General features: G+C 64.1%; 48 protein-coding genes. 33 read left to right on the top strand and 15 right to left on the bottom strand.

Annotation, left to right across the window (positions count from 1 at the left end; all coding sequences use genetic code 11):
* Positions 1–39: 39 nt before the first annotated feature.
* Both ABNU97_RS00280 and ABNU97_RS00285 read right to left on the bottom strand, forming a co-directional pair.
* The gene (locus ABNU97_RS00280; RefSeq protein WP_348764748.1) at positions 40–1,104 is read right to left on the bottom strand and encodes a nitronate monooxygenase; all 1,065 of its coding nucleotides are present in this window, start codon (positions 1,102–1,104) and stop codon (positions 40–42) included.
* A gap of 24 nt (positions 1,105–1,128) precedes the next feature.
* Entirely contained in the window at positions 1,129–1,677 is a 549-nt protein-coding gene (locus ABNU97_RS00285) for a cupin domain-containing protein (RefSeq protein ID WP_348764749.1), read from the bottom strand.
* Positions 1,678–1,812: 135 nt separating this feature from the next.
* On the opposite strand from ABNU97_RS00285, the gene ABNU97_RS00290 reads away from it, so the two are divergent.
* From ABNU97_RS00290 to ABNU97_RS00300, 3 genes are all read left to right on the top strand, one after another.
* Positions 1,813–2,268 carry an acyl-CoA thioesterase gene (locus ABNU97_RS00290; RefSeq protein ID WP_348764750.1) on the top strand — a complete coding sequence of 152 codons (456 nt, stop codon included), beginning with the start codon at positions 1,813–1,815 and terminating at the stop codon, positions 2,266–2,268.
* A complete protein-coding gene (locus ABNU97_RS00295) occupies positions 2,265–2,777 on the top strand; it encodes an N-acetyltransferase (protein ID WP_348764751.1) in 513 nt (170 codons plus the stop codon). Before ABNU97_RS00290 ends, ABNU97_RS00295 begins: the two co-directional genes overlap by 4 nt.
* 88 nt (positions 2,778–2,865) lie before the next feature.
* Positions 2,866–4,074, top strand: a complete 1,209-nt coding sequence (locus ABNU97_RS00300; RefSeq protein WP_348764752.1) for a GGDEF domain-containing protein — start codon at positions 2,866–2,868, stop codon at positions 4,072–4,074.
* A gap of 47 nt (positions 4,075–4,121) precedes the next feature.
* Here ABNU97_RS00300 and ABNU97_RS00305 read toward each other — a convergent pair whose 3' ends face one another.
* From ABNU97_RS00305 to ABNU97_RS00315, 3 genes are all read right to left on the bottom strand, one after another.
* Complete coding sequence (locus ABNU97_RS00305; RefSeq protein ID WP_348764753.1) at positions 4,122–5,174, bottom strand: DUF4105 domain-containing protein; 1,053 nt, start codon at positions 5,172–5,174, stop codon at positions 4,122–4,124.
* Positions 5,175–5,268: 94 nt separating this feature from the next.
* Positions 5,269–6,879 carry a glucan biosynthesis protein D gene (locus ABNU97_RS00310; protein WP_348764754.1) on the bottom strand — a complete coding sequence of 537 codons (1,611 nt, stop codon included), beginning with the start codon at positions 6,877–6,879 and terminating at the stop codon, positions 5,269–5,271.
* Between the two features lie 109 nt (positions 6,880–6,988).
* Positions 6,989–7,480, bottom strand: coding sequence for an acyl-CoA thioesterase (locus ABNU97_RS00315; protein WP_348764755.1), 492 nt, complete (start codon positions 7,478–7,480; stop codon positions 6,989–6,991).
* 98 nt (positions 7,481–7,578) lie between these two features.
* Between ABNU97_RS00315 and ABNU97_RS00320 the strand changes: the two genes are divergently transcribed.
* Complete coding sequence (locus tag ABNU97_RS00320) at positions 7,579–8,154, top strand: glutathione S-transferase N-terminal domain-containing protein (protein ID WP_348764756.1); 576 nt, start codon at positions 7,579–7,581, stop codon at positions 8,152–8,154.
* Positions 8,155–8,163: 9 nt separating this feature from the next.
* On the opposite strand, the gene ABNU97_RS00325 is transcribed toward ABNU97_RS00320, so the two are convergent.
* Together ABNU97_RS00325 and ABNU97_RS00330 are read right to left on the bottom strand one after the other, a co-directional pair.
* Positions 8,164–8,454 (bottom strand): DUF3301 domain-containing protein, encoded by a 291-nt coding sequence (locus ABNU97_RS00325; RefSeq protein WP_348764757.1) that lies wholly within the window; start codon positions 8,452–8,454, stop codon positions 8,164–8,166.
* An 11-nt stretch (positions 8,455–8,465) separates the two neighbouring features.
* Positions 8,466–9,770, bottom strand: a complete 1,305-nt coding sequence (locus tag ABNU97_RS00330; protein ID WP_348764758.1) for an alpha-hydroxy-acid oxidizing protein — start codon at positions 9,768–9,770, stop codon at positions 8,466–8,468.
* A gap of 205 nt (positions 9,771–9,975) precedes the next feature.
* Between ABNU97_RS00330 and ABNU97_RS00335 the strand changes: the two genes are divergently transcribed.
* On the top strand, positions 9,976–11,763 hold the full coding sequence (locus ABNU97_RS00335; RefSeq protein WP_348764759.1) for a monovalent cation:proton antiporter-2 (CPA2) family protein: 1,788 nt from the start codon (positions 9,976–9,978) through the stop codon (positions 11,761–11,763).
* Positions 11,764–11,802: 39 nt separating this feature from the next.
* Here ABNU97_RS00335 and ABNU97_RS00340 read toward each other — a convergent pair whose 3' ends face one another.
* Positions 11,803–12,678, bottom strand: a complete 876-nt coding sequence (locus ABNU97_RS00340; RefSeq protein ID WP_348764760.1) for a phosphatase PAP2 family protein — start codon at positions 12,676–12,678, stop codon at positions 11,803–11,805.
* Positions 12,679–12,776: 98 nt separating this feature from the next.
* Between ABNU97_RS00340 and ABNU97_RS00345 the strand changes: the two genes are divergently transcribed.
* A complete protein-coding gene (locus ABNU97_RS00345; RefSeq protein ID WP_348764761.1) occupies positions 12,777–13,571 on the top strand; it encodes a DUF1206 domain-containing protein in 795 nt (264 codons plus the stop codon).
* A 6-nt stretch (positions 13,572–13,577) separates the two neighbouring features.
* Here ABNU97_RS00345 and queA read toward each other — a convergent pair whose 3' ends face one another.
* Positions 13,578–14,624 (bottom strand): tRNA preQ1(34) S-adenosylmethionine ribosyltransferase-isomerase QueA, encoded by a 1,047-nt coding sequence (gene queA / locus ABNU97_RS00350; protein WP_348764762.1) that lies wholly within the window; start codon positions 14,622–14,624, stop codon positions 13,578–13,580.
* Between the two features lie 334 nt (positions 14,625–14,958).
* On the opposite strand from queA, the gene ABNU97_RS00355 reads away from it, so the two are divergent.
* From ABNU97_RS00355 to mscL, 3 genes are all read left to right on the top strand, one after another.
* Positions 14,959–15,729: a glutathione S-transferase N-terminal domain-containing protein gene (locus tag ABNU97_RS00355; RefSeq protein WP_348764763.1), complete on the top strand. Its 771-nt coding sequence runs from the start codon at positions 14,959–14,961 to the stop codon at positions 15,727–15,729.
* Positions 15,730–15,734: 5 nt separating this feature from the next.
* The gene (locus ABNU97_RS00360; RefSeq protein ID WP_348764764.1) at positions 15,735–16,154 is read left to right on the top strand and encodes a hypothetical protein; all 420 of its coding nucleotides are present in this window, start codon (positions 15,735–15,737) and stop codon (positions 16,152–16,154) included.
* Between the two features lie 75 nt (positions 16,155–16,229).
* The gene (mscL, locus tag ABNU97_RS00365; protein ID WP_348764765.1) at positions 16,230–16,649 is read left to right on the top strand and encodes a large-conductance mechanosensitive channel protein MscL; all 420 of its coding nucleotides are present in this window, start codon (positions 16,230–16,232) and stop codon (positions 16,647–16,649) included.
* On the opposite strand, the gene ABNU97_RS00370 is transcribed toward mscL, so the two are convergent.
* Positions 16,646–17,092: an SRPBCC family protein gene (locus ABNU97_RS00370; RefSeq protein WP_348764766.1), complete on the bottom strand. Its 447-nt coding sequence runs from the start codon at positions 17,090–17,092 to the stop codon at positions 16,646–16,648. The two genes, mscL and ABNU97_RS00370, sit on opposite strands and share 4 nt — an antisense overlap.
* Before the next feature lie 162 nt (positions 17,093–17,254).
* On the opposite strand from ABNU97_RS00370, the gene ABNU97_RS00375 reads away from it, so the two are divergent.
* The gene (locus ABNU97_RS00375; RefSeq protein WP_348764767.1) at positions 17,255–17,635 is read left to right on the top strand and encodes a hypothetical protein; all 381 of its coding nucleotides are present in this window, start codon (positions 17,255–17,257) and stop codon (positions 17,633–17,635) included.
* A gap of 368 nt (positions 17,636–18,003) precedes the next feature.
* Here the strand turns inward: ABNU97_RS00375 and ABNU97_RS00380 are convergent, their stop codons facing one another.
* Positions 18,004–19,125, bottom strand: a complete 1,122-nt coding sequence (locus ABNU97_RS00380; RefSeq protein ID WP_348764768.1) for an enoyl-CoA hydratase/isomerase family protein — start codon at positions 19,123–19,125, stop codon at positions 18,004–18,006.
* A 183-nt stretch (positions 19,126–19,308) separates the two neighbouring features.
* Between ABNU97_RS00380 and ABNU97_RS00385 the strand changes: the two genes are divergently transcribed.
* A complete protein-coding gene (locus ABNU97_RS00385; protein WP_006914525.1) occupies positions 19,309–19,563 on the top strand; it encodes an Lpp/OprI family alanine-zipper lipoprotein in 255 nt (84 codons plus the stop codon).
* A 109-nt stretch (positions 19,564–19,672) separates the two neighbouring features.
* Here ABNU97_RS00385 and ABNU97_RS00390 read toward each other — a convergent pair whose 3' ends face one another.
* The 3 genes from ABNU97_RS00390 to ABNU97_RS00400 all read right to left on the bottom strand — a co-directional run bounded on the left by ABNU97_RS00390 (position 19,673) and on the right by ABNU97_RS00400 (position 21,830).
* Positions 19,673–20,632, bottom strand: coding sequence for a L,D-transpeptidase family protein (locus tag ABNU97_RS00390; RefSeq protein ID WP_348764769.1), 960 nt, complete (start codon positions 20,630–20,632; stop codon positions 19,673–19,675).
* A 291-nt stretch (positions 20,633–20,923) separates the two neighbouring features.
* On the bottom strand, positions 20,924–21,568 hold the full coding sequence (pdxH, locus tag ABNU97_RS00395) for a pyridoxamine 5'-phosphate oxidase (protein ID WP_348764793.1): 645 nt from the start codon (positions 21,566–21,568) through the stop codon (positions 20,924–20,926).
* Between the two features lie 43 nt (positions 21,569–21,611).
* Positions 21,612–21,830 (bottom strand): dodecin, encoded by a 219-nt coding sequence (locus ABNU97_RS00400; RefSeq protein ID WP_293626725.1) that lies wholly within the window; start codon positions 21,828–21,830, stop codon positions 21,612–21,614.
* Between the two features lie 130 nt (positions 21,831–21,960).
* On the opposite strand from ABNU97_RS00400, the gene ABNU97_RS00405 reads away from it, so the two are divergent.
* The 5 genes from ABNU97_RS00405 to ABNU97_RS00425 all read left to right on the top strand — a co-directional run bounded on the left by ABNU97_RS00405 (position 21,961) and on the right by ABNU97_RS00425 (position 28,381).
* On the top strand, positions 21,961–22,947 hold the full coding sequence (locus ABNU97_RS00405; protein WP_348764770.1) for a YhdH/YhfP family quinone oxidoreductase: 987 nt from the start codon (positions 21,961–21,963) through the stop codon (positions 22,945–22,947).
* Positions 22,948–22,999: 52 nt separating this feature from the next.
* Positions 23,000–24,133, top strand: a complete 1,134-nt coding sequence (prpC, locus tag ABNU97_RS00410) for a 2-methylcitrate synthase (protein WP_348764771.1) — start codon at positions 23,000–23,002, stop codon at positions 24,131–24,133.
* A 68-nt stretch (positions 24,134–24,201) separates the two neighbouring features.
* Entirely contained in the window at positions 24,202–24,594 is a 393-nt protein-coding gene (locus ABNU97_RS00415) for an MAPEG family protein (RefSeq protein ID WP_348764772.1), read from the top strand.
* A gap of 315 nt (positions 24,595–24,909) precedes the next feature.
* The gene (locus tag ABNU97_RS00420; RefSeq protein ID WP_348764773.1) at positions 24,910–26,409 is read left to right on the top strand and encodes a wax ester/triacylglycerol synthase family O-acyltransferase; all 1,500 of its coding nucleotides are present in this window, start codon (positions 24,910–24,912) and stop codon (positions 26,407–26,409) included.
* Between the two features lie 274 nt (positions 26,410–26,683).
* Entirely contained in the window at positions 26,684–28,381 is a 1,698-nt protein-coding gene (locus ABNU97_RS00425; protein ID WP_348764774.1) for a glutamine--tRNA ligase/YqeY domain fusion protein, read from the top strand.
* A gap of 336 nt (positions 28,382–28,717) precedes the next feature.
* Here the strand turns inward: ABNU97_RS00425 and ABNU97_RS00430 are convergent, their stop codons facing one another.
* Positions 28,718–30,205, bottom strand: coding sequence for a carboxyl transferase domain-containing protein (locus ABNU97_RS00430; RefSeq protein WP_348764775.1), 1,488 nt, complete (start codon positions 30,203–30,205; stop codon positions 28,718–28,720).
* Positions 30,206–30,360: 155 nt separating this feature from the next.
* Here ABNU97_RS00430 and rsmG point away from each other — a divergent pair, with 155 nt between their 5' ends.
* The 17 genes from rsmG to glmS all read left to right on the top strand — a co-directional run.
* The gene (gene rsmG, locus ABNU97_RS00435; RefSeq protein WP_348764776.1) at positions 30,361–31,002 is read left to right on the top strand and encodes a 16S rRNA (guanine(527)-N(7))-methyltransferase RsmG; all 642 of its coding nucleotides are present in this window, start codon (positions 30,361–30,363) and stop codon (positions 31,000–31,002) included.
* A 138-nt stretch (positions 31,003–31,140) separates the two neighbouring features.
* Positions 31,141–31,986: a ParA family protein gene (locus tag ABNU97_RS00440; protein WP_348764777.1), complete on the top strand. Its 846-nt coding sequence runs from the start codon at positions 31,141–31,143 to the stop codon at positions 31,984–31,986.
* Between the two features lie 27 nt (positions 31,987–32,013).
* A complete protein-coding gene (locus tag ABNU97_RS00445; RefSeq protein WP_348764778.1) occupies positions 32,014–32,862 on the top strand; it encodes a ParB/RepB/Spo0J family partition protein in 849 nt (282 codons plus the stop codon).
* Positions 32,863–33,043: 181 nt separating this feature from the next.
* Complete coding sequence (locus tag ABNU97_RS00450; protein WP_348764779.1) at positions 33,044–33,394, top strand: ATP synthase subunit I; 351 nt, start codon at positions 33,044–33,046, stop codon at positions 33,392–33,394.
* 52 nt (positions 33,395–33,446) lie between these two features.
* Positions 33,447–34,289 carry a F0F1 ATP synthase subunit A gene (gene atpB / locus ABNU97_RS00455; protein WP_348764780.1) on the top strand — a complete coding sequence of 281 codons (843 nt, stop codon included), beginning with the start codon at positions 33,447–33,449 and terminating at the stop codon, positions 34,287–34,289.
* Between the two features lie 50 nt (positions 34,290–34,339).
* Positions 34,340–34,618, top strand: a complete 279-nt coding sequence (gene atpE / locus ABNU97_RS00460) for a F0F1 ATP synthase subunit C (protein WP_293626704.1) — start codon at positions 34,340–34,342, stop codon at positions 34,616–34,618.
* A 53-nt stretch (positions 34,619–34,671) separates the two neighbouring features.
* Entirely contained in the window at positions 34,672–35,145 is a 474-nt protein-coding gene (locus tag ABNU97_RS00465) for a F0F1 ATP synthase subunit B (protein ID WP_348764781.1), read from the top strand.
* A gap of 2 nt (positions 35,146–35,147) precedes the next feature.
* Complete coding sequence (locus tag ABNU97_RS00470; protein ID WP_348764782.1) at positions 35,148–35,684, top strand: F0F1 ATP synthase subunit delta; 537 nt, start codon at positions 35,148–35,150, stop codon at positions 35,682–35,684.
* Between the two features lie 70 nt (positions 35,685–35,754).
* Positions 35,755–37,296, top strand: a complete 1,542-nt coding sequence (gene atpA, locus ABNU97_RS00475) for a F0F1 ATP synthase subunit alpha (protein WP_348764783.1) — start codon at positions 35,755–35,757, stop codon at positions 37,294–37,296.
* Positions 37,297–37,333: 37 nt separating this feature from the next.
* A complete protein-coding gene (gene atpG / locus ABNU97_RS00480; RefSeq protein WP_348764784.1) occupies positions 37,334–38,194 on the top strand; it encodes a F0F1 ATP synthase subunit gamma in 861 nt (286 codons plus the stop codon).
* 68 nt (positions 38,195–38,262) lie between these two features.
* A complete protein-coding gene (atpD, locus tag ABNU97_RS00485) occupies positions 38,263–39,654 on the top strand; it encodes a F0F1 ATP synthase subunit beta (protein ID WP_348764785.1) in 1,392 nt (463 codons plus the stop codon).
* 71 nt (positions 39,655–39,725) lie between these two features.
* Positions 39,726–40,139 (top strand): F0F1 ATP synthase subunit epsilon, encoded by a 414-nt coding sequence (locus tag ABNU97_RS00490; protein WP_348764786.1) that lies wholly within the window; start codon positions 39,726–39,728, stop codon positions 40,137–40,139.
* 241 nt (positions 40,140–40,380) lie between these two features.
* The gene (locus ABNU97_RS00495; protein WP_348764787.1) at positions 40,381–41,502 is read left to right on the top strand and encodes a hypothetical protein; all 1,122 of its coding nucleotides are present in this window, start codon (positions 40,381–40,383) and stop codon (positions 41,500–41,502) included.
* A gap of 133 nt (positions 41,503–41,635) precedes the next feature.
* The gene (locus tag ABNU97_RS00500) at positions 41,636–43,387 is read left to right on the top strand and encodes a glucan biosynthesis protein (protein WP_348764788.1); all 1,752 of its coding nucleotides are present in this window, start codon (positions 41,636–41,638) and stop codon (positions 43,385–43,387) included.
* The gene (gene mdoH / locus ABNU97_RS00505; protein ID WP_348764789.1) at positions 43,384–45,885 is read left to right on the top strand and encodes a glucans biosynthesis glucosyltransferase MdoH; all 2,502 of its coding nucleotides are present in this window, start codon (positions 43,384–43,386) and stop codon (positions 45,883–45,885) included. Before ABNU97_RS00500 ends, mdoH begins: the two co-directional genes overlap by 4 nt.
* Positions 45,886–45,914: 29 nt before the next feature.
* Positions 45,915–47,291 (top strand): bifunctional UDP-N-acetylglucosamine diphosphorylase/glucosamine-1-phosphate N-acetyltransferase GlmU, encoded by a 1,377-nt coding sequence (gene glmU, locus ABNU97_RS00510; RefSeq protein ID WP_348764790.1) that lies wholly within the window; start codon positions 45,915–45,917, stop codon positions 47,289–47,291.
* Between the two features lie 60 nt (positions 47,292–47,351).
* The coding region (gene glmS / locus ABNU97_RS00515; RefSeq protein ID WP_348764791.1) for a glutamine--fructose-6-phosphate transaminase (isomerizing) at positions 47,352–48,892 on the top strand (1,541 nt) is incomplete at its 3' end.

Here is a 48,892-nt window from a genome sequence, read left to right on the forward strand (position 1 = left end):
TTATGGCGGCGTTTCTTGTGAAACATGGTGCGATCGATGTTACCCGCGAACACAGGCATCGTATTCACGCATGAGTGTGTCGACGAGTTCGGCGGCGGCCATGGATCGCGCCAGACCGGCTGCCTGACCGGCCCAGAGCGACATGAATGCGTCCCGGTCGGCCTGACCGGCGGTGGCACGAATATCCTTGGTCCAGGCGTTGTGTACCGGATAATCCGGCAGGCTGGCTTCGATCGGCGCCATCTCTTCGATGAAACGATTGTTCAGCCCGCGTGCGGCCTTGCCGGAAAAAGCGCGGGTCACCGCGGTGGGGCGGTCGCCGGCTTCGAGCAGCGCCTTCTTGTGGGCCGGCTTGGCGCCGCTTTCGGTACAGGTCAGAAACGCACTGCCCATCTGTACGCCGGCCGCGCCAAGCATGCGGCAGGCCGCCATGCCGCGGCCGTCCATGACGCCGCCGGAGGCGATCACCGGCACGTCGACGGCATCGGCGATCTGCGGCACCAGCGATAGCGTGCCGATCATCGATTGCTCGGCGCTGGCGATGAACGTGCCGCGATGGCCGCCGGCATCACTGCCCTGGGCCACGATCATGTCCACGCCGTCCGCAGCCAGCGCACGGGCTTCGGCCACCGTGGTGGCGGTGCCGACCACACAGGTGCCGCGGCCTTGCAGCGCCTGTATACGCGGGCGATCGAGCGCGCCGAAGGTCGAACTGAATACGGCCACGCCGGCGTTGAGTACCGCGTCGAACTGGGCATCGAAATCCGGCGCGTAGCGCGCTGGCGCGGCCGGGCGTTCCAGACCCAGCTCATCACGGAATGCGTCGAGCCGGGCGTTGGCCTGTTCGATCCGATCTTCGTTGACCTGAAACGGCTGGGGAATGAACAGATTCACCGCGAACGGCTTGTCCGTCGCACGGCTCGTCTCGGCGATCGCCGTGGCCAGGTCGTCCGGCGCCATATAGCCGGCGCCGATCGAGCCCAGGGCGCCGGCGTTGGATACCGCGGCGACCAGGGCCGGGGTCGTCGTGCCGCCCGCCATGGGCGCCTGGATGATGGGGTGATCGATGCCCAGCCGGGCGGTCAGCTCGGTCTGCCAGCTCATGGCCTTTACTCCGTGGGTTGCGTTCTAATCGTGCCAGTATGCCGTCAACGCGCCGTGTGGACCGCTCACGGGGTCGCTGTCCGGACGCGCCAGCGCGGCGATAGTGGCACGGGCGGTGGCGATATCGGTATCGTCCGGCCGGCACAGATCCCACTCCTGCTGGTCCGGCGGATAGGCCGCCACGAGCAGGAAATCGTCGCTGGCCCGGCGTCGGCAGTGGCCGGTACCCGCCGGCAGCACGAGCACGTCGCCTGGGCGCATGTCGATATCGCGGCCGTTCTCGCCGCCGAGGATCAGCGTGGCCGTGCCGCGCGCCACGCCCAGGGTTTCGTGGGCGCGGCTGTGGTAGTGGTGGTAGTCGAACACGCCACCACGCCATTGCGGCGGCCAGCCGTTGCGCGCGAAGCGCTGTTCGAGCGACTCGGCCGGCGACACGTGCGACGCATCGATGCCGCGGTAGCGCAGCACCGGATAGCCGCTGTTGGGCGTACGGCCGTCGTCTTGTAAATACAGCCGCTCGGGGGCCTCGACGGCTGGGCTCGATGGGACAGCGTTGCGGTCGATATCGATCATGACGACGTTCGTATGGGGCCTGCGTCGAGCGGCCGGGCCTGATAATGTACGCGCCCATAGCCGTTGCCTGCAGTTTGCGCCGGCAACGGGCCGGGCTCAAGCGGGCCCGCCTGGTTTTACGGTGTGTTTATCGCCATGTCCTCGATGCCGTTTCGCTATCGTTTTCGCGTGCGCTACAACGAATGCGATGCCCAGCGCGTTGTCTTCAATGCCCGCTACGCGGACTATGTCGACCTTGCCATGACCGAGTTCATGCGTGCGCTCGGACGCGACTATCTTGCCCTGCTCGCGCGCGGGCTCGACAACCAGGTGGTCAAGCTCACCCTGGAATGGCAGGGGCCGGCCCACTTTGACGAGGTGTTGGAAGCGCGCGTGCAAGCGCTCCGGCTCGGGCGCACGTCGTTCACCATCGGCTATGACATCGTGCGCGCCGACGACGGCGCGCCGATATGCCAGGCCGAGGCGGTGTACGTGATGATGAGCGGCGAGCCGCTGGCCAAGACCCCGATCCCCGATGATCTGCGCGCGTGCTTCGAGCGCGGCGCGCCGGGGGTGGTCATCGATCACGCCGGCCATGCAGGTTCGCCGTGACCGCCATACGCCGCGCCCGCCCCGAAGACTGGCCTGCCCTATGGAAAATCATCGAGCCGGTGTTTCGCGCCGGTGAGACCTATGCTGTGGCCGTGGATATCGAGGAAGACGAGGCGCGCGCCTTGTGGCTGGACAAGCCGCTTGCCACCTTCGTGGCCGTGAACGCCGCCGACGGGCGAGTCCTGGGCAGCTATTTTCTCAAGTTCAACCAGCCCGGCGGTGGCAACCACGTATGCAACTGCGGCTATATCGTCGCCCGCGATGCCCGTGGCCGGGGTGTGGCCGGCCAGCTTTGCGAGCATTCCCAGCGCGAGGCGATCGCAGTGGGCTTTCGGGCCATGCAGTACAACCTGGTGGTGGCTACCAATACCGGCGCGATCCGGCTCTGGCAGCGCCACGACTTCGATATCGTCGGCCGATTGCCGGGCGCGTTTCGCCACCCAACGCAGGGCGAAGTCGATGCGCTTGTAATGTACAAGCGCCTGGTTGAAGCAGCGGCCAAGGCCTGAGCGATATCGCGTAACCCGGGTCGATTACCCTGCTTCGATACAATGATGGGGTTGGCCGCCCGAGCAGGCGGCAGCACCGGGAGGGGCCATGAGCCAGGGCGGTCGAATCGAGCAGGGCTTAGCCGGGTGGCGCACGCTCGTGCGGTGGTTGGGCGATGTCCATAGCACGGACTATCTCGTCGCCAAGGCAAACGACTTTCGTTTGTTCACCCGTATCGCGCTTCTGATCACGGCCGTTTTCCTGTCTACAACCGTGATCTGGGATCATGCGATCGACCCGGTCAACGCGCGCCATACGATCAGGCTGCGGCTTATCGAATCGCTGGCGCTGTTTGTCTGGCTGGCGGCAAGTTGGAACGATATCCGGGCGCGATTGGCGAGGATCGCAGCCGTATCCATGCCTCTGGTGGTGTCGTTCACGTTCATTCTCGTGTTGTCGCGCCTGGAGAACGGGGCCGAGTACGGCATCGGCGGCTTTCTCTACTTTTTCATCTTCCTGCCGTTCCTGCTGGTGGGTCAGTCGATTCGTTTCGCGGTTTTCAGCCTGGCCTGTATCACGGTATTTCCGATGGTGGTGGCGTCGCTGGGCGTCAGCGCCGGGCTCGACTGGGGCATATACAACGCCTACGTATGGATGGGTTTCGTGCCCATCGTGGGCATCCAGTTGCTCTGCGAATATCTCTACTGGCGCGTATCCGTCTACCGCCGGCACGTGGAGCGGCTGGCGGTGACCGATGAACTGACCGGGCTGGCCAACCGGCGCCGCTTCTTCATCGAGAGCGATCGCATTCTTGAAACCCATCGTCGCAGCCAGCGTCGCCTGAGCCTGCTCTTCATCGATATCGACCACTTCAAACGCATCAACGACACCTACGGCCATGCCATCGGCGACGCAGCGCTGTGTCATGTGGCCCATGCCATCGCGCCGGACATGCGCGGGGTCGACCTCATTGCACGCTATGGCGGCGAGGAGTTCGTGGTGCTCATGCCCGAAACCTCCCACCGCGCGGCTCTGATCGCGGCCGAGCGCATAAGACGCGCGGTGCGGGATACGGCCTTCGACGGGTGGCCGGATGGCGAGCGGGCACTGCAGATAACGGTCAGCATCGGCGTGGCCAGCTACCGGCCGGTTGCCGAGCAGACCCCCGAGATCGATACGCTCATTCAGAACGCAGACGCGGCGATGTACCAGGCGAAACAGGCCGGTCGGGACCAGGTTCGCGGGGCTGCCGAGCCGTCGGGCCAGGCCTCGGCAACCTTCGAGGGCGCTGTTGTCGCGCCTTCCCGAGCGCCTTAGACGAACCGCGGGTAAGCGATCAGCGCGTCTTGCGGCCGTGCTCCGCCTTAGCGGATGTCGTCGCCGGTCTCGATTCGGGCGGTCGGCACGTCCCGGCGAATCGCCCGGGAGAACTCCGATGTCGAATGACCATCGCGATCCGAGGCGAGCGCTCGCGTATTGATATGGCCACGGCGTTCGAGTTCGGCTAGCGGGTAGTGTGTATTCAGTGCGCCCAGGTCGTAGATGTAGTCGGGTAGATAGCCCGAAGCCAGCAGGCGGTAATCCCAGGGCAGGCCCGGCACGATGCGTTTGACCATGTCGTAGACGATGGTCGTGCAGTTCGAGGTCAGCGTGTTGTAGAAGCGCGGCGCGTCTTCGAGCTGGTCGGCTTCGTCGAGGTAGGCTTCGAACAGTGAACGCATGGCCGCCGGCGACAGCGCCACCGAATACAGATAGACCGATTCACCGCGGGCATTGCTGCGCGTACGGATGATGTCGCGCTCGTCGGCGGCGACCAGCACCAGCTCGGATTGACGAAAGAAGCCGCCGATCGCCGAGAAGCTCTGGCCGCGGGTACGCCGGACCTCGACCGAGAACACCAGATGCCGGCCGTCGGTAAAGCCGAAGCTGACCAGCGTGTGGGCGATCGTCGGGCCCATCCAGTAGGACACGATCAGATCGGCGCTCTCGAGCTCGGACAGGTCGTACCGGCGGCTTTCCCAGTGGGCATCGAAATCCTCGCGGGTACGCCACTCGAAGTTGCGTACGTTATCGAGGGTGACGATATCGCCCTCGCGCGTGGCGTGCAGCAGGCGGGCGACGTCGGGGGCCCAGTCGCGCTCGTAGCTGGGCGTGATCGTATGCCACCACAGACCCAGCACGAGGGCCACGAAGGCGAACAGGGCCGGGCCGGCCAGGGCCAACGGTCCCGAGCGGACCAGCGCGATGCCGAGCAGCGCCGCCAGCGCGGGCAGAAGCCAGAGCGTGATCAACAGCGCGCGCAGCGCCAGGCTTTCCGGACCGCGGAAATAAAGCGCCAGCGCGCCCCAGCCGCTGCCCAGCAGCACCGCAAGCGCCAACGGCACGCGCCAGAGCAGCGATAACAGCAGCGTCTTCATGGCCGCCGCGGTATGTGCCGGCTGCGCACCACGCCGTGGGGCAGGCGCGGCAGGCTATATCTTGGGCGGTCGGCGTCGCAGACGATGAGTCCCTCTAGTAGTAGCGTTCGTCGGATTTCGGTGGCACCCACTGGTAGAGCCAGGTTTCGGTGAGCGGGCGGTCGCCGGCGCGCAGGTACAGCCGAATCGATACCGCTTCGTCAGAACGGCTGTCGGGCACCCAGTCGAAGATGGCGCGATAACCCTTGATCGGTTCGAAGCGGCGGGCCTGGACCATGCCCAGCTTGCCGCGCGAGACTTCGACCTGCACTTCCACCTGGGTATCGCCGGGCAGCTCGTCGAGCGGGTCGCCGACGAAGTCCACCGCGAAGCGGCGCGCATACTCCGCGGGCGAGCGATCGCCCGGAATCCAGCCTTCCGGCACGTTGCCCATGCCCGACCAGGTCTTTTCCACCTGGGCCAGCGTGGGCGCGACCGGCGGCAGCGGCAGCCAGTACAGCTTGTAGCTGAAATTGAGCTGTTGGTTGCCGGTCACCGGTTCGTCGGGAATCCAGAACGCACCGATGTTGTCGACCGTCTCGCCCACGGTGGGCAGCTCGAACAGCGCGATCTGGCCCTTGCCCCAGTCGCTGGTCGGCTCCACCCAGAGGCTCGGGCGGCGGTTGTACCAGGCCACGTCGTCGCGATAGTTGTCGAAATCGTGATCGTGCTGAACGAGCCCGAAGCCGCGCGGATTCTCGTCGGGAAAGGCGTTGTATTGCAGGGTCTTCGGGTTGAACAGCGGCCGGCACACCCACTCGCCGTTGCCGCGCCACATTTCCAGGCGGTCGGAATCGTGGATCTGGGGATGAATCGTATCGCGGGCCTGGGCCTGGCTGGTGCCCTTGAGGAACATGCTGGTCATGGGGGCAATGCCCAGGCGGCCGATCTGGTGGCGGGTATGCAGCTCCATGTCGATGTCCATGACCGTGCCCTGCTCGGTCAGGTCGATCTTGAAGCGATAGGCGCCGGCGACGGCCGGCGAGTCGAGCAGCGCATAGACGATAGCCTGCTGGTCGTCGTGCGGCTGTTCGAACCAGAACGCCACGAAATCCGGGAATTCCTCCGTCTGCTCGGTGGCGGTATCGATCGCCAGGCCGCGCGCGGAAATGCCGTACTGGTTGTTCTTGTCCAGAAAGCGAAAATAGCTCGCGCCCAGAAACGCGCCGGCCTCGTGGGTGGCGCTGGCGTCGTTATCGCGCATGAGCTTGAAGCCGGCATAGCCGAAATCGTGGCCCTTGAGCTGGGCCTGATCGATGCCCGAGCCGTCGTAGCTGAAACGCTTTGGATCGAAATGCACTTCGTGGGCGTGCTGGGTATCCGGGTCGATCACGTGCATGCGCACGGGCAGGTTGAACTGCATGCCGACATGGAAAAAACGCAGGGTCATGTCGGTATCGGGCGCGTCGCGCCAGATGGCGTATTTGGGATCGTACTGAATCTGCTGATATTTCAGCGGCTCGAGATTAGCCAGCGTGGGCGGCAGCGTTTCTGCGTTGTCACGGTAGGGCCGGCCGGCGAGTTCCTTGGCCCGCTGTTTGAGGCGATCGAAATCGAACGGCTCGCCGCTCGGGTCGGTTCTCGCAGCGTGAGCAAACGCCGGGAAGGCGGGCAGCCCGAGGGCGGTCAACGCCATCGATGCCTTCAACAGGTTACGTCGATTCATGGGGCACTCTTCGTGAATTCGAAAGACAAGACAGACGGCGACGCCGAGGGTTCCGCCGAGCGCGTCGGCGCCAGCACGCGTGGCCCCGGCGTTCGCTGTGTGATGAGGGTCAGCCGTCCATGACGTCGAGAAAGGATTGGGACTCGGCGCGCAGCTGTTCGCGCAGCTCGATCATGCGTTTGGCATAGGCATTCAAGCGTTTGCTCTGATCGCTGATCGGCTCGAAGGTCGGCACGTTCACGGGCTTGCCGTCGTCGCCCAGGGCCACGAACACCAGGATGCAGTGGGTGGTGAAGCGTCGCTGCCGGTCGCGCGGATTGCGGGCATGCACGCTTACCGAAATATGCATGCTGGTACGACCGGTATGCATGAGTTCGGCCTTGAGTTCGACCAGATCGCCCACGCTGATCGGTTTGAGAAAGCGAATGCCGCCCACGTATACCGTCACGCAGTAGGCCGAGCTCCAGTTGGCGGCACAGGTATAGCCGGCATGATCGATCCATTTCATGACGTTACCGCCATGCACGTTGCCGCCGAAATTGACGTCGGAAGGTTCGGCCAGAAAACGCAGGGTGATCTCGGCGTCGGGCGTATGGCTCATGCGCTCGGGAATTGAAGGCTTTGGGGCCTAGTCTAGCCGGAGCGGGACAAGGTTGTAGACTGGGGGCCTATTTCGCACGCCGCAGACGAGGCCTGCCCATGAAACTCATCGGTTCGTCGACTTCGCCCTATGTTCGCCGCATACGGTTGCTGCTGGGCGGCAGCGACTACGAGTTCGCCAGTCTGGATATCTACGGTGCCGACCGCGACGAACTGCGTCGCAACAACCCGGCGCTCAAGATCCCGATGCTCATCGACGAGCAGCAGTCGGTGTACGACTCGCGCGTGATCGCGCGCTATCTGTCGCCGAAGATGGGCTTTACGGAGCTGTCCTGGGCGCAGGAGAACCAGCTCACGCTCATCGATGCCGCCAACGACTCGATGGTGACCATCGCCCTGTCCAAGAAGTCGGGCCTGGCCACCGACAGCGACATCATGTTCTACGGCCTGCAGCACGAGCGTATCGAGCGCTCCATCGATGCCCTGTCCGCCATGGCCGCCGAAGGGGTATTCGATGCCTGGCACTATCCGAGCATCTGTCTGTACTGCCTGATCGACTGGGCGGAACTACGCCAGCTGTTCGATTTCTCGGGCCACGCACCTTTGCTCGAACTCAAGGCGCGCTTCAAGGACAAGCCGATGGTGGCCGAAACCGATCCGCGCCAGGCGGGATAGGCGCCGCGATCACAGCGGGTACGGCTCCATCTCGATATGGGCCACGCGCTGGCCGTGCATATCCACATAGCCGGCATAGCGGCGGTCGCCGCGGCGGTAGAACTCGAAGCGATAGCGGCGTTTGAGCGTGCCGCGCGCCAGCGATATGCGCTGAAAGGCCAGTTCGTCGATGAACGTTACGTCCGCGTTCTCGCAGGCCGCCAGCGCCGCCCGACGGGCCGCCCAGCGCGCGCCCAGCGACTGCCACCAGAACAGCGCGGCCAGCGCCAGCCCGATCAGCCAGGGAAAGAACTCGAACATCGCGCGCCGATTCAGCCCGCGACGTCGTCGTCGCGCACGAGCCGGGTCGTGCCGGACCGGATCGCATCGATGTCGCGACAGCCGGCCAGCGCCATGGTCAGCTCGAAATCGGCGGCCAGGTTGTCCAGAACCTGGCCCACGCCCGCTTCGCCGTCGATCGCCAGCCCGTAGGCGTACGGCCGGCCGATGCCCACCGCCCGCGCGCCAAGCGCCAGCGCCTTGAACACATCCGCGCCGCCGCGGATGCCGGAATCCAGAATCACCGGCAGCTGCGGCGCTGCGGCGACGATTTCGGGCAGTGCATCCAGGCTCGCACGGGCGCCGTCGACCTGGCGGCCGCCGTGGTTGGAAACAATCAGGCCGTCGATGCCGTGTTCGACCGCCAGCCGGGCGTCGTCGCCGTCGAGAACGCCCTTGAGCACGATCGGCAGCTTGGTGCGCTGGCGCAGCCAGGCCAGATCCGCCCAGGTGATGTTCGGGCGCGAATAGGTGGCGATGAACTGGCGTACCGCGGCCAACGCCTGGCCGCTGGTGAGCGCTCGCAGGCTCGAACCAGGGTAATGACGGGCGGCTGCGATGACGTTGCGCAGCGTGCGCGTGTTGATCTTCGGGCGCGGACCGTCGTCCGGCACCGCGGACAAGCTGGCCCGAAAGACCGGGTCCGAGGTGTACTGGGCGATGCCCTGGCCCAGCAGAAACGGCAGATGGGCCAGGTCCAGATCGCGTGATCGCCAGCCCAGCAGGGTGGTGTCGAGCGTGACCACCAGCGCCTCGCAGCCACAGGCCTCGGCGCGTGCGACCAGCGATTCCACCAGCGCATCGGACTTCGACCAGTACAGCTGGAACCAGCGCGGCGCGTCGGCTTGCAGCTGCTGCATGGCCGCGGTGCAATCCTCCATCGACCGGCTGGCCTGATTGGAGAAAAGCATCGGCACGCCGCGTGCCGCCGCCGCGCGTGCGACCGCGATATCGGCCTCGGCATGGGCCATTTCCAGCACGCCGATCGGGCACAGAAGGAACGGGCTGGCCAGGCGTCGCCCGAACAGTTCGACAGACGTGTCGCGTGTTGCCACATCGCGCAGCATGCGCGGCACGATACGCCAGCGCTCGAAGGCGCGTCGGTTGGCGGCCATGGTGGATTCGCGCCCGGCGCCGCCCGCGATATAGGCATAGCCTTCTTCGGACATGGCTTTTTCGGCGGCGGCCTCCAGCGCGGCATAGTCGATCGGCACGGTGGGCCGGCTGCCGGACATGCCCGCACTATAGATCGCCTGTTGGCGGGCAACCGCCCCGGTGGCGGGCGTGGTTTGACTCATGGTCGCTCGGGTTTCGCTGGGTCTTGGGCCGAGCTTAGCAACTGCGGCGCCTGTCGGGTTGCGTCGTTGCAGGCGGGCAGCGCTGGCCGTTCCATGCGTTCATGCCTACGCTATGATTGAGCGGTTTCGAGCCGGCCGGCGTGTCGGGCCGTTTTCAACGTCGAGCCAAAAGTATCGCCATAGCGGCGAGCGACAGGGAGTCAGGGTGGAGCCGTTACTCGAGGAAATCGCGATCTTTCTAGCCGCGGCCGTGATTGCGGTGCCGATCGCCCAACGTCTGGGCCTGGGGTCGGTGCTGGGCTATCTGGGCGCCGGTGTCGTTATCGGCCCCTGGTGTCTGGGGCTGATCAGCGAAGTCGAGGATGTACTGCATATCGCCGAATTCGGCGTCGTGCTGCTGTTGTTCATCATCGGCCTGGAAATGCAGCCCAGGCGCCTTTGGGCGCTGCGCAAGACGATCATCGGCCTGGGCGGCATGCAGGTGGGGCTGAGTGCGGCCGCGCTGGCGCTGGCTGCCTCGCTGCTGCTGAATCTGCCGGTCGCACCCGCCATCGTGGCCGGTCTGGCCCTGGCGCTGTCGTCCACGGCGTTCGCTCTACAGCTGCTGGCCGAGCGCGGTGAGCTGACTGCAAAGCACGGCCGCGCGGCGTTCGCCATCCTGCTGTTCCAGGATCTGGCCGTAATCCCCATTCTGGCGCTTTTGCCGCTGTTGTCTTCGGGCAGCGAATCGGTGAGTTTTCTGGGCGCGCTCTGGGAGACCACCAAGATCGCGCTGGTGATGGCGGCGATGGTGGTAGGCGGCCATTATCTGCTGCGCCCGATCTTCCGGCTGGTGGCGGCCACGCGCATGCCCGAGATATTCACCGCCATGACCCTGCTCATCGTGGTGGGCACGGCAGTGGTGATGAACGCCACCGGTATTTCGGTAGCGCTTGGCGCCTTCGTGGCCGGCGTGCTGCTGGCCGATTCGGAATATCGCCACGAACTCGAGGCCAACGTCGACCCGTTCAAGGATCTGCTGCTGGGGCTGTTCTTCATTGCCGTGGGCATGTCGATCAACCTGGGCCTGATCGCGGCCCAGCCGCTATTCCTGCTGGGACTGACCCTGGGGCTGATCGGCATCAAGGCCGCCATTCTGTTCATTCTCGCCCGGCGTCACCGTTTGAGCTGGAGCGCATCGCGGGGCCTGGCGGCGTTTTTGCCCCAGGGCGGTGAGTTCGCTTTCGTGATTCTGTCGACGGCGGTGGCCGGCGGTCTGTTCGTACAGGCCGAGGCCGATCTGCTGGTGGCTACGGTGACCCTGTCGATGGTGCTCACGCCGCTATTCGTGAAGCTGGTGGCCTACTACAACGACTGGCGTACGCCCAAGAGCGAGCCGACCTTCGATACGCCGGACGGCTCCGAGCACCCGGTACTGATCGCGGGGTTCGGCCGTGTGGGCCAGATCGTGGCACGCATGCTGCGCGCCAAGCATATCGGCTTCACCGCGCTCGAAATCAACGTTCATCAAGTCGATTTCGTACGCAAGTACGGCAACAAGGTCTATTACGGCGATGCCTCGCGCCTGGAGCTGTTGCGTGCTGCCAAGGCCGAGGAAGCCAAGGTGTTCGTGCTGGCCATCGGCAACCGCGAGGCGTCGCTGGCGACCGCGCGGGCCGTGCGCGAGCATTTTCCGCATCTCAAGATCATCGCGCGGGCACGCAATCGTCGCCATGCCTACGAGCTGATGGATCTGGGCATCACCGTGCTCCAGCGCGAGACGTTCCTGTCCAGTCTGGAACTGGCGGGCGACGCCATGCGCATGCTCGGTTTGAAGTCCGATGAAATCCATCGCGCCAAGCGCCTGTTTCGCAGCCACGACGAAAAACGGTTGTTCGAGCATTACGAAGCGGCCGACGACGAAACCCGCTATGCCAAGCTGGTCATGGAGGCCGCGCAGGAGCTCGAGGAGCAGTTCGAGCGCGATGCAGCCGAACATCCGGACGAAAAATAGCGTTCTCGGCCGCGCCGCGATGGCGCGTGCCGCTTGGGTTTAGCGCGCGCTCAACGGGGCGCCATTGCGCTGGCGCAGGTATTCGGTAAGCGCAAAACCCGATAGCAGCCAGAAGCCGCCTACCAACAGGCCGGCGGCGATGTCGCTGGCGAAATGCACCGACAGAATCGCCCGGCTGGCGGCGATCGAGGCGATCAGCGCACAGCCCCAGTAGCCCAGCTCGAAGCGCCGGCGCACGCCGGGCATGTCGCGGGCGATGGCATAGATAATGAAGCCGTAGACCGCGATCGCGCCGGTGGCGTGGCCGCTGGGAAACGACGGCGTGCTGGCGCTGGCGAAGGTGAGAAAATCGGGGCGGTCGCGGTCGATGGCGTATTTGCCGATATAGGCGATCGACTGCGAGCCGATCACGGTGAGCAGCAGCCCCGGGATATAACTGAAACGCCGATGCGCCCACAGAAAGCCGATGGAGACGATCGTGATCGCCACCAGCGTTTCCAGGTTGGCCAACGAGGTAATGCCGTTCACGAGCTTGAGAAAGCTCGGGTCGCGCAGCACGGCCAGCGCTTCGTTGACGTGCTGGTCGAATTGAACGAGCTCTTCGCCTTCGAACAGGTCTTCGAGCAGGCCCGCGGCGAGTACGATCAGATATAGTGCGAGCGCGACGAACAGGGTCAGGGGCAGGCCGGAAAATCGATCGACGCTCAGGCGTGCACCGACGATGCGCGTCGTTTTCGGCGCCCGGCGTTGCAAGCTGGCCAGGAACTTGCGTCGATACGCCAGGCCGGTGAGGCCCCGGCCCAGGCGCGGTCCGGAAAACTCCAACGCGCGCCATATCCACCAGGCCACGATATGGCCGACCACCAGCAGGCAGGCAAAGCCGAGCAACAGTTGCCAGAATGGCAATGGCGTCATGGGAAGACCGGGCGTTTAAGCGTGGGGCGAGTATACCGACGGTGTTACAGGGATGTGACGTAAATCCATGAGCTCAACGGGCTCGAAAGGGTGAATGAATGACTTATACCCGTGCCGGCGTGCGCTGGATTGCACGTATCGGCTATGCCGCACGTGGACTGGTCTATGTGACCGTCGGCGTGCTCGCCATCAACGCGGCGCTGGAGTTCGAACAGGCCCGCGATGTACGCGGCGCGATGCAGGAGGTCAGCACCCATTCCGGTGGCCAGATCGTCCTGTTCGGTGTGGCCCTGGGCCTGGCCGCCTACAGTGTCTGGCGGCTGGTGCAGACATCGCTGGATGTGGACGGGCACGGCTGGAAGCCGGGTGGCCTGGTGGTGCGCGTCGGCCTGCTCGTGAGCGCGATCATGCATGCATCGCTGGCGTTCGGTTGCGTCGAGATCGCCATGCATTTGAGCGACAGTTCCAGCAAGCCGGTACAGAGCGCGGTATCGCGCACTCTGGATTGGCCGTTTGGTCCGGCGCTGGTCATTCTCGGCGGCGTGATCGTGGCCGGGGCCGGTATTGCGCATATCCACAAGGGCTGGACCGCCGGTTTTCGGCGCTGGTTCGACGCCCCGCCCGCAATGATGCGCTGGATCGACCCGGTCAGCCGGGTGGGGCTGATTGCACGCGGGCTGTTGTTCGTGGGCATCGGCGCGTTCGTCATCAACGCCGCGCTCACGCTCGATGCCTCCGAAGCACGAGGCATCGAAGGGGTGATGCTCTGGGTGCAGCAGCAGAACTACGGTCGGGTGCTGCTTGGTGCGTTGGGCGCGGGCGTACTCGCCTTCGGCGCCTATAGCCTGATCGAAGCCTGGGTACGGCGCGTGGGCCTGGGCCGTGCCGTCTAGCGTTTCCTAGCCGATGAACATGGCATCGCCGTAGCTGAGAAACCGATAGCCCGAACGCTTGGCATGCTCGTAGGCGGCGAAGACGTTGTCGCGCCCGGCAAAGGCGCTGACCAGCATCAGCAGGCTCGACTGCGGCTCGTGAAAATTGGTGACCATGGCATCGACCACGTGAAAGGCGTCGCCGGGTTTGAGAAACAGCGCGGTTTCGCCCTCGAAGGGGGCGATCCGGCCTTCGCTGCCGGCCTGGCGGGCCGCACTTTCCAGGCTGCGCACCACGGTGGTGCCAACCGCCACCACGCGTGCGCCGCGTGCCTTGGCGGCCGCGATCTGCTCGCATAGCACGGCCGGAACGTGGACGCGTTCGGCGTGCAGGCGCTGATCGGCCAGATCGCCCTCGCGCAGGCGCTGGTAGGTGCCGGAACCCACATGCAGCGTGGCATAGCCGAATTCGACGCCGCGTTGTTCGAGCGCGGCCAGCAGGGCCTTATCGAAATGCAGGCCCGCGGTAGGCGCGGCCACTGCGCCGTCATGGCGTGCCCAGACCGTCTGGTAACGGCTGCGATCGGCCGGCGTGTCCTCACGCCGGATATAGGGTGGCAGCGGCACGTGGCCGTGCGTGTCGAGCATGTCGGCAATGCTGTCGCCGCCGGTCTGCGCCAGGGTATACAGCTCGCCTTCGCGGGCGTCGACCTGTAGCGTTGTAGCGCCAATTTCGATCACGCTGCCCGCCCGCGGCGGCTTGTTGGCTCGGATCTTGGCTGAAATACGGGTCGAATCGAGGATGCGCTCGAGCATCACTTCGACCGCGCCGCCGCTGGCCTTATGGCCGAACAGGCGTGCCGCGATCACGCGCGTATCGTTGAACACGAGCAGATCGCCGGGCGCCAGGCGATCGACCAGCTGCCTGATTCGGCCGTCGATGAGCGCGCCCGTGCGCCGGTCCAGGCTAAGCAGCTTCGAGGCGCTGCGCTCGGCCAGCGGCTGCTGGGCGATGGCCTCGGCCGGCAAGTCGTAGTCGAAGTCGTGCTTGTCCATCGTATTGGCCCGATTCATGCTGAGAGTGGCACGGGCCGTGGATTCTGGCCAGCAGCGCGCGCGGCGACAAGTCGCGGCGTTCAGCTTCGTGCATGAAAGCGCGCGTAACATACGCGTTTTGGAGGGAATCTCTGCACAACCTGTCGTGGTCGACCAGGCGCGCGCAAAGCCCCTGCCCTAAAGGGTTCGGCCTCAAATGCGCTGCGACTGCGTTGTGCGAGCTTGACCTGCCAGTAAGGCAGGCGCTGCGCTCGGACGCCTTGTCGCAACGCATCGACCTTGAAAGTCTTTTCAGGGCGAACGCGAGCCGCGAGAGGTTATGCAGAGATTCCCGATACAACGAGACGCCGGAATGCAGTTGATCAATGCACTCACGTCCACGCTCGCGAGCACGGCCCGCGGTTGGCGTGGCACCAAGGCGGCACGCACATCGCGTCAGCCGGAGACAATGCTCAAACTCTACGAATACGAAGGTTGCCCGTTCTGTCGGTTGGTGCGCGAAGCGCTCACCGAACTCGACCTGGACGCGATCATTCATCCCTGCCCCCGCGGCGGCACGCGCTGGCGGCCCGAGGCCGAGCGCATTGGCGGGCGGGCCCAGTTCCCGTTGCTGGTGGACGACAACACCGGGGATGTGCTCTACGAGTCGGCCGACATCATCGCCCATCTGCGCCAGAACTATGGCACCGGCCATCGTCGCGAAGCGAAAGCGCCGGGCCTGCGCGCTCAGGTAGGGTCCAGCGCGGCGAGCGCGCTGCGTGGGTTTGCCGGCACGAATGCGCGCGCTGGCGCGGTCACGTCGCCGGCACAGCCGCTGGAGCTCTACAGCTTCGAATCCAGCCCGTTTTCACGCATCGTGCGCGAAGCGCTCTGCGAGTTGGAGCTGGCCTATGTGCTGCGCAACATGGGCAAGGCGGTCAACGCCGATATGGGCCCGCCCTGGGTGCGCGAGAAATTTTTTGCCGATACGCCGGTCGAAGGGCGTAACCGCAAGGTCATGCAGGAAGAAACGGGTCGCCTGCAGGTGCCTTATCTTATCGACCCCAATACCGATACGCGCATGTACGAATCTGCCGATATCGTGCGCTATCTGCATACGACCTACGGTAGCCAAGCGAGATAACCGCGATGCAAACAAAGATATGGCGTTTCGGGCTGGCCATGGCGGCGCTGCTGGCGCTTGCAGGCTGTGCCAGCCAGAAACCGGTGCTCTACCCCAATTCGACCCTGCAGCAGCGCGGCGAAACGGCCGGCAATCAGGCGATCCAGGCTTGCATGCAACGTGCCGATGCGGCCGGGCTGGATTATTCCAAGGGCAACGTGGCCCGGCGTACCGCCGAAAGCGGCGCCATTGGCGGTGCGGGCGGTGCCGTCGGCGGTGCCATCTATGGCAGCGCCACCCGTGGCGCGATCGCCGGTGCGGCCGGCGGTGCGACCGCCGGGCTGATTCGCGGCATGTTCGATCGCAACGATCCGGCGCCGGTCTATCGGGCCTATGTGAACCGTTGTCTGGCCGAGCAGGGCTACGAGCCGATCGGCTGGGAATAAGGAAGCTACCGCGCGGTCAAGCCACCGACTATGATTCGCGCCAACGCATATGCGTTGCAAGAACCGGAGCGAATCATGGGTTTTTTGAGTGAGTTCAAGGCATTTGCCGTACGCGGCAACGTCATCGATCTGGCCGTGGGTCTGGTCATCGGGACCGCGTTCGGCAAAATCGTGTCGTCGCTGGTCGCCGATATCATTTCCCCGCCGCTGGGCCTGCTGATCGGCGGCGTCGACTTCTCGGGCCTGAGCGTGACCTTGCGTCAGGCGGTCGGCGACACGCCGGCGGTGACGCTCAACTACGGCGTATTCATTCAGACCGTCATCAGTTTCGTGATCGTCGCCTTTGCGATATTCCTGGTGGTGCGGGCCATCAACTCACTCAAGCGCAAGGAAGCCGAAGCGCCCAGCGCGCCGCCGGCCCCCTCGGTGCAGGAAACGCTGCTCACCGAGATCCGCGACGCCCTGCGCGAACGCAACGCCCAGGACCGGCCCTAGCGCAGCCGCCGCGCCCAGATCATCAACGCCAGCCGATAGGCCACCGCCATTTGACGGGCCACGGCGAACTCCACGCCGCGGCCGACCAGGGGCGTGATCGCCTCCAGGGTCGAGCGCCAGTGCACGCGGGTATGCGGCGTGCTGCCCGCAAGCGGCTCGAACGTCAGGCGCGCGCCGTGGTGCACGATGGGCAGGGGCGACGAAATGATGCGATAGCCCAGCGCGCTGGCGGGCTCGTATTCGGTGATGCGCTCGACGATTCGGGCTACGCCCAGATCGAGCACGCGCTCGGCGTTGACGCCGTCGCGGTGATGGTCGCCGGCGCGGCGCAGCCAGGCATGGCGAACACCGGGCAGGCTGGCATAGCCGGCATGATCGCTGACCACATCGAAAGCGGTCGCGGCATCGACGGCAAAGACCTGGGCGACGTGAAGCTTCTGCATGAGAACTCGCGGGCTCAATCCGAAACGCCATCTTATCGCTTTTCGGCATGCGCGAGGTGCGCCCCGCGTATGCAGATGACATCGACCCTTAGTCGACAGGGCCCCCAATAAGCCGCGTTTTGTTCTAGACTTTTTATCCACAAACATTCTTGGGGGAACGTGATGGCCATTCCATACCTGCGCGCCTGGACGATCTCGGCCGCCGCTGGTGCATGCCTGCTGATGACGGCCTGTGCCAGCGATCCGAAGCCGGCCCAGCCCAGCGTGCTCGACGAACCGGTCGATGCCTTCGACGCCGTGGCCGAGCCGCGCCGCCCCGGTGGCCACAACAATCGCGATGCGAATACCCTCTCCACCGATATCGAGCGGCTACAGAACGCGCGCCAGGCCTACCGGCTGGAGCAGGAGCGTCTGCGCGCCGAAACGTCGCGTCGTCAGGCCGAATGCCGCGCGCGCGAAGGCTCACGCGAGGTGCCGATTCAGGACGGTAGCGGCGACACCAGCGCGACCTATTGCCAGCCGGCATCGCAGAACGAACGCTGATCCAGGCGGATTGAGCATGGCACGTGGGCATCGCCACCGGCCAGCCCATAACCGCTACAGTCCGTAGCGCCGCGGCGCGTGGCTTGGATAGCGACGACAACGGTTATATGGAAAGGGCTTTGTCCGCAGGTCGACGCAGATTCACGCAGGTTGGATAAGTAACTCCGGCAAAGCGCATGTCGGGCGTTCAGTCGCATGCCGCATTTCAAGCGCAGCACAGTCGCCAGCGTGCTGGCCTGCAAACCTGTAGTTCTCGATCTGCGCGAATCTGGGTCGAGCTGCGCCTAAGATGAAGCCGTTCGGCCTGCAACCCACTGCCTCGCAATGAAAATTGCGCGGCAGTGGGTTGAATCAAACCCGCCGTCGCTTCAGGGCTTTACGTCCGGCAGGTCGCGCAGCGGGTGGTCGCCGTCCCAGGGGGCACGGAAATGGGCGTCTACATAGTCGCTGGGCACGGCGGCTACCGATTCGAAGATCCATTGCGGCTCGCGGTCCTTGTCGACTAGCAGCGCGCGTACGCCTTCGGCGAAATCCGGGTGGCGACAGCACTGCAATGCCATCTTGAGTTCGCGCATCACGGCCTGCTTGAGCGACAGATAGCGGCCGTCGCGCAGCTGGCGATAGATCAGGTGGGCGGTCACCGGGCAACCGTTTTCTACGTTGCTAGCCGCTTCGACCAGCCAGGGATCCTCGGCGTCTGCGAGTTTGCGAATGCCGGCGACGATACCGGCCAGGGTGGCGGCATCGGTGGCGTCGCGAATGGTCATGGCGTGTTCGAGCAGTTTCGATTCGCCCAGGCCCGCCGGGTGTTCCCGGGCATGCTGGCGCAGCACGCGATCGACCGCGGCATGCGGCTGGTTCCAGTCGGTGATACGCGTCAGGGCATCGAAGACGGTCTGTTTGGCGGCGTGGTCGATGGCGCGATCGGCCAGGCCTGCTACCAGTGCGTCTTGGGCGCCGAGCGTGGCGCCGGTCAGGGCGACGAACAGGCCGAGTCGTGTCGGCAGGCGGTTGAAAAACCAGGTGGCCGCACAGTCGGGAAAAAGGCCGATCTTGATTTCCGGCATCGACAGGGTCGAGGCTGCGGTGACAATTCGATGTGAGGCCGCCGAGAACACGCCCATGCCGCCGCCCATGATCAGGCCATTGCCCCAGGCGATACAGGGCGTGGCGAGCATATGGATCGCGTGGCACAGCCGGTATTCGAGAGTGAAGAAACGGTCGGGATAATCCGGATCGCCCTGCCCGGTCATGCCCTTGTAGAGCGACACGATATCGCCGCCTGCGCAGAAGGCCTTTTCGCCGCTGGCGTCGATGAAGATCGCGGCGATTTCGGTGTCGGCATCCCAGGCGGTCAGCTGCTTGTACAGCGGCTCGAGCATGTCCAGGCTCAAGGCGTTGAGTGCGCTCGTGTTATTGAGCGTAACGTGGCCGATGCGCTTGCCGTTGGTGCTCACGACCTCGTCGAAAAAAATGGCGGCATCTGTCATGGGCAATCTCGTAGCCGGGCTGGTCGGGCGCGCATGCTCGCGCGGAATACGCGCATGCACAAGAATTTGTTTTCGGCTGCAGAATATGATCTACAAAAGTGTATGGCTGTGATAGCTTATAGACGCCCTGTCAGGCGGTTTGCCTGGCCTTATATGAAAGAAATGAAAGACAGGAGTCTTATTATGACCAAGACGCTGCTGAAATCCGCGTTTGTTGTTGGTGTTGTTGCTGCTGCTGCTGGTTGCGCGAGCAGCTCCGATGGCATGCAGTCCAGTGTTGACCAGGCCATGCGTAAGGCCGAATCCGCGCAGTCGACCGCCAACGAAGCGCAGCGCACGGCCAACCGCGCCATGCAGACCGCGCAGGAAGCCAAGTCCGCCAGCCAGGCGAACTCGCAGCGCATCGAGCGTATGTTCGAGTCCTCGCAGCGCAAGTAAGCGTTCGCGAACGACGGCGGCCTGAGCGCCGTCGCGTGAAAAACCCCGCCTTAGCGCGGGGTTTTTTTTGTCCGGTAGCGCGACACGATGGTCGCGCCAGACTGAGCCGCTAGCGTTGTTCGACGGTCACGCCGATCGGTTCCGGCATGCCGTCGGCTTTTTCGACCACGGCCTGGGCGCGATCCCAGTCGATCGGCGCCTTGGGATGATCGGCCGTCGCCGAAATCAGGCTTTCGACCCAGGGCGTAAAGGAACGCACCGGCGCATCGCCGTTGGCATCCGGCGGGTGCGATTCGATAAACAGCGTATTGCCTTCCCAGCCGATCTTGTACGGTTCGCTGATGATATTCACCGGCGTGCCCGTGGGCACGAGCGCGAACAGCGACGCGATATCTTCCGGATAGAGCCGGATACAGCCGTGCGACACCTTCAGGCCGATACCGGCCGGTTTGTTGGTGCCGTGCAGCAGGTACGAGGGCAGCCCCAGGTAAAGCGCATGCTGGCCGAGCGGATTGTCCGGCCCGGCGGGCACGACCGCGGGCAGCGTGTCGCCTGCCTTTTCATGTTCCGCGCGAATCGAGGCGGGCGGTGTCCAGGTCGGATCCGCCTTCTTGCGGACAACCGTGGTTTTCGCCAGCGGCGTGGACCAGCCTTCACGGCCGATACCCAGCGGGTAGGTCACCACCTTGCCGGCGTATTCGCTGCCCTCGGGCGGGAAGTAATACAGCCGCATTTCCGGGATGTTGATGACGATGCCCTTGCGCGCCACGTTGGGGAGCACGTAGCGGGTGGGGATCACCATGGGCGTGCCGTCGCCGGGCAGCCATGGGTCCACGTCGGGGTTGGACAGCCGCAGCTCGCGATAACCCACGTTATAGCGGCGCGCGAGTTTGACGAAGGTGTCGTCTTCCTCGGTCTTGATGTGCTGGAGCTTGCCGACCACATCCGAGCCTTCGGGCGGCATATCGTAAATCGCGGCATGGGCGGCGCTCGCGGCAAGGCCGAAGCCCAGCACGGCCAGCGCAAAACTCAGAAGGGAATACCGGCGTAGGCGCGCGGACAAAGTCATAGCATCAGTTCCATCAAAGCGGTACGACCGATATCGGCATTCGGTCCATGCAACTGCAGACTGTACCGAATTCGGCCGGTCGCAGTCGCGCACGAAGCCACGGCTGCTCGGGCCTGTCGTCGCGAGATAAGCCGTCGCATCGGCGACCAAGCCGCGGCAAGACAAGGCATCGCGAGTGCCGCGTGGTTGCATCAGGTAAGCGAGCCAACCCATGAACCATGACGCCGGATTGCCGTGGCTTGGCCGCCGCCCGATCGTTATTCGTTTGGGGTTAGCCCGTGCCGACAGGCGCTAGGGCGCGAGCCGATCGATCTGCCAGCGGTCGCCGCTGCGCTGATAACGCAGCCGGTCGTGCAGGCGGCTACGACGTGCCTGCCAGAATTCGTACATATCGGGCACTAGCGCATAGCCACCCCAGTGATCCGGGCGGGGCACATCCTGTTCGGCAAAGCGGGCTTCGACATCCACCACGCGCTGTTCGAGCTCGGCCCGGTCGGCAATCACCCGGCTTTGCGGCGAAGCGTGCGCGCCCAGCCGGCTGCCGCGCGAGCGACGCGCGAAATACGTATCCGATGCGCTGGCATCGAGCTTGTGTACCCGACCTTCGATACGCACCTGACGTTCGAGCGCTTCCCACCAGAACACGAGTGCGGCCTGTGGATGCGCGGCCAGCGCCTCGCCCTTGCGGCTGAGGTAATTGGTATAGAAGCGAAAACCCTGGGCATCGAAGCCCTTGAGCAACACGATGCGCGCCGACGGACGACCGCTGGCATCGACCGTGGCCAGCGTCATGGCGGTCGGTTCGACCATGGCCGCCTGCTGGGCCAGGCCATACCAGTCGTCGAACAGGGCCAGCGGATCGACCGGCGCGTTCTCTTCAATGAGATCGCGCCGGTCGAGCTCGCCCTGCCACGGGCTTGGAGCGTCGTCGGTCATCGAGTCGGGTCCTTTATTCACGCTCCAACTCCCGTATCAGTAATTAGCCGGCCTTGTCTTCGAGGGTGAAGCCGACCTTCACCGAGACCTGCCAATGGGCGACCTCGTTGTTCTCGATATGGCCGCGCACGCCGGTGACCTGGAACCAGCGCATGTTCGCGATCGTCTTCGAGGCTTCGGCGATGGCCTTGCGCACGGCGTCTTCCTGGCTGGTTTCCGAAGAGCCGGTCAGTTCCACGGATTTGTATACGTTGTCGCTCATAGATCGTTCTCGTTGGAAATTGAACCCCGGCAAGCCTACGCCCGAGCCGGCAAGGCCTCAAGCGACGGCGAACAGTCGTTCAATATGATACAAACGGCGGCCTGAGTTCTTAGTCACGAACAGGCCAAAAATGAAAGCACTGCGCATCGTCGATACCGACAACGGCACCCGCGCCGACATCACCGACATGGAGCTCAACGAGCTCAGCGAAGGCAATGTCGTCATCAAGTCGCATTACTCCTCGCTCAACTTCAAGGATGCCTTGGCGATCACCGGCAAGGGCAAGATCGCGCGCAAGCGTCCGCTCAATGCCGGCATCGATGTCGCCGGCGTGGTCGAATCCAGCGAGGACGAGCGCTTTTCGCCCGGCGACGAAGTGGTCGTCACCGGCTGGTTCATGAGCGAAACCCGCGATGGCGGGCTGGCCGAGTACGTGCGTATCCCCGCCGAATGCGTGGTCAAAAAGCCGGAGGGCCTGACGCTCTGGCAGACCATGGCGCTCGGCACCGCGGGCTTCACCGCGGGCATGGCGGTCAAGCGCATGACCGACAACTTTCAGAAACCCGAGGACGGCCCGGTGCTGGTGACCGGCGCGACCGGCGGCGTGGGCATGTTCGCGATCGATATTCTCGCTCAGGCCGGCTATGAAGTAGTGGCCGTCTCGCGCAAGGCCGAGGCCGAAGGCGACTTTCTCAAGCAGCTCGGCGCGACCGATGTGATCACCCCGGACGCGCTCGATCTCGAAGGCAAGCCCCTGGGCAAACCGGTCTATGCCGGCGCGATCGATGCGGTCGGCGGCGATCTGCTCGCCAATATCGTGGCCCAGGTCCAGCCCTACGGCAACGTGGCCGCGATCGGCCTGGCCGGCGGGCCCAAGCTGTCGACCACGGTGATGCCGTTCATCCTGCGCGGCGTATCGCTGCTGGGCATTCATTCGGTGGAATGCCCGAACGCCTGGCGCGAGGAAATCTGGGCCAACCTCTCCGGTGCCCAGAAGCCGGCCCATCTGGACACCATCGCGAACCAAACCGTAGGCTTGGCCGACGTTCACGGCGTGTGCGACACCATTATGGCGGGTGAGAACACCGGCCGCACTGTGGTCGATATCCAGGCCTGAAAACGGCGCAAGCCACACGTCGATTCAAGAACAATCCCAGGAGTTTCGGGTAATGAGCAAGACTGAAAACACGGCCGGTCTGGCCGGTGTCACCGCCGGCAAGACGGCTATCTGTACCGTCGGCAAGAAGGGCGTGGGCCTGACCTATCGCGGCTATCTGATCGAGGATCTGGCCGCCAAGGCCGAATTCGAGGAAGTCGCCTATCTGATGCTCTACGGCGAGCTGCCCACGCAGAGCCAGCTGGACGCCTACAAGAAGCGTCTGGCCGGCATGCGCGGCCTGCCCGACGGCGTGAAAACCGCGCTGGAAGTGCTGCCGCGCGACACTCACCCGATGGACGTCATGCGCACGGGTGCCTCGGTGCTGGGCACCATCGAACAGGAAAACGATGCCGCCAAACAGCAGAACGACGTGGCCGATCGCCTGCTGGCGAGCTTTCCGTCGATGCTGATGTACTGGTACCACTTCGTGGAATCGGGCAAGCGCATCGATGTGGATACCGACGACGACAAGATCGGCGGCCACTTCCTGCATCTGCTGCACGGCGAGAAGGCGAGCGAGGACGCGATCAAGTGCATGTCGACGTCGCTGATCCTCTATGCCGAGCACGAGTTCAATGCTTCCACCTTCACCGCGCGTGTAATCACCGCGACGCTGTCGGATTTCTATTCGGCCGTGACCGGCGCGATCGGCGCGCTGCGTGGTCCGCTGCACGGCGGTGCCAACGAAAAGGCCATGGAGCTGATCCAGACCTTCAAGGATCCGGACGACGCCGAAGCCGGCCTCAAGAAGATGCTGGAGAACAAGGAAAAGATCATGGGCTTCGGCCATCGCGTCTATAAAAAGGCCGATCCGCGTAACGGCATCATCAAGGAGTGGTCGAAAAAGCTCGCCGGCGACGATCCCTACAAGCAGAACCTGTATGCGATCTCCGAACGCCTCGAGCAGGTCATGCTCGACGAAAAGGGCATGTTCCCGAACGCCGACTTCTACCATGCGACGGCGTACCACTTCCTCGGCATCCCCACGCAGCTGTTCACGCCGATCTTCGTGATCTCGCGTCTGACCGGCTGGGGCGCGCACATTTTCGAACAGCGTGCCGACAACCGGCTGATCCGTCCGAACGCGGAATATGTGGGCCCGGAAGTACGCGATTTCCGTCCCATCGATCAGCGCGGCGCATAATCGTTATGGAAAGCGCGCGCCGGTAGGCCGTCAGCTCTGTCGACAATAACCAAAGCAAGGAGATAGTGATGATTCTGGCTTACTGGTGCGTGCTTATTGCCGCGCTCATGCCCTTCGGCTTCGTGCTGTACGCAAAGCTCGCGGGCCGCAACAAGATGGGTCTGGAAGAAAACCGCTACCCGCGGCAGTGGCTCGAGCAGGTCGAGGGCGCTCAGAAACGCGCCTACTGGGCACAGCTGAACTCCTTCGAGGCGTTTCCGCCGTTCGCGGCGGCGGTAATTATTGCCGTGATCTCGGGCGGCGCGATCGGCGCGATCAACTTCTTCGCCGTGCTTTTCATCGTGCTGCGCTTGATCTATGGGTGGTGCTATATCAGCGACCGGGCCACCCTGCGCAGCCTGATCTGGTCGGGCGGGCTGCTGTGCGTGCTGGCGCTGTTCATCGTGGCCGCTATCGGCTGATATACGACGGCTTCGGGCCGACCGGGCTTTGAAGCGTCTGCCATGCCGTACGACAGGCGCCGTATCTGCGCGGTACGGCGCGTCTTGTCGTGCCTGGAATAATTCGCGGTAGGTGCGCGGGCGCGGCAAAGAGCGCAAAGTACGCATGTGAGCGTCAGGCGTAGGACTTGCGTTGCGCGGCCGCGTTCACGATGATTGGGCATAATAAAAATATCGATTTTCAAAAAAACGCGGTGGCATGGCCCGGCCGATGCGGGTGACAAATCGTGCCGGCCGATCAATGTCCGGAATCGTGTGCGAACAGGAGACACGTTGATGGAGACCAAACGCCTGAACCTGGTCGATATGGCCTGGCTCAATGTGGAAACCGAGAATGCGCCGATGCAGGTCGGCGGCCTGCTCACGTTCCAGATTCCCGACGGTGCCCCCAAGGACCTGCCGCGCCGTATCGTCGAGCATTACCATCAGTTCTCGCAGGCCTATTCGCCTTGGAACCACCGGTTGCGCCCGGGCGCGCTGCGTACCGTCGCGCCGGAGTGGGAGCTGCTCGACGAGATCGACGTGGAATACCACTTCCGGCATTCGGCCCTGCCGGCCCCCGGTGGTGAACGCGAACTGGGCGAGCTTGCATCACGTCTGCACAGCCATCCGCTCGATTTCCGGCGCCCGCCGTGGGAGGCGCATCTCATCGAAGGGCTCGAAGGCAATCGCTTCGCGCTCTATATCAAGCTGCACCATTCGCTGCTCGACGGAGTGGCCGGCATGCGCCAGCTCGCCAAGGCGCTCGCCGACGACCCCAACGATACCGAGCGCCCGCCGTTCTGGGCGCTGCCGCCGAAAAAGCGTCGCAAGCGTTCGCCTGGCGAAACACGGCCGGGCATGTACCGGGCTGTAGCCGAGCTGATGGGCGGTGCTGCCGAGCAGGTGGGGTCCTTGCCGGGTTTTGCGCGCGTGGTGCGCAGCATGCTCAAGAGCGCGCGTTCGGAAACCGGCACGGCCGGCCTGCCGTTCTCGTCGGCGTCATCGCTGCTCAACAGCCGTATTCAGTCGCAGCGGCGCTATGCCACGCAGCTCTATTCGCTGGCCGAATGCCGCAGCCTGGCCCACAACGCCGGCGTGACGGTCAACGATATCGTGCTCACGATCTGCGGCGGCGCGCTGCGGCGGTATCTGCGCGAGATCGGCGAACTGCCGAGCAAGCCGCTGACCGCCGGCATTCCGGTCTCGGTACGCCCGGCCGACGACCAGGACGAAGGCAACGCGCTGACCTTCATCGTGGCCAATCTTGCAACCGATATCGAATCGACGCCGGAACGGCTACAGGCGGTCGCGCTTTCGACGCGGCGGGCAAAAAACGAGCTGAGCAAACTCTCGGCGGCAGCCATCACCCAGTACACGGTCGCGCTGATGGCGCCCTATGTCCTGTCGCTGGTCACCGGCATGGGCGGGCGCACGCGGCCGGTGTTCAACGTCACGGTATCGAATCTGCCCGGCCCGGAAGGCCCGCTCTATATCCACGGTGCGCAGATGGAGGCGTTCTATCCGACCTCGTTGGTCACCCATGGTCAGGCGCTCAATATCACCGTGCACGGCTACGGCGATACGCTGGGCTTTGGCTTTATCGGCTGCCGGGAAACCCTGCCGTCGATGCAGCGGCTGGCCGTTTATGCTGGCGAAACGTTGGACGAACTGCGCGAGACCTACGGCGATCGCGATACGCCCGCCCAGGATGAGGCCGTCGCCGATGACAAGTCTTCGACGTCAAAAAGTACCGCCAAGCGGCGCAAGAAGACGACGCAAAGCGCGACCGGCTGATTCGCACAACGCTCTGACCAAAACAAAAGGCCGGCCTTGGGGTCGGCCTTTTCTTTGGCCTGGATACACCGGCCCCGTCATCGACGACGTATTGCCGGCGTCGCGGGCACGGCCAGGGGTGTACCCTCCAGCTGCGTGGGTCGGGGCCGGCAGCGCTTACCGAATACGGGCGCGCAATGTCGCAGCGCCGAAAGTGAAGGCCCAAGCCGTTATAATTCCGACCTGAGTTTTTTGTATTTCGTTCGGCTTGCGGGCACGAGCGCGGGTGGCATTTATGAGCGATAACGCAGCGTCGACGTCCAAATCCGGCAACAATTTCGTACGCAACATGATCGCCGAGCAGATCGAACGCGGCGATCACGTGGGCGAGGTGGTGACACGCTTTCCGCCCGAGCCGAACGGTTTTCTACATATTGGCCACGCGAAATCGATCTGCCTGAACTTCGGCCTGGCCGAACACTTCGGCGGGCGCTGCCGGCTGCGTTTCGACGACACCAATCCGGAAAAAGAGGAACAGGCCTTCATCGATTCCATCCAGGAAGACGTGCACTGGCTCGGCTTCGACTGGGATGGCCACGTCCGCTTCACCTCGGATTATTTCGATACGCTTTATGAATACGCGCTGCACCTGATCGAAAACGGCGATGCCTATGTCGACGAGCTGACCTCCGAGCAGGCACGCGAATACCGCGGCGACTGGAACACGCCGGGCACGAACAGCCCCTACCGCGATCGCACGCCGGAAGAGAACCTCGCCGCCTTCGAAAGGATGCGCGCCGGCGAGTTCGGCGAAGGCCAGGCCTCGCTGCGCGCCAAGATCGATATGGCCGCGGGCAACATGAACCTGCGCGACCCGGTGATCTATCGCATCCGGCATGCGACACATCACCAGACCGGCGATGCCTGGTGTATCTATCCGTCCTACGATTTCGCCCACGGCCAGTCGGACGCCATCGAAGGCGTGACCCATTCCATCTGTACCCTGGAATTCGAGGATCATCGCCCGCTCTACGACTGGTTCATCGAACATCTGCCGGTGCCGGCCCGTCCGGTGCAGACCGAGTTCGGCCGTCTCAACCTCAACTACACCGTCACCAGCAAGCGCAAGCTCAAGCGCCTGATCGACGAGCAGGTGGTCGACGGCTGGGACGATCCGCGCATGCCCACCCTGGCGGGCATTCGTCGGCGCGGCTATACGCCGGCCTCGATTCGCAACTTTTGCGAAACGATCGGCGTAGCGCGCAGCGACGGCGTGGTCGATGCGGCCATGCTCGAACACGCCATCCGCGACGACCTGAACAACAATGCGCCGCGGGCCATGTGCGTGCTCGATCCGCTCAAGATCGTGATCACCAACTACCCGGAAGACGGCGTCGAACAGCTGGTGGCCGCCGGGCACCCCAACCGCGACGATCTGGGCGAGCGCACGCTGCCGTTCACGCATGAAATCCTGATCGAGAAAGAGGATTTCCGCGAAGAGGCCAACAAGAAATACAAGCGCCTGGTGCTGGGCAAGCGCGTACGCCTGCGCAATGCCTATGTGATCGAAGCCACCGATGTGGTCAAGAACGACGCCGGCGAGATCGTGGCAGTGCATTGCACCTATGACCCCGACACCCTCGGCGACAATCCGGCGGACGGCATCAAGCCCAAGGGCGTTATCCACTGGGTATCGGCGAGCCACGGCAAGAAAGCCACGGTGCGCCAGTACGACCGCCTGTTCGCGGCGGAACATCCGGGCCGCGGCGATCGCGACATGCTCGACGACCTCAACCCCGATTCGCTCACGGTATACGAAAACTGCACGATCGAGCCCGATCTGGCCACGGTCGAGCCGGAATACCGGGTTCAGTTCGAGCGTATCGGCTATTTCGTGGCCGATCGCCACGATCATGCCCCGGGCAAGCCGGTGTTCAACCGAATCGTGCCGCTACGCGATACCTGGGCCAAGATCGAGGCCGACGACGGGTAACGGGCTTCGATTTCGTGAAACGAGTGCGCAAACGAACGCGGATAAACGCGAATTCGGGCAAGTCTTAGAGTGCAGGGGTTCGTTCATTGACGCGAACCGCAGATTTCGCAGATTGCACAGATTGATTCAAACCAGCCCTTCGGGCGGCTATTTGTCACCATCGCCGCGTAAGTCACCAGGGCTTTAAGCGGCTGATAACCAATCTGCGAAATCTGCGATTCCTGTCTTTAAAAAGCCCGACACACGAACGTGAATGCAACGCAGGCTTGCCCCGGCGCAAGAGCCGGTCCGAGACTTGATCCGCGTTCGTTTTCGGGGCCAGAACTTTAGCCGTTGCTAGCCGCCAAGCGCCGCGGCCAACCAGCGCCGCGAATCGGCCGGGTCGATCACATCGTCGATTTCGAAATAGCTGGCCACGTTTTCGGCCTTGCCCTGTTCGTACATCGAATCCACGAGCTGTTGATAGCGGGCGGCGCGCTCGGATTCGTCTTCGATGGCTTCGAGCTCGCGTCGAAACCCGAGCGTGACCGCACCTTCGACGCCCATCGGCCCGAATTCACCCTGCGGCCAGGCCACGGTGAAGTTCGGTCGTTTGAGGTGGCCGCCGAGCATCGCCTGGGCGCCCAGTCCGTAGGCCTTGCGCAGCACGATGCCATACCAGGGCACCTGCACTTTGGCGCCGGCGATGAACAGCTGCGACGCGTGCGCGACCGTGCCGGTCTTCTCGGCCTCGGGGCCGACCATGATGCCCGGCGTATCGCAGAGCGTGAGCAGCGCAATGCCGTGGGTGTCGCACAGGCGCATGAAATCGGCGGCCTTGCGTGCTGCCGCGCTGTCGATCGCGCCGGCCAGGCTGCGCGGGTTGTTGGCGATGACGCCCAGGGGTCTGCCCTCGATGCGGATGAAGGCGGTTACGAGGTTGGGGGCATGGGCTGCACCCAGTTCGGTCATCGAGTCGATATCGGCGAGTGCGGCGACGATGCGGCGCACGTCGTAGGTCATGCGCCGGTTGGCGGGCATGAGCTCGGCAAGCCGGGCGCTGTCCGGTGCCGCAAAGTCGGCGATCGCGCCCTGAAAATACGCCAGGCAGCGCTTGGCCGTGGCCACGGCCTCGACTTCGTCGGCGACCACGATATCGACGACCCCGATCGCGGCCTGCTGCTCGGCCGGGCCGATATCCTCGGGCGCGTATTCGCCCAGGCCACCGCCCGCGATCATGGCTGGGCCGGCCATGCCGAGATTGGCGTCGCGGGTGGCGATGGTGATATCGCAGCAGCCGAAAAAGGCGGCGTTGCCGGCAAAGCAGCGCCCGGCATTGATGCCGATAAGCGGTACCTCGCCGCTCAGCCGGGCGAAGCTGTAGAAGCTGGTGACTTCCAGCCCCGAGTTGACCACCAGCGCGGCGTCGGTATCGCCGGGGCGGCCACCGCCGCCTTCGGTGAAGAAAACCAGTGGCAGGCGTTCGCGGCGCGCAATATCGACCATGCGGTCGGTCTTGCGATGGTTCTGATAGCCCTGGGTGCCGGCGAGCACGGTGTAGTCGTAGCTCATTACCGCGCAGCGTGCATGCGCGCCGTCGAAAACATCGCCGTTAACGCGGCCAACGCCGCTGATCAGCCCGTCGGCCGGCGTCTCGCGCTTGAGCTCGTCGAGCGCGCGCCGGCTGCGCTGGGCTGCGATGGCCAGCGCGCCATATTCGATAAAGCTGTCGTCGTCGCACAGGTCGGCAATATTTTCGCGGGCGGTGCGTTTGCCCAGCGCACGACGCTTGGCCACCGCCTCGGGGCGGGCGCTATCGTGCGTAGTGGTATGGAAATCGGTCATGAACGATCTTGGCTGAAACGAGGGGCGATCCGGCAGCATGAAGCCTAAAACAGGTCTTTGGCAGCTGCGACACGGTCGCGATGACGAACTGGACGGCTAAAATCGCTATCCTGAACGGCTGAATTGGGGAGGACCACGATGGGGCAAGCATGGCGATGACGGATTGGGCCGCCTGCGAACAGCGTCTGGCGGACGGGATCAAGGACATCGGCGTGGACGTGGGGCGCTCGCCGCAGGCGCAGCTGATTGCGTATCTGCGTGAGCTGTCGACATGGAACGCGACCTATAATCTCACTGCGGTGCGCGATCCGCTGGCGATGGTCACGCGGCACCTGCTCGACAGCCTGGCGGTGCTGGATTTCGTTTCCGGCGCGTCGGTGGCCGATATCGGCAGCGGCCCGGGGCTGCCGGGGCTGGTCATTGCGATCACGCGGCCGCGCATGACCATCACCCTGGTCGAATCCAACCGCAAGAAGGCGGCGTTTTTGCGCCACGTGCGCCGGCGTCTCGAGCTGGATAACGTGATCGTGGTACAGGAGCGGGTCGAAGCGGTAGAAACCGACGACAAATTCGATACCGTCATTTGCCGGGCGTTTGCCGCTGCCGGCGAGTGTGCGCGGCTGGCGGGTCATCTGGTGGCGCCGGGCGGGCGATTTCTGTTGATGAAAGGCCGCGACCCGGCCGAAGAGCTGGCCGACTTGCCGCTGGATTTCCGGCATGTGGATACGGTGGCCCTGCGCGTGCCCGGCCTCGAGGCGGATCGCCACCTGGCCATTCTGGAGCCGGGGCTGATCTGAACGCCCGGCGAGCGTGTCCAACGTTCGATCACGCCGGCCCGGTCCGCAGCGCGAAACGGTGTGGTCGGGCCGCAGGTCATGCGCTGGAACCGGCTTGCGCATAACATGCGCTTCACGAGTCCATTAGACTGAGCGGCCATGAGCAACATCATCGCCATTGCCAACCAGAAAGGCGGCGTCGGCAAGACGACGACGAGCATCAATCTCGCGGCTGCGCTGGCCGAGGCCGAGCAGCGCGTGCTGCTTGTGGATATGGATGCCCAGGGCAACGCGACCATGGGCGTGGGCGTGGACAAGAACGCGCTCGAGGCCACCGTCTGCGATTTCCTGCTGGGCGACAAGGGCGTGTCCGAAGCGCTGCAGGTGGTGCTCGACGGACAGTTCTTTCTGCTGGGCGCCAACGGCGACATGACCGCGGCCGAGGTCGGCCTGCGCGATCGCAAGAACGGCCGCCTTGCGCTCAAGCAGGCGCTGGCCGAAATTTCCGACAGTTTCGACTACGTGATCATCGACTGCCCGCCGGCGCTTTCCATGCTCACCGTCAACGCGCTGGCGGCCGCGCGTGGGGTCATCATTCCCATGCAGTGCGAGTATTACGCGCTGGAAGGCCTGTCCGACCTGCTCGAAACCATCGAGAGCGTGCGCAAGATGATGAACCCGGAGCTCATCATCGAAGGCGTGCTGCGCACCATGCACGATCCGCGCAATCGCTTGACCGGGGATGTCTCGGCCCAGCTGATCGATTATTTCGGCAGCGCCGTTTACGAAACCTGTATTCCGCGCAACGTGCGCCTGGCCGAAGCGCCCAGCCACGGGGTGCCGATCATGCAGTACGATAGCGCGGCATCGGGCGCGACCGCCTATCGCCAGCTGGCTGCCGAAATTCTCGGACGCGACGACAGCGAAGTCATCGACGCGCCGCGCAAGGGCGCGCGCCGAGCGGTGTCGTCGTTGTTCGGCCGGCGTCGGCGCAACGCCGGCTAAAGCGCATCACTCAAACAAGATCGGGCTATGGCACAGAAAAAACGCGGACTGGGGCGCGGTCTCGAATCGCTGCTTTCCAACGATTTCGACGACACGCCGGAAACCGGCAGCGAACTCGTTGAGCTCGAGCTCGATGCCCTGCGCCCCGGGCGCTATCAGCCCCGTCGCGACATGGACGCGGAGGCGCTGGAAGCCTTGGCGCAGTCGATACGGACCCAGGGCGTGGTGCAACCGCTGGTGGTGCGCGACGCCGACGGCGGCTACGAGATCGTTGCCGGCGAGCGGCGCTGGCGTGCGGCGCGTCTGGCGGGGCTTGCCACCGTACCGGCGGTGGTGCGCCCCATGGCCGACGAGGCCGCCATGGCCGTCGCGCTTATCGAAAACATCCAGCGCGAAGACCTCAACCCGCTCGAGGAAGCCGCCGCGCTGCGCCGGCTGATCGAGGAATGCGGCATGACCCATGCCGCCTGTGCCGAGGCCGTCGGGCGTTCCAGGGCAAGCGTGTCCAACCTGCTGCGGCTGGCCGAGCTGGTGCCCGAAGCCCAGGCGCTGCTGCGCGCCGGCGATATCCAGATGGGCCATGCACGGGCCTTGCTGGGCGCGCCGAGCGCCCTGCAGGCCGATCTCGCCGCGCGGGTGGCAGCACGCCAGCTGACCGTGCGCCAGACCGAAGCCCTGGTGGCCTCGGCCATGGCAGAGAAAGGCGCCGAAAGCGCGCCGCGGCAAAGCAATCGACTGGTGCGCTTCGAGCACGAGCTGGGCGAAACACTGGGTGCGAAAGTCACCGTGCGCTCGCAACGCGGCGGGCGTGCCCGGGTGGTGATCGACTATCCCAATGCGGGCGAGCTCGATAATCTGCTCGATCGTCTGAAGTAGCGGTTGCGCTGCGTGCTGATCGCATTTTGTTGTAAATAACAGGCGTTTTCGGCGCGATTGACCTTCCATTTCGCTTTGTCTATAGTCCGCCGAGCGTTGGGCGCGCCGCGAGTGATTCGCGTGTCCGTCCGGAGCCGCGGTGGGGGGTTCTCAAGTGATATCCCGACCACGTCCGCGCAACATGCGCCTTGCTTGGGTGGTGTTGGGCACGCAACTCACAATGGGCCTGTTGGTGGCTGCCATGTTTGGCGCCGCGACGGGGCCGGCGTCGGCTAAGGCCGCGCTGTTTGGTGTGGTCGTGGCTGTTTTGCCGGGCCTGTGGATGGCGCTGTGGTTGCTGCCGCGCCGCAGGCAGGTGGACGCACCGGCCATGGCTCGCGCCTTTTATTGGGGTGAGCTGGGAAAATTAGGATTGACTGTGGGGCTGTTCGTGACGGCAGCCCTTTTATTTGGTCAGCAGTTTTTATCGCTGCTGGCGACATACGTGGCTTGCCAAGCTTGTTACTGGCTCGCCTTAGTTTTGACGCGCTAGCTGCCGCCGAAGGTGGGCAGTTCGACGACGGCTTGATCGAGGACAACTCCATATGGCCAGCGCCGAAGAAGGCGGTAACACCGCTAACCAGTACATCCAGCACCATCTGTCGAATCTGCAGCTCGACCTGTCCACCATGGAAGTCGGCGGCAACATCAGTGGCTTCTGGGTGCTGAATCTCGACAGTCTGTTCTTTTCTGTTGTGCTCGGTGTGTTTTTCCTGGCCGTCTTTCGCATGGTCGCCAAGAAGGTCACGGCCAGCGAGCCGGGCAAGCTGCAGACGTTCGTGGAAATGGTCCACGACTTTACCGACACGCAGGTGCGTGACATTTATCACGGCAACTCCACGCTGATCGCGCCGCTGGCGATGACGATCTTCGTGTGGGTGTTCCTGATGAACTTCATGGACCTGATTCCGGTCGATGCGCTGCCCGCGGCTGCCCATGCGGCGGGCATCGATTATCTCAAGGTCGTGCCCACGACCGATCTGAACATCACCTTCGGTCTGTCGTTGTCGGTGTTCCTGCTGATGATCGTCTACGGCATCAAGGCCAAGGGCGGCATGGGTTTTCTCAAGGAAACCCTGACGCATCCGTTCGGCAAGTGGCTGGCGCCGTTCAACTTCGTGTTGTTCGTCGTTGAAACCGTGGCCAAGCCCGTTTCGCTGTCGCTGCGTCTGTTCGGCAACCTTTACGCGGGCGAGCTGATCTTTATTCTGATCGCCGTGTTCACGCTGGGCGCCGGGGCGAGTCTGCTGGCCGTTCCCATGTTTATCCTGCAGATCCTGCTTGGCCTGGGCTGGGCAATTTTTCATATTCTCGTGATCACGCTGCAGGCGTATATCTTCGGCATGCTGACCATTGTTTATCTGAGCATGGTTCAGGACGACCACTGATCGATCGACACCACCAACCACTGACTGACTCGTAAACTGGAGAGTAGAAAATGGAACAAGCCATTGCAGACGTTCAGGGCATGACCGTGATCGCGGTCGCGATCCTCATCGGCCTTGGTGCCATCGGCACCGCACTCGGTTTCGCCCTGCTCGGCGGCAAATTCCTCGAAGGTCTGGCCCGCCAGCCGGAAATGGCCCCGATGCTGACGGGTCGTATGTTTCTTATCGCCGGCCTGCTCGACGCCGTGTCGATGATCGGCGTGGGTATCGCCCTGTTCTTGATGTTCGCCAACCCGTTCGTGGCGGCCGTACAGTCCGCAGGCGGCTAAACACCGGGTTCGCCACGTCGCTTAACTCGAGTTACGCAAGCCAGGGATAACCCATGAGCATCAATGCCACACTGCTGGCCCAGATGATCGTCTTCGCGGTCTTCGTCTGGTTCACCATGAAGTTCGTATGGCCGCCGATCATGCAGGCCATGCGTGATCGTCAGAAGCGGATCAGCGAAGGTCTCGCGGCCGCCGAGCGCGGCGTTCGTGAGCTGAACGAGGCCACGGCCAAGGCCGAGGATATGGTCGCCAAGGCGCGTACGCAGGCGCAGGAAATCCTGACCAATGCGCAGCGCCAGGCCGACGAAACGCTCGAGCGTGCCCGTGAAGATGCGCGTGCCGAAGGCGAGCGCATCGTGACCGCGGCGCGTGAGGAAGTCGACCAGGCCGTAGTCTCCGCGAAGGAAGATCTACGCCGCGAGGTCGGCGCACTGGCCGTCGTGGGCGCCGAGCGCATTCTCAAGCGCGAGATCGACGCCAAGGCGCACAATGACATCATCGACGACCTCGTCGCGGAGATTCGTTAGCCATGGCAGAGACGCAAACACTGGCACGGCCCTATGCCGAGGCCGTGTTCGAGCTCGCCGAATCCAACGGCCGGCTGGACCAGTGGTCGCGGGCGCTCGAAGCGCTTTCGGCCATCGTGTCCAATCCGGACGTGGCGTTGCTTCTGGACAACCCCGAGATCAGCGATAGTCGACTGGTCGAGCTGGTGGTCGAGATCGGCGGCGACGATATGGATGAGGCCAGTCGGAACTTCGTTCGGCTGCTCGTCGACAACGGGCGGCTGGGCCTCGCGCCGGTGATTGCGTCACTCTACGAGCAGCGCAAGGCCGAGGCCGAGAACCGGGTGGACGTCAGTGTCACCTCGGCCGTCGAGTTCTCCGAAGAGCAGCGTGCGGCGCTCGTCAAGTCGCTGGAAAAACGGCTTGCCCGCAACGTTTCGCTGACGTTCGAACAGGATGAAGACGTGATCGGCGGCGCGATTATCCGCGCTGGCGATCTGGTGATCGACGGTTCGTTGCGCGCACAGCTTGAGCGCATGCGCCAGTCGCTCGCGCAATAGCCCGGCCCACAAGCGATCATCCGCTGGCGGCAGCTCGCCGCAGCGACATGGATACAGAGGAATAAGGTCAATGCAACTCAATCCGTCGGAAATTTCAGACCTGATCAAGAAACGGATCGAAAACTTCGATTCCGTGACCGAGTCCCGCAATGTCGGCACGCTGGTGAGCCTGGCCGACGGCATCGCAAAAATTCACGGCCTGGCCGATGCGATGCAGGGCGAGATGCTCGAATTCCCCGGCGGCACCTACGGTATCGCGCTCAACCTCGAGCGGGATTCGGTGGGCGCGGTGCTTATGGGTGAGTACACCCATATCTCCGAAGGCTGCGAAGTCAAGACGACCGGTCGAATCCTCGAAGTGCCGGTGGGCGACGAGCTGCTCGGGCGCGTGGTCGACCCGCTGGGCAACCCGATCGACGGCAAGGGCGAGCTGGGCACCACCCAGACGTCGCCGATCGAGAAGGTTGCCCCGGGCGTGATCGAGCGTCAGTCCGTCGACGAGCCGGTCCAGACCGGTCTGAAGTCGATCGACGCGATGATCCCGATCGGCCGCGGCCAGCGTGAGCTGATCATTGGCGACCGCCAGATCGGCAAGACCGCGATCGCGATCGACGCCATCATCAATCAGAAGAACACGGGCATTAAGTGCATCTACGTGGCCATCGGGCAGAAGAACAGCTCGATCGCCAACGTCGTGCGCAAGCTCGAGCAGGAAGGCGCGATGGATCACACCATCGTGGTCGCAGCCGGTGCCGCGATTTCGCCGGCGCTGCAGTACATCGCGCCCTATGCCGGCTGCTCGATGGGCGAGTTCTTCCGCGACAAGGGCGAAGACGCCCTGATCGTTTACGACGATCTGTCCAAGCAGGCGGTCGCCTATCGCCAGATCTCGCTGCTGCTGCGTCGTCCGCCGGGGCGTGAAGCCTATCCGGGTGACGTGTTCTATCTGCATTCACGGTTGCTGGAACGCGCTTCGCGTATCAACGCCGATTACGTGGAAGAGCTGACCGGCGGCAAGGTCAAGGGCCAGACCGGTTCGCTGACCGCGCTGCCGATCATCGAAACCCAGGCCGGCGACGTGTCCGCGTTCGTGCCCACCAACGTGATCTCGATCACCGACGGCCAGATATATCTGGAAACGGATATGTTCAACTCCGGCACGCGTCCGGCGGTGAACGCCGGCCTGTCGGTGTCGCGTGTGGGTGGTTCGGCCCAGACCAAGATCATCAAGAAGCTCGGTGGCGGTATCCGCCTGGCGCTGGCGCAGTACCGCGAACTCGCGGCCTTCGCGCAGTTCGCCTCGGACCTCGACGACGCGACGCGCAAGCAGCTCGAGCACGGTGAGCGTGTCACCAAGCTGATGATCCAGAAGCAGTACAACCCGCTGTCGGTTGCGCTGACCGCATCTTCGCTGTTCGCGGCGGAAGAGGGCTATCTGGACGACGTCGACGCTGACAAGGTCACCGATTTCGAAGCCGCGCTGCACCAGTACATGGAAAGCGAGCAGAAGGAGCTGGTGGACAAGATCAACGACACCGGCGACTACAGCGACGAAATCAAGTCCGGGCTGCACAGCGCGCTGAAGGAATTCAAGGAAACGCATACGTGGTAACACCGCGCGTTCCTGAGTCCACCAACGGAGTCAACTGATGGCCGGCGGCAAGGAAGTCAAAAGCAAGATCAAGAGCGTAGAAAATACGCAGAAGATCACCAAGGCCATGGAAATGGTCGCCGCGTCGAAGATGCGCAAGGCCCAGGAGCGCGTGGAAGCGTCGCGGCCGTATGCCCAGAAGATTCGGCGCACGATCGGCCATCTGGCGCAGGCGAATCCCGACTTCAAGCATCCGTTCATGGTGGAGCGCGAGGTCAATCGCGTCGGCATGATCGTGGTGTCGACCGATCGCGGCCTGTGCGGCGGTTTGAACATCAACCTGTTCCGCAAGGTGCTCGCCGAGCTGCGCGAGTGGGATAAAAAGAACGTCCCGGTCGATGTCGTGGTGGTGGGCCGCAAGGCAGCGAGCTTCTTTCGCCGCATCAAGGACATCAAGGCCGAGGTCACCGACCTCGGTGATCGCCCGCATCTTGAGGACCTGATCGGTACGATCAAGGTCATGCTCGATGACTATCGTGAAGGCGATATCGATCGTCTTTTCCTGATGGGCAACGAGTTCGTCAATACGATGACGCAGCGTCCGGATATCCAGCAGCTGCTGCCGGTGCCCGAGGACGAAGACGACGAGCTGCCCGACCACTGGGACTACATCTACGAGCCCGAGCCGCCGGAACTGCTGGAATCGATTCTGGTGCGCTACGTCGAGGCCCAGGTTTACCAGGGCGTGGTAGAAAACGTGGCCTGCGAGATGGCTGCGCGCATGGTCGCCATGAAATCCGCGTCGGATAACGCGGGCGACATCATCGACGACCTGCAACTCGAGTACAACAAGCAGCGCCAGGCGGCGATTACGCAGGAGCTGTCGGAGATCGTGGCCGGCGCGGCCGCGGTATCGTAAGAGCCTAACAAGCCAAACCCTAGACACAGATCGGCAGCGATTCACGCTGCCCAGGTGAGGAATCGGATATGAGTAGCGGTACTATCGTTCAGATCATCGGCCCCGTGGTGGACGTGGAATTCGATCGCGAATCGTTGCCCAGCATCCACGATGCGCTGATCCTCAAGGAGGCCGACCTGGTGCTCGAGGTCGAGCAGCAGATTGGCGATGGCGTCGTACGCTGTATTGCCATGGGCGTGACCGAAGGTCTGACCCGCGGCGGGCAGGTGGAAAACACCGGTGCGCCGATTTCCGTGCCGGTGGGGCAGAAGACGCTCGGCCGCATCATGAACGTGCTCGGCCACCCCATCGATAACGGCGGCGACATCGGCGCCGACGAAAGCGCGCCGATCCACCGTGCGCCGCCGACGTTCGAAGACCAGGCCGGCAGCCAGGAACTGCTCGAAACCGGCATTAAGGTCATCGATCTGCTCTGTCCCTTCGCAAAGGGCGGCAAGGTCGGCCTGTTCGGCGGTGCCGGCGTGGGCAAGACCGTGAACATGATGGAGCTCATCCGTAACATCGCGGCCGAGCACTCGGGCTACTCGGTGTTCGCCGGCGTCGGCGAGCGTACCCGTGAGGGCAACGACTTCTACTACGAAATGAAGGAGTCGAACGTCATCGACAAGGTGGCCCTGGTCTACGGCCAGATGAACGAGCCGCCGGGTAACCGTCTGCGCGTGGCGCTGACCGGCCTGACCATGGCCGAGTTCTTCCGTGACGAAGGCCGTGACGTGCTGTTGTTCATCGACAACATCTATCGTTACACCCTGGCCGGCACCGAGGTGTCCGCGCTGCTGGGCCGTATGCCGTCGGCGGTGGGCTATCAGCCGACGCTGGCCGAGGAAATGGGTCTGCTCCAGGAGCGTATTACCTCCACCAAGACCGGCTCGATTACGTCGGTGCAGGCCGTTTACGTACCGGCGGACGATTTGACCGACCCGTCGCCGGCCACGACCTTTGCCCATCTGGACGCCACCGTCGTGCTTGCCCGTGGCATTGCCGAGCGCGGTATCTATCCGGCCGTGGATCCGCTGGATTCCACCTCGCGTCAGCTGGACCCGAACGTGATCGGCAACGACCACTACCAGACCGCCCGCGACGTGCAGCAGACCCTGCAGCGCTATCGTGAGCTCAAGGACATCATCGCGATTCTGGGCATGGACGAGCTCTCCGAGGAAGACAAGCTCTCGGTTGCCCGCGCGCGTAAGATCGAGCGCTTCCTGTCACAGCCGTTCTTCGTGGCCGAAGTATTCACGGGTTCGCCCGGCAAGTACGTGCCGCTGTCCGAAACCATTCGCGGCTTCCGCGGCATCGTGGACGGCGAGTACGATCACTTGCCCGAGCAGGCCTTCTACATGGTCGGTACCATCGACGAGGCCGTGAAGAAGGGCGAAGACATGGCCAAGAAGGCGGCCTGAACGGCGCCCGAGTTCAAGGCGTGACCGGCGCCCATAGAGCGCCGGTCTTTTCCTTTCCCTAGAGCAGCGATATGAAACTACACGTTGATCTCGTCAGTGCCGAAGGCCAGATCTACTCGGGGTCGGCGACCATGGTGGTCGTGGCCGCGGAAGAAGGCGACGTGGGTATTGCCCCGCGCCATGCGCCGCTGCTCACCCGGATGCGCCCCGGCCAGGTGCGTATTCAGCAGGAAGGCCAGGAGGAACTGCAGTTCTTCGTTTCCGGCGGCATTCTGGAAGTGCAGCCGCATCTGGTGACCGTAATGGCCGACACGGCCGAACGCGCCGCCGATATCGACGAGGCCGCGGCCGAACAGGCCAAACAGCGCGCTGAAGAGAGTCTGGCCCAGGCGGGTGATCGCGTGGACGTGTCTCGTGCGCAGGCCGAGCTGGCCGAAGCAGCGGCACGTCTGACCATGGTCAAAAAACTTCGCGCCGGACGCTAACGCCCCCAGGACGTGTGCTTGGGCGTCTTGAGTTCATCCATCGCGCGATGTTGAACGGTTAACTTGCCGTATTGGCAGCGATCGTCTAGGTTGTTGCACTGCGACACTCACACTCGCATAAACACCCGGCATGCTGTCTCAGGGCCATTCAATTCCAATCGTCGTCGTGCTCGCCGTGAGCGTGGGACTCGCTTGGCCCGCGTCGTCGCTTGCCGGGCCCACGAAATCCATTTCTCCGTTCATGTCGTCGTCCTTCGATCGGACGATTCACGGCGAAGAGCGGGAAGTCGATCTATCTGAGGTCAGAAAAGGGCTCGGCCGCGCGGAGGCGTTCTTCGGCGTCGATGCGCTGAGTACACCGCAGCAACGCTATCTGACCAGTGGTCTTCAGTGGCAGGGCGGGGCAAGCGATGCGTCGACGCTGCGCGCGGCCGCGATTCGTACCGAGGGCGAGGGCGCGGCTTTTGGCGGTGGTCAGACGCTGGTACGCGCAGAGCACCGCCTTGATCTCGGCGGTCGGTGGTATATGCCGGATCTGGCGACCGAAGTCGCGCAGGTCAGCAATACAATGAACGACGGCAACGTGCTGGGCGGTCGCGCTGCAAGCATCGGCCTGGCCCAGTCGCTGGGCGCCAACGATCTGACCCTGAGCTATTTTCAGGCCGACGCACAGTTCGATGCCCTGGGAAGTTCGATCGTGCCCGGCGACAACGGCTTTGGGCTGCAGGCAAGCCGGCCGCTCGGCAACGACTGGCAGCTGTCCCATGACGTGCGCCTGCACGAACCCTCGCCGCTGCGTAGCGATGCGGCTATCTCGCAAACCTTTCTGCTGGCGCGCAATAGCCGGCTCACTGATATCGGCCGGCCCTGGCAGATCCGCGCCGAACTCGGCGCGCCCACCGACGCCCAGGCCGCGGGCAACAGCCCAATGGCACTGGAAATCGCCGCCCAGACGCTACAGTGGCGTGATTGGCGCATGAACAGCAGCCTGGGCTGGTATGACGCGAGCATGGATGCGCCGTTGAATCTGCCGGTGGACGGTCGCCTGTGGCGACTGTCGGCGACCCGGGGGCTGAATATCGGTGGGCTAGAGGCAGAGCTGTCGCCCACATTCGCCCTCGGCGACAGCCGCTATCAGCCGGGCGTGGGCGGCGCCCGTGCCGGCTTGAATCTGGGGCTGTCCCAGCTCAGCGACCGGATCGATTTGAGCGTGAACTATCTGTCGGCGGGATGGGCGCCCACGGCGGACGCGGGCGACGACGTACAGATGACGCTCAATTTCACTCAGAGCACCGGCGCGATCATGCCCGGCATCCGCAACATGGCAGAGACGCTGCGCCTGCCCTGGCAGCGTCGGCGCTGAGTCTCGTACCGCGCGCCCGCGTGGCCGGTGTTTTGATCGGTTATCATTACGTATGGACGAGGGGGAACTCGCCCGCACGGTTCGCGGTCGGTAGCAGCATGACGGCGTGGGCCGGCTCACACTGGAGTGATACATGACAAGGCATTGGCCTGCCGGCGTGCTTGCCGGTTTCGTCGTACTGAGCGCCGCGATCGCGCTTCCGGCGACAGCAGCAGATGCGCCCAAGGCAGCGGAACAGGGTACGTCCGAGGCCACCGCAGCAGATGCGTCCAAGGCAACGGAACAGGATGCGTCCAAGGCAAAAGCAAAGGATGCGTCCGAGACGACAGCAGCAGACGCGTCCGATGCAAAAGCAAAAGACGCGTCCAAGGCACAAGACAACCCCGACGCCGACGCGCAGACCACCGAGGACAGCGACGCTGCCCAAACCAGCCGTCGGTTCGACTACAACCGCGTTGTCGACAAAGCCGAGGCGCTGGCGGCCAAGCCTTATTCCGAGCCGCCGAAGATTCCGCAGTTTCTGCAGGACTTCGATTTTGCCGCGCTTGACCAGATCAAGTACAAGCCGGATAACGCGCTCTGGCACGAACGGCAACTGCCTTTCGAGGTGATGTTCTATCACCCGGGTTCTTATTACGTACACCCGGTGAAGATACATCTTGTTACCGACGATGGCGTCGGCGAGTTCCGGTTCGACAAAAACCGCTTCCAGTACCCGAACGAAGATCTGCGCAACCGTATCCCGGATGATCTCGGCTATGCGGGCTTGAAGTTCATGCACGAGCTCGATACGCCCGGCAAGCTCGACGAGATCGCCTCGTTTCTGGGCGCGTCCTATTTTCGCGCGCTGGGCGCGGAGCAGCATTACGGTCTGTCCGCACGCGGGCTGGCCATCGACACGGGCGGCGACAAGGGTGAAGAGTTCCCGGCGTTTGTGAGCTTTTGGCTGGTCCGTCCCCGCCCGCAGGCGCGCACGGTCACCGCCTATGCCCTGCTCGACTCGCCGAGCGCGGCCGGCGCCTACAAGTTCGAGATCAACCCCGGCGATTCCACCGTCACCCGCGTGGAGGCGACGCTGTTCACCCGCAAGGCAATCGGCAAACTCGGCGTAGCGCCGCTGACCAGCATGTACATGTGGGGCGAGAACAGCCTGGCCCGGCTAGACGACTATCGTCCCGAAGCGCACGACTCCGACGGCATGCTCATTTCCGCCACCAACGGCGAATGGCTTTGGCGGCCGCTGCGTAACCCGCAGAAACTGTCGATGAACCAGTTCTCGGCCGACAATGTGCGCGGCTTCGGCCTGCTCCAGCGCGATCGCAACTTCGATCATTATCAGGATCTGGACTACGAGTACGAGAAGCGCCCGAATGCCTGGATCACCCCCGAGGGGGACTGGGGCAAGGGGCATCTGGAACTGGTCCAGATTCCCTCCGACAGCGAAGTCAACGACAACATCGCGCTCTACTGGGTGCCCAACGATCCGGTCGAAGCCGGTGCGCGGCTGCACTATGCCTACAGCATTCGTTGGGGTAAGGAACTGGCCAGCCCGGCCTCTCTTGCCCATACCACGGCCTCGCGTGTCGGCCGTGCCGCGGTTACCCCGGGTCAACCGCGCAACACCATTCAGGTGGCTATCGAATTCGAAGGCGGCGAGCTGGGCAAGTTGACCGACCCAGGCAGCGTCCAGCCCCGCGTTAACGCCATGCGCGATGCGACCATCAATAACATCGAGGCGGTGCGCAATCCGCATACCGGCGGCTGGCGACTGACGTTTCTGGTGCCCACCGATTCGCTCAAGACGCCGTTGGAGCTGCGCGCCTATCTCGCCGGCTCTGACGGCGGCGCGCTGACCGAGACCTGGAGTTATGCGCTATCACCGTGAGCGATTCTAACCCTGCGTCCGAGGTCGTCGATGCAATCGACGCCTATCTATCGTATCTGAGCCTGTCGGACGACCGCCGTCGAGCGTTGCGCGCGCGCGTGCTCGATGCCGGGCCGGTCGATCGCGGCGCCGCGATCGAACGCCTGCAGAGCGAACTCGAAAAAGCCCCGAGCGAGCCGGAGCTGGAAGACGACGACCGCGAGCTGCTGGGCCGGCTGCACGACAGCTACCCGAAGCTCAGCCAGGACGCAGAAACACGACCCCCTACAGCCGGCGCGCTGCGCAGTGCGGCCATGCCGCCGCTCAATCGCTGGCCGATGTCGCCGGCGGATATTGATCGCCGGCCCTGGCGGCTGCTGCCCTGGCTCGGCCGGCGCCGCAGCAGCAGCCTGCCCAAGTCGGTGCCCAGTCGGCTCAAGGGCGTGGTGCGCTGGCGCCAGACCCTGCTGGCCTTGATGGTCGCGTTCCCCGCGGCCGGGGCGGCGGCCTATATGGCCACGGTACTGCCACACCGCGGTGCAACCGTGCTCGAAGCGTTCATTCTGGGCGCGGCGTTCATGTTGTTCGCCTGGATTCTGGTGGGGTTCTGGACGGCACTGTCCGGGTTCTTCGTGCTCTGGCGGGGCGACCGCTATCTGGTGCGCAGCGATCCGCCGCACGACCCGCCGCCGCGCAAGCCGCCTGTCGAGGGTGATGCGCGCACGGCGATCGTCATGCCGATCTACGAGGAAGACGTATCCCGGACCTTTGCCGGGCTGCGGGCGATCTACGAGTCCCTGCAGGCCACCGGCCGCCTCGAGGATTTCGATTTCTTCGTGCTCAGCGACTCGGTCAAGCCCGATACCGTCATCGCGGAAGAAAACGCCTGGGCCGAGAGCTGTCGTACGCTCGATGCCTTCGGCCGGCTGTTCTATCGCCGCCGTCGGGCCCGGGTGAAGCGCAAGAGCGGCAATCTGGCGGATTTCTGTCGGCGCTGGGGCGGGCATTACCGCTACATGATCGTGCTCGATGCCGACAGCATCATGGCCGGCGATACGCTGGTCGCGCTCGTCGATCGTATGCAGGCCAACCCGGGTGTGGGTCTGATTCAGACGCCGCCCACGGCGGTCAATCGCGACAGCGTGCTGGCACGCGTACAGCAGTTCGCCACCCGCGTGTACGGGCGCATGTTCGCGGCCGGGCTGCATTTCTGGCATCTGGACAATGCCCACTACTGGGGCCATAACGCGATCATCCGCATCGAGCCGTTCATGGCCCACTGTGCGCTGCCGCGTCTGCCCGGCCGCGGTGCGTTGTCCGGCGATATTCTCAGCCACGACTTCGTCGAGGCCGCACTCATGCGCCGCGCCGGCTGGGGCGTGTTCATTGCCTACGACCTGCCCGGCAGCTATGAAGAAGTGCCGCCCACGCTGCTCGACGAGCTCGGGCGCGACCGGCGCTGGTGCCAGGGCAATATCCAGCATATCCGGCTGTTGTTTTCCGACAACCTCGCGCCGGCCCATCGGGCACTGTTCGCCAACGGCGTCATGGCCTATACATCGGCCGCCATCTGGTTCGTATTCCTGCTGTTATCGAGCACCGAAGCGGTGCTGGAAGCGGTGCGCACGCCGGATTATTTTCCGGTGGCCGGCGCGCTGTTCCCGGCATGGCCGGTATGGCAACCCATTTGGGCGGTGAGCCTGTTCGTGGCCACCCTGGTGGTGCTGTTCTTGCCCAAGATTCTGGGCGTGGTGATGATCGTGGCCAAGGGCACGCAGCGCGAGTTCGGCGGCGTGGGCAACCTGGTGGCCTCAACGCTTATCGAGATCGTGCTTACATCGCTGCTCGCGCCGATCCGCATGCTGGCGCATACGCGCTTTGTTTTCACCACGCTCATCGGCAAGCAGGTGAAGTGGGATAGCCAACAGCGCGCGGATGCGCAGGTGCCCTGGTCGCGCGCGCTACGCTTTCATATCTGGGGCATGCTGCTGGCACTCGGCTGGGGCGCATTGCTGCTATGGTTTACGCCCGGGTTCGCGCCCTGGCTGGCGCCCATCCTGGTGCCGTTGATCATTGCGCCAGCGATTACCGTGCTGACCTCGCGTGCCGATCTGGGCATCTGGCTGCGTCGTCACGACCTGCAGCTGATTCCCGAAGAGCGCCACGCGCCGGACGAGCTGGCACGGGTGGTGGAACTCGAAGCCGCGGCCGCGCCCGAGGCGGGTTTTGCCGAGGCCGTGGTCAATCCGGTGATCAATGCCCTGCATATCGGCATGCAGGGCCGCGACCGTTCGCTGACCGGGGTGATTGCGGAGTATCGCCAGCTGCTGGCCGAGCGCGCGCTGGATAACGGCCCGGATGTACTGAGCACCGATGAACAGCGCCGCCTGCTTGCCGATCCGCAGCGTATGCGCTGGCTGCATGCCCAGGTCTGGGCGCAGGCGCCGTCGGCCTGGCGCGCCTGGCTGGTCGAACGCCCGGCCGCGGCACCTACGCAGGACTCGCCGCGGACTGTATAGTCCCCACAAACCGTCGAATCGTTCTAGTTATGGGTCTGCATATCGTCGTCCTGGCCGCCGGCAAGGGTAAACGCATGCGTTCGGCGCTGCCGAAGGTGCTACAGCCGCTGGGTGACCGGCCATTGCTCAAGCACGTGGTGGAAGCCGCACAAACGCTCGATCCGGAACAGATCCACGTGGTCTACGGGCATGGCGCCGAACAGGTGCAGTCGGCGCTGGGCTATCTCGAGGTGAACTGGGTCTACCAGCAGCAGCAGCTGGGCACCGGGCACGCCGTCAGTCAGGCGATCGACGACGTACCCGACGATGCCAGCGTGCTGGTGCTCTATGGCGATGTGCCGCTGGTGCGCGCGGCCACCCTGTCGCATCTGGTGGACGCGGCCGCCAGCGATGCGCTGGCGCTGCTCACCGTGGTGCTCGACGATCCGGCCGGCTATGGGCGTATTCGTCGCGACGACGAAAACCGCGTGGTCGGCATCGTCGAAGACAAGGACACCACCGCCGATGAACGCCATATTCGCGAAGTGAACACCGGGCTGCTCTGTGCCCAGGCGCGGCATCTGCGCGACTGGTTGTCGCGTCTGACCAACGAAAACACCCAGGGCGAGTATTACCTGACCGACTGTATTGCCATGGCGGCCGGCGACGGGGTATCGATCGTGGCCGGCCAGTCGGGCAGCATCGAGGAAACCCAGGGCATCAACGACAAGCGCGATCTGGCCACCGCGGAACGCCTGCTCCAGCGGCGCCAGGCCGAGGCGCTGATGGATCAGGGCCTGACCCTGCGCGACCCGGAGCGCTTCGACCTGCGTGGCTCGCTGCATATCGGGCGCGACTGCCTGATCGACGTGAATGCGGTAATCGAAGGCGAGGTGGTGCTGGGTGAGGGCGTGCATATCGGCCCGCACTGCGTGCTGCGCAACTGCACCATAGGCGATCATACCCAGGTGCTGTCACATACCGTGATCGAGCATGCGAACGTGGGCGCGCGTTGCCAGATCGGCCCGTTCGCGCGGCTGCGCCCGGATACCGAACTGGCCGACCGCGCCAAGATCGGCAACTTCGTGGAAACCAAGAAGCTCAGGCTCGGCGCGGGCAGCAAGATCAACCATCTGAGCTATGTCGGCGATGCCGTTGTGGGCGCCAACGTCAACATCGGCGCGGGTGTGATCACCTGCAACTACGACGGCGCCAACAAGCATGTCACCACCATCGGCGACGATGCCTTCATTGGCTCGGATTGCCAGCTGGTGGCGCCGGTCAGCGTCGAGCGCGGTGCCACCATCGGTGCCGGTACCACGCTGACCAAGACCGCGCCGGCCGACACGCTCACGCTGTCGCGCGCCAAGCAGTTCAGCATCGACGGCTGGAAACGCCCGCGCAAGAAAAACCCCGGCCACTCTTAACCATCACCCGATACGCCCTGCGGTCGATAGCGCAGGGCCGATCACAAAGGAATCAGCGCCATGTGCGGAATTGTCGGCGCCAGTGCGCAGCGCAATGTCGAACCCATCCTGCTCGAAGGTCTGCGGCGGCTTGAATACCGCGGCTACGACTCGGCTGGCATGGCGCTGGTCAACGACGGCGCGCTGGACCGCACCCGCGCGGTGGGCAAGGTCCAGGCGCTGGCCGACAAGCTTGCCGAAGCACCGCGCCCCGGCGTGCTCGGCATTGCCCACACCCGCTGGGCCACCCACGGCGGCGTATCCGAAACCAACGCCCATCCGCACGTTTCGTCGAGCCGTATCGCCGTCGTGCACAACGGCATCATCGAGAATTTCGAGCCCCTGCGTGAGCGCCTGAAACAGGCCGGCTACGAGTTCACATCCCAGACCGACACGGAAGTCGTCGCCCACCTGGTGGATAGTCATCTGGGCGAGAGCAACGACCTGGCCGCCGCCGTACGGGCCACCGTCGCCGAACTGGACGGCGCCTATGCGCTGGCCGTGGTCTGTCGCGACGATCCGCATACCCTGGTCGCCACGCGCAGCGGCTCCCCGCTGGTCCTGGGCGTGGGCATCGGCGAGCATTTCGTGGCCTCGGACGTCGCGGCTCTTCTGCCCGTGACCCGCGATTTCGTCTACCTCGAAGAAGACGATCTCGTGGTGCTCACCCACGAAAGCTATACCATCATCGACGGCAGCGGCGCGCCCGTCGATCGGCCGGTGAAGGAGTCCGGTCTGTCGCTCTCGGCGACGGAGAAAGGCGAGTATCGCCACTTCATGCTCAAGGAAATCTACGAGCAGCCGCGCGCGCTGGCCGAAACCTGGCAGGGGCGCGTGTCCGCCGACGACATCTTCGCCTCCAGCATCAGCGCCGAAGCACGCGAGCTGCTCGACGGCGTCGAGTACATTCATATCGTCGCCTGCGGCACCAGCCATCATGCCGGGCTGGTCGCCCGCTACTGGCTCGAAGCCATGGCGCGGATTCCCTGCAACGTGGAACTGGCCAGCGAATACCGCTATCGCGACCCGGTGGTGCCCAGGAACTGCCTGTTCGTCACGCTATCCCAGTCCGGCGAAACCGCGGATACGCTCGCCGCACTGCGCTATGCGAAATCGCTGGGCACCGGCGACGGCGGCTATCTGGCCACGCTTGCCATCTGCAACAAGCCGGAAAGCTCGCTCACCCGCGAGTCCGATCTGGTGCTCATGACCCATGCCGGCCCCGAGATCGGCGTGGCCTCCACCAAGGCCTTCACCACCCAGCTGCTGTGCCTGCTGCTGCTCACCGGCATGCTCGAACGCAAGGCCGAAGACCGGCGCGCGCTGGCCGAGGATATTCACCAGCTGGCCACCTCGGTCGAACGCGTGCTCGAACTCGACGACGCCATTCGCCATCTGGCCGAAGAATTCGTCGACAAGGATCACGCCCTGTTCCTCGGGCGCGGACCGATGTACCCCATCGCCATGGAAGGCGCGCTCAAGCTCAAGGAGATTTCCTATCTCCATGCCGAAGCCTATGCCGCCGGCGAGCTCAAGCACGGCCCGCTCGCCCTGGTCGACGA

It is taken from the genome of uncultured Salinisphaera sp., from assembly GCF_964012375.1.
Taxonomy (GTDB): Bacteria; Pseudomonadota; Gammaproteobacteria; order Nevskiales; family Salinisphaeraceae; genus Salinisphaera.

Coding starts and splice junctions, on each gene's coding strand:
- ABNU97_RS00380 (WP_348764768.1), bottom strand. CDS start 19,125: ATGACAGATGCCGCCATTTTTTTCGACGAGGTCGTGAGCACCAACGGC.
- prpC (WP_348764771.1), top strand. CDS start 23,000: ATGAGCAAGACTGAAAACACGGCCGGTCTGGCCGGTGTCACCGCCGGC.
- ABNU97_RS00370 (WP_348764766.1), bottom strand. CDS start 17,092: ATGCAGAAGCTTCACGTCGCCCAGGTCTTTGCCGTCGATGCCGCGACC.
- rsmG (WP_348764776.1), top strand. CDS start 30,361: ATGACGGATTGGGCCGCCTGCGAACAGCGTCTGGCGGACGGGATCAAG.
- ABNU97_RS00355 (WP_348764763.1), top strand. CDS start 14,959: ATGCAGTTGATCAATGCACTCACGTCCACGCTCGCGAGCACGGCCCGC.
- ABNU97_RS00340 (WP_348764760.1), bottom strand. CDS start 12,678: ATGACGCCATTGCCATTCTGGCAACTGTTGCTCGGCTTTGCCTGCCTG.
- atpB (WP_348764780.1), top strand. CDS start 33,447: ATGGCCAGCGCCGAAGAAGGCGGTAACACCGCTAACCAGTACATCCAG.
- queA (WP_348764762.1), bottom strand. CDS start 14,624: ATGAATCGGGCCAATACGATGGACAAGCACGACTTCGACTACGACTTG.
- ABNU97_RS00305 (WP_348764753.1), bottom strand. CDS start 5,174: ATGAAGACGCTGCTGTTATCGCTGCTCTGGCGCGTGCCGTTGGCGCTT.
- pdxH (WP_348764793.1), bottom strand. CDS start 21,568: ATGACCGACGACGCTCCAAGCCCGTGGCAGGGCGAGCTCGACCGGCGC.
- ABNU97_RS00320 (WP_348764756.1), top strand. CDS start 7,579: ATGAAACTCATCGGTTCGTCGACTTCGCCCTATGTTCGCCGCATACGG.
- glmU (WP_348764790.1), top strand. CDS start 45,915: ATGGGTCTGCATATCGTCGTCCTGGCCGCCGGCAAGGGTAAACGCATG.
- ABNU97_RS00375 (WP_348764767.1), top strand. CDS start 17,255: ATGGCCATTCCATACCTGCGCGCCTGGACGATCTCGGCCGCCGCTGGT.
- ABNU97_RS00420 (WP_348764773.1), top strand. CDS start 24,910: ATGGAGACCAAACGCCTGAACCTGGTCGATATGGCCTGGCTCAATGTG.
- ABNU97_RS00285 (WP_348764749.1), bottom strand. CDS start 1,677: ATGATCGATATCGACCGCAACGCTGTCCCATCGAGCCCAGCCGTCGAG.
- ABNU97_RS00400 (WP_293626725.1), bottom strand. CDS start 21,830: ATGAGCGACAACGTATACAAATCCGTGGAACTGACCGGCTCTTCGGAA.
- atpE (WP_293626704.1), top strand. CDS start 34,340: ATGGAACAAGCCATTGCAGACGTTCAGGGCATGACCGTGATCGCGGTC.
- ABNU97_RS00385 (WP_006914525.1), top strand. CDS start 19,309: ATGACCAAGACGCTGCTGAAATCCGCGTTTGTTGTTGGTGTTGTTGCT.
- ABNU97_RS00430 (WP_348764775.1), bottom strand. CDS start 30,205: ATGACCGATTTCCATACCACTACGCACGATAGCGCCCGCCCCGAGGCG.
- atpA (WP_348764783.1), top strand. CDS start 35,755: ATGCAACTCAATCCGTCGGAAATTTCAGACCTGATCAAGAAACGGATC.
- ABNU97_RS00445 (WP_348764778.1), top strand. CDS start 32,014: ATGGCACAGAAAAAACGCGGACTGGGGCGCGGTCTCGAATCGCTGCTT.
- ABNU97_RS00465 (WP_348764781.1), top strand. CDS start 34,672: ATGAGCATCAATGCCACACTGCTGGCCCAGATGATCGTCTTCGCGGTC.
- ABNU97_RS00315 (WP_348764755.1), bottom strand. CDS start 7,480: ATGAGCCATACGCCCGACGCCGAGATCACCCTGCGTTTTCTGGCCGAA.
- ABNU97_RS00415 (WP_348764772.1), top strand. CDS start 24,202: ATGATTCTGGCTTACTGGTGCGTGCTTATTGCCGCGCTCATGCCCTTC.
- ABNU97_RS00470 (WP_348764782.1), top strand. CDS start 35,148: ATGGCAGAGACGCAAACACTGGCACGGCCCTATGCCGAGGCCGTGTTC.
- ABNU97_RS00440 (WP_348764777.1), top strand. CDS start 31,141: ATGAGCAACATCATCGCCATTGCCAACCAGAAAGGCGGCGTCGGCAAG.
- ABNU97_RS00425 (WP_348764774.1), top strand. CDS start 26,684: ATGAGCGATAACGCAGCGTCGACGTCCAAATCCGGCAACAATTTCGTA.
- ABNU97_RS00290 (WP_348764750.1), top strand. CDS start 1,813: ATGTCCTCGATGCCGTTTCGCTATCGTTTTCGCGTGCGCTACAACGAA.
- ABNU97_RS00325 (WP_348764757.1), bottom strand. CDS start 8,454: ATGTTCGAGTTCTTTCCCTGGCTGATCGGGCTGGCGCTGGCCGCGCTG.
- ABNU97_RS00310 (WP_348764754.1), bottom strand. CDS start 6,879: ATGAATCGACGTAACCTGTTGAAGGCATCGATGGCGTTGACCGCCCTC.
- ABNU97_RS00390 (WP_348764769.1), bottom strand. CDS start 20,632: ATGACTTTGTCCGCGCGCCTACGCCGGTATTCCCTTCTGAGTTTTGCG.
- ABNU97_RS00490 (WP_348764786.1), top strand. CDS start 39,726: ATGAAACTACACGTTGATCTCGTCAGTGCCGAAGGCCAGATCTACTCG.
- ABNU97_RS00405 (WP_348764770.1), top strand. CDS start 21,961: ATGAAAGCACTGCGCATCGTCGATACCGACAACGGCACCCGCGCCGAC.
- ABNU97_RS00450 (WP_348764779.1), top strand. CDS start 33,044: ATGCGCCTTGCTTGGGTGGTGTTGGGCACGCAACTCACAATGGGCCTG.
- ABNU97_RS00330 (WP_348764758.1), bottom strand. CDS start 9,770: ATGAGTCAAACCACGCCCGCCACCGGGGCGGTTGCCCGCCAACAGGCG.
- ABNU97_RS00280 (WP_348764748.1), bottom strand. CDS start 1,104: ATGAGCTGGCAGACCGAGCTGACCGCCCGGCTGGGCATCGATCACCCC.
- ABNU97_RS00300 (WP_348764752.1), top strand. CDS start 2,866: ATGAGCCAGGGCGGTCGAATCGAGCAGGGCTTAGCCGGGTGGCGCACG.
- atpD (WP_348764785.1), top strand. CDS start 38,263: ATGAGTAGCGGTACTATCGTTCAGATCATCGGCCCCGTGGTGGACGTG.
- ABNU97_RS00495 (WP_348764787.1), top strand. CDS start 40,381: ATGTCGTCGTCCTTCGATCGGACGATTCACGGCGAAGAGCGGGAAGTC.
- mscL (WP_348764765.1), top strand. CDS start 16,230: ATGGGTTTTTTGAGTGAGTTCAAGGCATTTGCCGTACGCGGCAACGTC.
- atpG (WP_348764784.1), top strand. CDS start 37,334: ATGGCCGGCGGCAAGGAAGTCAAAAGCAAGATCAAGAGCGTAGAAAAT.
- ABNU97_RS00500 (WP_348764788.1), top strand. CDS start 41,636: ATGACAAGGCATTGGCCTGCCGGCGTGCTTGCCGGTTTCGTCGTACTG.
- ABNU97_RS00345 (WP_348764761.1), top strand. CDS start 12,777: ATGACTTATACCCGTGCCGGCGTGCGCTGGATTGCACGTATCGGCTAT.
- ABNU97_RS00360 (WP_348764764.1), top strand. CDS start 15,735: ATGCAAACAAAGATATGGCGTTTCGGGCTGGCCATGGCGGCGCTGCTG.